This window comes from Bradyrhizobium sp. CAR08, from assembly GCF_052871955.1.
The window spans coordinates 1-55,509 of the sequence record NZ_JBIXJX010000021.1 but is presented as its reverse complement, the minus strand read 5'-3'; the positions used below and the strand labels follow the sequence as shown (position 1 = coordinate 55,509).

59 protein-coding genes and 1 pseudogene (1 of these 60 only partly in view) are annotated in these 55,509 nt (G+C 64.4%); 40 read left to right on the top strand and 20 right to left on the bottom strand.

From position 1 onward, the window contains the following. The 3 genes from ACIPUD_RS32810 to ACIPUD_RS32800 all read left to right on the top strand — a co-directional run. A protein-coding gene (locus tag ACIPUD_RS32810; protein ID WP_446482284.1) for an ABC transporter permease crosses the window boundary here: on the top strand, positions 1-35 show its 3' portion. The gene continues 2,536 nt to the left of window position 1, outside the view; only the last 35 of its 2,571 coding nucleotides appear in the window; the start codon falls outside the window, past its left edge; its stop codon occupies positions 33-35. Between the two features lie 270 nt (positions 36-305). Then, positions 306-1,097, top strand: coding sequence for a Bax inhibitor-1/YccA family protein (locus ACIPUD_RS32805; protein ID WP_007598855.1), 792 nt, complete (start codon positions 306-308; stop codon positions 1,095-1,097). A 228-nt stretch (positions 1,098-1,325) separates the two neighbouring features. Then, positions 1,326-1,856: a GNAT family N-acetyltransferase gene (locus ACIPUD_RS32800; RefSeq protein ID WP_018459823.1), complete on the top strand. Its 531-nt coding sequence runs from the start codon at positions 1,326-1,328 to the stop codon at positions 1,854-1,856. 92 nt (positions 1,857-1,948) lie between these two features. Here the strand turns inward: ACIPUD_RS32800 and ACIPUD_RS32795 are convergent, their stop codons facing one another. From ACIPUD_RS32795 to acnA, 3 genes are all read right to left on the bottom strand, one after another. Continuing rightward, positions 1,949-2,317, bottom strand: coding sequence for a DUF2794 domain-containing protein (locus ACIPUD_RS32795; protein WP_018459822.1), 369 nt, complete (start codon positions 2,315-2,317; stop codon positions 1,949-1,951). A gap of 592 nt (positions 2,318-2,909) precedes the next feature. Beyond that, positions 2,910-3,686 (bottom strand): DUF1223 domain-containing protein, encoded by a 777-nt coding sequence (locus ACIPUD_RS32790; RefSeq protein ID WP_085348698.1) that lies wholly within the window; start codon positions 3,684-3,686, stop codon positions 2,910-2,912. 234 nt (positions 3,687-3,920) lie between these two features. After that, positions 3,921-6,641 carry an aconitate hydratase AcnA gene (gene acnA / locus ACIPUD_RS32785; protein WP_446482283.1) on the bottom strand — a complete coding sequence of 907 codons (2,721 nt, stop codon included), beginning with the start codon at positions 6,639-6,641 and terminating at the stop codon, positions 3,921-3,923. A gap of 242 nt (positions 6,642-6,883) precedes the next feature. Here acnA and ccmA point away from each other — a divergent pair, with 242 nt between their 5' ends. The 5 genes from ccmA to ACIPUD_RS32760 all read left to right on the top strand — a co-directional run bounded on the left by ccmA (position 6,884) and on the right by ACIPUD_RS32760 (position 10,076). Continuing rightward, a complete protein-coding gene (ccmA, locus tag ACIPUD_RS32780) occupies positions 6,884-7,486 on the top strand; it encodes a heme ABC exporter ATP-binding protein CcmA (RefSeq protein WP_446482282.1) in 603 nt (200 codons plus the stop codon). Positions 7,487-7,760: 274 nt separating this feature from the next. Next, positions 7,761-8,429 carry a heme exporter protein CcmB gene (ccmB, locus tag ACIPUD_RS32775; RefSeq protein ID WP_204512863.1) on the top strand — a complete coding sequence of 223 codons (669 nt, stop codon included), beginning with the start codon at positions 7,761-7,763 and terminating at the stop codon, positions 8,427-8,429. Between the two features lie 76 nt (positions 8,430-8,505). Continuing rightward, positions 8,506-9,273 carry a heme ABC transporter permease gene (locus ACIPUD_RS32770; RefSeq protein WP_446482281.1) on the top strand — a complete coding sequence of 256 codons (768 nt, stop codon included), beginning with the start codon at positions 8,506-8,508 and terminating at the stop codon, positions 9,271-9,273. Then, positions 9,270-9,455, top strand: coding sequence for a heme exporter protein CcmD (ccmD, locus tag ACIPUD_RS32765; RefSeq protein ID WP_446482280.1), 186 nt, complete (start codon positions 9,270-9,272; stop codon positions 9,453-9,455). Before ACIPUD_RS32770 ends, ccmD begins: the two co-directional genes overlap by 4 nt. A gap of 24 nt (positions 9,456-9,479) precedes the next feature. Continuing rightward, positions 9,480-10,076 carry a DsbE family thiol:disulfide interchange protein gene (locus tag ACIPUD_RS32760; protein WP_204512864.1) on the top strand — a complete coding sequence of 199 codons (597 nt, stop codon included), beginning with the start codon at positions 9,480-9,482 and terminating at the stop codon, positions 10,074-10,076. Between the two features lie 188 nt (positions 10,077-10,264). Here ACIPUD_RS32760 and ACIPUD_RS32755 read toward each other — a convergent pair whose 3' ends face one another. Further along, entirely contained in the window at positions 10,265-10,867 is a 603-nt protein-coding gene (locus tag ACIPUD_RS32755) for a septation protein A (RefSeq protein WP_247475292.1), read from the bottom strand. A 3-nt stretch (positions 10,868-10,870) separates the two neighbouring features. Next, positions 10,871-11,818 carry a signal recognition particle-docking protein FtsY gene (gene ftsY / locus ACIPUD_RS32750; RefSeq protein ID WP_377787073.1) on the bottom strand — a complete coding sequence of 316 codons (948 nt, stop codon included), beginning with the start codon at positions 11,816-11,818 and terminating at the stop codon, positions 10,871-10,873. 60 nt (positions 11,819-11,878) lie between these two features. Here ftsY and ACIPUD_RS32745 point away from each other — a divergent pair, with 60 nt between their 5' ends. Then, positions 11,879-12,580 (top strand): RluA family pseudouridine synthase, encoded by a 702-nt coding sequence (locus ACIPUD_RS32745; protein WP_204512866.1) that lies wholly within the window; start codon positions 11,879-11,881, stop codon positions 12,578-12,580. A gap of 131 nt (positions 12,581-12,711) precedes the next feature. After that, complete coding sequence (locus ACIPUD_RS32740; protein WP_247295774.1) at positions 12,712-13,821, top strand: DUF2336 domain-containing protein; 1,110 nt, start codon at positions 12,712-12,714, stop codon at positions 13,819-13,821. A gap of 162 nt (positions 13,822-13,983) precedes the next feature. On the opposite strand, the gene mtaB is transcribed toward ACIPUD_RS32740, so the two are convergent. Together mtaB and dapF are read right to left on the bottom strand one after the other, a co-directional pair. Continuing rightward, complete coding sequence (gene mtaB / locus ACIPUD_RS32735) at positions 13,984-15,237, bottom strand: tRNA (N(6)-L-threonylcarbamoyladenosine(37)-C(2))-methylthiotransferase MtaB (protein WP_446482279.1); 1,254 nt, start codon at positions 15,235-15,237, stop codon at positions 13,984-13,986. After that, positions 15,237-16,112, bottom strand: a complete 876-nt coding sequence (dapF, locus tag ACIPUD_RS32730) for a diaminopimelate epimerase (protein ID WP_204512869.1) — start codon at positions 16,110-16,112, stop codon at positions 15,237-15,239. The genes mtaB and dapF overlap by 1 nt, the downstream gene beginning before the upstream one ends. 220 nt (positions 16,113-16,332) lie before the next feature. On the opposite strand from dapF, the gene ACIPUD_RS32725 reads away from it, so the two are divergent. Further along, positions 16,333-17,106: a GyrI-like domain-containing protein gene (locus tag ACIPUD_RS32725; protein ID WP_085354312.1), complete on the top strand. Its 774-nt coding sequence runs from the start codon at positions 16,333-16,335 to the stop codon at positions 17,104-17,106. 5 nt (positions 17,107-17,111) lie between these two features. Further along, entirely contained in the window at positions 17,112-17,831 is a 720-nt protein-coding gene (locus tag ACIPUD_RS32720; protein ID WP_166520796.1) for an SIMPL domain-containing protein, read from the top strand. 88 nt (positions 17,832-17,919) lie between these two features. Here the strand turns inward: ACIPUD_RS32720 and ACIPUD_RS32715 are convergent, their stop codons facing one another. Continuing rightward, on the bottom strand, positions 17,920-18,984 hold the full coding sequence (locus ACIPUD_RS32715) for an MBL fold metallo-hydrolase (RefSeq protein WP_018459807.1): 1,065 nt from the start codon (positions 18,982-18,984) through the stop codon (positions 17,920-17,922). Positions 18,985-19,314: 330 nt separating this feature from the next. Here ACIPUD_RS32715 and ffh point away from each other — a divergent pair, with 330 nt between their 5' ends. From ffh to ACIPUD_RS32680, 7 genes are all read left to right on the top strand, one after another. Next, positions 19,315-20,862: a signal recognition particle protein gene (gene ffh / locus ACIPUD_RS32710; protein WP_018459806.1), complete on the top strand. Its 1,548-nt coding sequence runs from the start codon at positions 19,315-19,317 to the stop codon at positions 20,860-20,862. An 86-nt stretch (positions 20,863-20,948) separates the two neighbouring features. Further along, entirely contained in the window at positions 20,949-21,281 is a 333-nt protein-coding gene (gene rpsP / locus ACIPUD_RS32705; protein ID WP_007598827.1) for a 30S ribosomal protein S16, read from the top strand. A gap of 9 nt (positions 21,282-21,290) precedes the next feature. Further along, the gene (gene rimM, locus ACIPUD_RS32700; RefSeq protein ID WP_085348439.1) at positions 21,291-21,836 is read left to right on the top strand and encodes a ribosome maturation factor RimM; all 546 of its coding nucleotides are present in this window, start codon (positions 21,291-21,293) and stop codon (positions 21,834-21,836) included. 116 nt (positions 21,837-21,952) lie between these two features. Continuing rightward, complete coding sequence (gene trmD / locus ACIPUD_RS32695; RefSeq protein WP_085348440.1) at positions 21,953-22,708, top strand: tRNA (guanosine(37)-N1)-methyltransferase TrmD; 756 nt, start codon at positions 21,953-21,955, stop codon at positions 22,706-22,708. 110 nt (positions 22,709-22,818) lie between these two features. Then, complete coding sequence (gene rplS / locus ACIPUD_RS32690; RefSeq protein ID WP_007598824.1) at positions 22,819-23,205, top strand: 50S ribosomal protein L19; 387 nt, start codon at positions 22,819-22,821, stop codon at positions 23,203-23,205. A gap of 323 nt (positions 23,206-23,528) precedes the next feature. After that, a complete protein-coding gene (gene leuC, locus ACIPUD_RS32685; protein ID WP_026233880.1) occupies positions 23,529-24,935 on the top strand; it encodes a 3-isopropylmalate dehydratase large subunit in 1,407 nt (468 codons plus the stop codon). Positions 24,936-25,030: 95 nt separating this feature from the next. After that, on the top strand, positions 25,031-25,240 hold the full coding sequence (locus ACIPUD_RS32680) for a hypothetical protein (RefSeq protein WP_007604263.1): 210 nt from the start codon (positions 25,031-25,033) through the stop codon (positions 25,238-25,240). Positions 25,241-25,294: 54 nt separating this feature from the next. On the opposite strand, the gene ACIPUD_RS32675 is transcribed toward ACIPUD_RS32680, so the two are convergent. From ACIPUD_RS32675 to ACIPUD_RS32665, 3 genes are all read right to left on the bottom strand, one after another. Continuing rightward, positions 25,295-25,855 carry a hypothetical protein gene (locus ACIPUD_RS32675; protein ID WP_026233879.1) on the bottom strand — a complete coding sequence of 187 codons (561 nt, stop codon included), beginning with the start codon at positions 25,853-25,855 and terminating at the stop codon, positions 25,295-25,297. Between the two features lie 159 nt (positions 25,856-26,014). Continuing rightward, positions 26,015-26,275, bottom strand: coding sequence for a hypothetical protein (locus ACIPUD_RS32670; protein WP_026233878.1), 261 nt, complete (start codon positions 26,273-26,275; stop codon positions 26,015-26,017). 57 nt (positions 26,276-26,332) lie between these two features. Next, entirely contained in the window at positions 26,333-26,614 is a 282-nt protein-coding gene (locus ACIPUD_RS32665) for a hypothetical protein (protein WP_018459797.1), read from the bottom strand. Positions 26,615-26,768: 154 nt separating this feature from the next. On the opposite strand from ACIPUD_RS32665, the gene ACIPUD_RS32660 reads away from it, so the two are divergent. The 4 genes from ACIPUD_RS32660 (at position 26,769) to ACIPUD_RS32645 (ending at position 29,449) form a co-directional block, all read left to right on the top strand. Further along, a complete protein-coding gene (locus ACIPUD_RS32660) occupies positions 26,769-27,170 on the top strand; it encodes a metallopeptidase family protein (RefSeq protein ID WP_026233877.1) in 402 nt (133 codons plus the stop codon). Between the two features lie 106 nt (positions 27,171-27,276). Next, positions 27,277-27,882 carry a 3-isopropylmalate dehydratase small subunit gene (gene leuD, locus ACIPUD_RS32655; protein ID WP_446482278.1) on the top strand — a complete coding sequence of 202 codons (606 nt, stop codon included), beginning with the start codon at positions 27,277-27,279 and terminating at the stop codon, positions 27,880-27,882. A gap of 136 nt (positions 27,883-28,018) precedes the next feature. Further along, positions 28,019-28,804, top strand: coding sequence for a hypothetical protein (locus ACIPUD_RS32650; RefSeq protein WP_018459794.1), 786 nt, complete (start codon positions 28,019-28,021; stop codon positions 28,802-28,804). A 225-nt stretch (positions 28,805-29,029) separates the two neighbouring features. Continuing rightward, the gene (locus ACIPUD_RS32645; protein ID WP_026233876.1) at positions 29,030-29,449 is read left to right on the top strand and encodes a hypothetical protein; all 420 of its coding nucleotides are present in this window, start codon (positions 29,030-29,032) and stop codon (positions 29,447-29,449) included. Positions 29,450-29,500: 51 nt separating this feature from the next. On the opposite strand, the gene ACIPUD_RS32640 is transcribed toward ACIPUD_RS32645, so the two are convergent. Next, on the bottom strand, positions 29,501-31,195 hold the full coding sequence (locus tag ACIPUD_RS32640) for a caspase family protein (RefSeq protein WP_446482277.1): 1,695 nt from the start codon (positions 31,193-31,195) through the stop codon (positions 29,501-29,503). 108 nt (positions 31,196-31,303) lie between these two features. Then, positions 31,304-32,185 (bottom strand): HpcH/HpaI aldolase/citrate lyase family protein, encoded by an 882-nt coding sequence (locus ACIPUD_RS32635; RefSeq protein ID WP_018459792.1) that lies wholly within the window; start codon positions 32,183-32,185, stop codon positions 31,304-31,306. A 110-nt stretch (positions 32,186-32,295) separates the two neighbouring features. Between ACIPUD_RS32635 and ACIPUD_RS32630 the strand changes: the two genes are divergently transcribed. Beyond that, a complete protein-coding gene (locus tag ACIPUD_RS32630; protein WP_018459791.1) occupies positions 32,296-32,940 on the top strand; it encodes a carbonic anhydrase in 645 nt (214 codons plus the stop codon). Positions 32,941-33,055: 115 nt separating this feature from the next. On the opposite strand, the gene ACIPUD_RS32625 is transcribed toward ACIPUD_RS32630, so the two are convergent. Beyond that, complete coding sequence (locus ACIPUD_RS32625) at positions 33,056-34,090, bottom strand: aspartate-semialdehyde dehydrogenase (RefSeq protein ID WP_018459790.1); 1,035 nt, start codon at positions 34,088-34,090, stop codon at positions 33,056-33,058. 116 nt (positions 34,091-34,206) lie between these two features. Here ACIPUD_RS32625 and ACIPUD_RS32620 point away from each other — a divergent pair, with 116 nt between their 5' ends. After that, positions 34,207-34,995 (top strand): hypothetical protein, encoded by a 789-nt coding sequence (locus ACIPUD_RS32620; protein WP_085348445.1) that lies wholly within the window; start codon positions 34,207-34,209, stop codon positions 34,993-34,995. 156 nt (positions 34,996-35,151) lie between these two features. After that, the gene (locus ACIPUD_RS32615; protein ID WP_027514960.1) at positions 35,152-35,538 is read left to right on the top strand and encodes a hypothetical protein; all 387 of its coding nucleotides are present in this window, start codon (positions 35,152-35,154) and stop codon (positions 35,536-35,538) included. Between the two features lie 149 nt (positions 35,539-35,687). Here ACIPUD_RS32615 and leuB read toward each other — a convergent pair whose 3' ends face one another. Continuing rightward, positions 35,688-36,800: a 3-isopropylmalate dehydrogenase gene (gene leuB / locus ACIPUD_RS32610; RefSeq protein ID WP_446482276.1), complete on the bottom strand. Its 1,113-nt coding sequence runs from the start codon at positions 36,798-36,800 to the stop codon at positions 35,688-35,690. 132 nt (positions 36,801-36,932) lie between these two features. Between leuB and ACIPUD_RS32605 the strand changes: the two genes are divergently transcribed. Beyond that, positions 36,933-38,123, top strand: coding sequence for a YbfB/YjiJ family MFS transporter (locus ACIPUD_RS32605; protein WP_204512875.1), 1,191 nt, complete (start codon positions 36,933-36,935; stop codon positions 38,121-38,123). A gap of 138 nt (positions 38,124-38,261) precedes the next feature. Here ACIPUD_RS32605 and ACIPUD_RS32600 read toward each other — a convergent pair whose 3' ends face one another. The 4 genes from ACIPUD_RS32600 to ACIPUD_RS32585 all read right to left on the bottom strand — a co-directional run bounded on the left by ACIPUD_RS32600 (position 38,262) and on the right by ACIPUD_RS32585 (position 41,488). After that, the gene (locus ACIPUD_RS32600) at positions 38,262-39,044 is read right to left on the bottom strand and encodes a molybdopterin-dependent oxidoreductase (protein ID WP_204512876.1); all 783 of its coding nucleotides are present in this window, start codon (positions 39,042-39,044) and stop codon (positions 38,262-38,264) included. Between the two features lie 14 nt (positions 39,045-39,058). Further along, on the bottom strand, positions 39,059-39,688 hold the full coding sequence (locus ACIPUD_RS32595) for a cytochrome b/b6 domain-containing protein (protein ID WP_204512877.1): 630 nt from the start codon (positions 39,686-39,688) through the stop codon (positions 39,059-39,061). A 183-nt stretch (positions 39,689-39,871) separates the two neighbouring features. Beyond that, on the bottom strand, positions 39,872-40,426 hold the full coding sequence (locus ACIPUD_RS32590; RefSeq protein ID WP_018459783.1) for a fasciclin domain-containing protein: 555 nt from the start codon (positions 40,424-40,426) through the stop codon (positions 39,872-39,874). Between the two features lie 300 nt (positions 40,427-40,726). Further along, complete coding sequence (locus ACIPUD_RS32585) at positions 40,727-41,488, bottom strand: SDR family oxidoreductase (RefSeq protein WP_018459782.1); 762 nt, start codon at positions 41,486-41,488, stop codon at positions 40,727-40,729. A gap of 110 nt (positions 41,489-41,598) precedes the next feature. Between ACIPUD_RS32585 and ACIPUD_RS32580 the strand changes: the two genes are divergently transcribed. Together ACIPUD_RS32580 and ACIPUD_RS32575 are read left to right on the top strand one after the other, a co-directional pair. Beyond that, positions 41,599-43,128: a malonate--CoA ligase gene (locus ACIPUD_RS32580; RefSeq protein WP_018459781.1), complete on the top strand. Its 1,530-nt coding sequence runs from the start codon at positions 41,599-41,601 to the stop codon at positions 43,126-43,128. Between the two features lie 28 nt (positions 43,129-43,156). Beyond that, the gene (locus ACIPUD_RS32575; protein WP_204512880.1) at positions 43,157-43,666 is read left to right on the top strand and encodes a hypothetical protein; all 510 of its coding nucleotides are present in this window, start codon (positions 43,157-43,159) and stop codon (positions 43,664-43,666) included. Here the strand turns inward: ACIPUD_RS32575 and ACIPUD_RS32570 are convergent. After that, positions 43,663-44,523, bottom strand: a complete 861-nt coding sequence (locus ACIPUD_RS32570; protein WP_446482275.1) for a sulfite exporter TauE/SafE family protein — start codon at positions 44,521-44,523, stop codon at positions 43,663-43,665. The genes ACIPUD_RS32575 and ACIPUD_RS32570 overlap by 4 nt on opposite strands. Before the next feature lie 516 nt (positions 44,524-45,039). Here ACIPUD_RS32570 and sdhC point away from each other — a divergent pair. The 11 genes and pseudogenes from sdhC to ACIPUD_RS32515 form a co-directional block, all read left to right on the top strand. Continuing rightward, on the top strand, positions 45,040-45,438 hold the full coding sequence (gene sdhC / locus ACIPUD_RS32565) for a succinate dehydrogenase, cytochrome b556 subunit (RefSeq protein ID WP_018459778.1): 399 nt from the start codon (positions 45,040-45,042) through the stop codon (positions 45,436-45,438). Next, positions 45,435-45,851: a succinate dehydrogenase, hydrophobic membrane anchor protein gene (sdhD, locus tag ACIPUD_RS32560; protein ID WP_446482274.1), complete on the top strand. Its 417-nt coding sequence runs from the start codon at positions 45,435-45,437 to the stop codon at positions 45,849-45,851. Before sdhC ends, sdhD begins: the two co-directional genes overlap by 4 nt. A 4-nt stretch (positions 45,852-45,855) precedes the next feature. Beyond that, complete coding sequence (gene sdhA / locus ACIPUD_RS32555) at positions 45,856-47,691, top strand: succinate dehydrogenase flavoprotein subunit (RefSeq protein ID WP_377828691.1); 1,836 nt, start codon at positions 45,856-45,858, stop codon at positions 47,689-47,691. A 42-nt stretch (positions 47,692-47,733) separates the two neighbouring features. Next, complete coding sequence (locus ACIPUD_RS32550; protein ID WP_018459776.1) at positions 47,734-48,516, top strand: succinate dehydrogenase iron-sulfur subunit; 783 nt, start codon at positions 47,734-47,736, stop codon at positions 48,514-48,516. 187 nt (positions 48,517-48,703) lie between these two features. Continuing rightward, the gene (locus tag ACIPUD_RS32545) at positions 48,704-50,875 is read left to right on the top strand and encodes a hybrid sensor histidine kinase/response regulator (RefSeq protein WP_368509005.1); all 2,172 of its coding nucleotides are present in this window, start codon (positions 48,704-48,706) and stop codon (positions 50,873-50,875) included. A 53-nt stretch (positions 50,876-50,928) separates the two neighbouring features. Further along, the gene (locus tag ACIPUD_RS32540) at positions 50,929-52,884 is read left to right on the top strand and encodes an ABC transporter ATP-binding protein/permease (protein WP_446482273.1); all 1,956 of its coding nucleotides are present in this window, start codon (positions 50,929-50,931) and stop codon (positions 52,882-52,884) included. A gap of 127 nt (positions 52,885-53,011) precedes the next feature. Next, entirely contained in the window at positions 53,012-53,836 is an 825-nt protein-coding gene (locus tag ACIPUD_RS32535; protein WP_446482272.1) for an FkbM family methyltransferase, read from the top strand. Positions 53,837-53,858: 22 nt separating this feature from the next. Continuing rightward, a complete protein-coding gene (locus ACIPUD_RS32530) occupies positions 53,859-54,245 on the top strand; it encodes a VOC family protein (protein ID WP_446482271.1) in 387 nt (128 codons plus the stop codon). 72 nt (positions 54,246-54,317) lie between these two features. Further along, entirely contained in the window at positions 54,318-54,803 is a 486-nt protein-coding gene (locus tag ACIPUD_RS32525; RefSeq protein ID WP_018459773.1) for a pyridoxamine 5'-phosphate oxidase family protein, read from the top strand. Continuing rightward, entirely contained in the window at positions 54,803-55,045 is a 243-nt protein-coding gene (locus ACIPUD_RS32520) for a hypothetical protein (protein WP_018459772.1), read from the top strand. The genes ACIPUD_RS32525 and ACIPUD_RS32520 overlap by 1 nt, the downstream gene beginning before the upstream one ends. A 185-nt stretch (positions 55,046-55,230) precedes the next feature. Next, a pseudogene (locus ACIPUD_RS32515) lies at positions 55,231-55,509 on the top strand (OmpA family protein); the annotation flags it as partial.

Here is a 55,509-nt window from a genome sequence, read left to right as displayed (position 1 = left end):
ACAAAAAGCCCGCCACGGTGTTGCGGAATTTGTGACAAATGGTAGCGGGCGGCGGCACGGGAGCGAAATCGCACGATTCCAGCGATTAACCACGTCCGCTCGTCTGGATTGCAGGTAAGGGCGACATTCAGCCGCGCGTGGACGGTTGCAGCGAATGTGTTAGTTTCCCACATATCGAATGGGTTCGGAGCCCCGATTGTTAGCCAGAATTTAGTCGGCAGACATCGGTATCCGAGATAGAATTTGACGAACCGGCGGCATGGCGACCCTCATGCCGGACCGGACCAACCAACGGGAATTCGACCATGTCGGACCTAGACCGCAATTACGCTTCTCCTTTCGGCAGGGCCGCCGGGCGTGTTGACGCCGCGACGGTCGATGCCGGCCTGCGCGCCTACATGCTGCGCATCTACAACTACATGAGCATCGGCCTGGCCATCACCGGCCTTGCCGCCCTCGGCGTCTACATGGCCGCCGTGACGGACGTTCCGACCCCGGAAGCCGTGCGGGTCGGCAAGCTGTTCCTGACGCCGTTCGGCTACGCGATGTTCGTCAGCCCCCTGAAGTGGCTGTTCATGCTCGCGCCGCTCGCCATGGTGTTCGTGATCTCGGCAGGCATCAACCGGCTCGCTCCTTCGACCGCCCAGATCCTGTTCTGGGTGTTCGCGGCACTGATGGGCGTCTCGCTGTCCTCGATCTTCCTGGTGTTCACGCACACCTCGATCGTCCGGGTGTTCTTCATCACCGCGGCGACCTTCGGCGCGCTCAGCCTCTACGGTTACACCACCAAGCGTGACATGAGCGGAATGGGTTCGTTCCTGTTCATGGGCCTGATCGGCATCGTCATCGCGAGCCTGGTGAACCTGTTCCTGGCGAGCTCGGTGCTGCAGTTCGTCGTGTCGGTGGTCGGCGTGCTGGTGTTCGCGGGCCTCACCGCCTGGGATACCCAGCGGCTGAAGAACGACTACATCTACGGTTACGCTTCGGCCGGCGGTGACATCGCAGAGCGTGCGGCCATCACCGGCGCGCTGTCGCTGTACCTGAACTTCATCAACTTGTTCACGCTGCTCCTGCAGCTCCTCGGCCAGCGCGACTAAGCGCCAGCCCAGAGTGGACGACAGCAACCCCCGGCCGAGAGGCCGGGGTTTTTGTTTGGGGCGAGCCTCTCAACACCCACCGTCATTGCGAGCGCAGCGAAGCAATCCAGAGTCCCTCCGCTGGTGCATTTCTGGATTGCTTCGTCGCAAGGGCTCCTCGCAAGGACGGAGTATGAGGAAGCACGGTTGCCTCTTCCAGCCGCCCCGGGAAGGCTCTAATCTTGCGGCATGTCCGCACCCGATATCAGGCCCACCACCGAGGCCGACCTCCCCGCCATCACGGCCATCTATCGGCAGGCTGTCCGCGAGGGCACCGCGACGTTCGAGCTGGAGCCGCCCGACCTTGCCGAGATGACGCGCCGCTACCGCACGCTGATCGATGGCGGCTACCCCTATTTCGTCGCCATCCTCGACGGGCGCGTCGCCGGCTACGCCTATGCCGGTGCCTACCGGCCCCGCCCGGCCTACCGCTTCACGGTCGAGAACTCGATCTATCTCGATCCATCCTTCCACCGCCGCGGCATCGGGGCGCTCCTGCTGGAGCGGCTGATCGTCGAATGCGAGGCACGCGGCTTCCGTCAGATGATCGCGGTAATCGGGGATTCCACCAATGCCGGCTCGATCGGCGTGCACACCAGGGCCGGCTTCAAAATGATCGGCACGCATCCCAGCGTCGGGCTGAAATTCGGCCGCTGGCTGGACACGGTAATGATGCAGCGGAGCCTCGGCGAGGGCGCCAAGAGCGTGCCGGGGAAGTAAGGCCCGTAGCCCGGGTGAGCGAAGCGATACCCGGGAACGCTGCAAGCAAAGACCCGGATGTCGCTACGCTCATCCGGGCTACTGGATCCCTGCTACACCACCGCCAATTTGCGATCGATCACCAGGAGCACGCGCTCCAGTTCGTGGCCGCGGCGCAGGATCAAGCCCGTCGCCGAGATCACGCTGTACATGCCCTGCTTGCGCGCGAGGCGCGGATCCTTCTCGATACGATAGATCGGCACTTCCGAGGCGCGGCGAAAGACCGAGAACACAGCGCGATCCCTGAGGAAGTCGATGGCATAGTCGCGCCACTCGCCTTCGGCAACCATCCGGCCGTAGAGATTGAGAATACGGTGCAGCTCGAGCCGGTTGAACGTCACGCGGCTCAGTTGCGCATTCGAAGCGGCGGGGCGCGCCGCCGCACGCTGTTCGCTCGGATCGGTATCCTCCGACAGACTCATAGGCCGCCTCCTGTCGCATCAGCATGACCGCGTCCGGGAAGACCGTCCCTCGACCGCGGATCATGACGGTTGCATGATCGCGCCAACTGTTCCCCACCGCAAGGGCCCTTGGAAGGACCTTGGAATCGGAGCCAATCCGCCCACACGCAGCGGTGGAACTCTGTCGCGGCAAACCGTCACGGGATCGTTAGCAGGAATCATAGTGTCGCCGCTTTTCCGCCAAGCGACTGCCGCCCTGCGTTGCGAAAAGACCTATGTGCGTTGACCCGGTCCTTTCGGTTCCGGATTCCTCAGCCCCCAGCCCCCCGGGGCCGTCAGGATCGGGTCTGTTCGCACGACAAGGAGGGCCAACGCGAGTTGGTCCTTTTTTGTTTGAGTCGATTTGTTTGGGTCGGGATGTTTCTGCCTCGACGGATATCTCACCATCTCAGCAAAAACTCTTTCCCCTCATCCTGAGGAGCCGCGAAGCGGCGTCTCGAAGGATCGAGGCCGAGCTGCCTCAGCAGGGCCTGCATGGTTCGAGACGGCGCTGACGCGCCTCCTCACCATGAGGATTGAGAGTGTGCTTGAGTCGGAAGATTCGAAGTGCGCGTCAGTGCAGCGACGTATACGCCGCGCCCAGCATCGGGCCCGGTCTCTCCCGGCTGCCGTCCTGGACATAGACCACGGCACCGTCGACGCCGTCACGCGTGAGGTTCTCGATCGGCACCGTCCAGCTTTCCGGGCGGCCGGTCCAGTCGCCTACCTTCAGCAGATTGCGCACCACGTTGTGATAGATGACCTGCTGTCCGCGATTTTCGCCGCGACTGATCGCGATCGGCACCGACTTCGCAATCGAGCAGATCCAGACCTCGCCGTGGGACGCCGTCGGCTCCTTGCTCGCGGCCACCGAGACGTTGATCTGCTTGCCCGCGAGCGACATCGTCACCGGCACGCTCATCACACCAGTGCCCGTCTCGGTTTTGCCGATGGCGCTTTCGATGCCGGTGCGGTCGCTGCCGACGACATGCGTGGAGCCGTTGACCACGACCTGCGGCGTGTAGACTTCGCGGTCGCCGCGCATGCGCGAATACGCACGCTGCCGTGCAGAGAAGCGCGAATCGGCCAATGTGTCCTTCCAGCCGAGATAGTCCCAATAGTCGATCGGCATGCTCAGCGCGATGATCGAGGGATCGCGGGCGAGGTCGCCGATGATCTTGTCGGCCGGCGGGCAGGAGGAGCAGCCCTGCGAGGTAAACAACTCGACAACGGCGCGGGGATCAGCCTCGGCAGGGCGGATGACGGCGACGATTGCACAGAGACCAAGAGCTCCCGACCAGAGGGCACCGGACCAGCGTGAAACCAGATGAGAAGCCGTCATTGTTGTCATGTCGAACGCCGCACACCATTGCTCGTGAGAGGGAAATCTTACCGCCGGATGGTCACCGTAATCTTACGGGCCTCACACATTTGTTGTCCGTCCAAGAACCGTACAAGGGGAGGTTCTGTGCCGGGCGGGCCCATCTGAAGCCTGCCGCAAACGCGTGAAGGCGGCCTTGTGATAGGCCGCCTTCGTGTAACCTACTACTCACTTCGCAGTGAGCCACCGTTCACAAATTCGCGCTTACGCCGCGAGCTTGCGTAGTACGTAGTGCAGGATGCCCCCGTTGCGGTAGTATTCGAGTTCGTCCAGCGTATCGATGCGGCAGAGCAGCGAAACGCGCTGCAGCGAACCGTCGCCGGAGACAATCTCCGCGGTCAGCTTCTGGCGCGGCTTGAGGTCGCCAACGAGGCCGCGCAGCGTGACCTTCTCGTCGCCCTTCAGACCGAGCGACGACCAGGAGGTGCCGTCCTCGAAGGTCAGCGGCAGCACGCCCATACCGACCAAATTGGAGCGGTGGATGCGCTCGAAGCTCTGGCAGATCACGGCGCGCACGCCGAGCAGACGGGTGCCCTTCGCGGCCCAGTCGCGCGAGGAGCCGTTGCCGTATTCGGCGCCGGCGAACACCACCAGCGGCACCTGCTCCTGCTGGTATTTCATCGCGGCGTCGTAGATCGACATCTGCTCGCCGTGGGGCCAGTGCTTGGTGAGACCGCCTTCCGGAATATTGCCGTCGGCGCCCTTCAGCATGAAGTTCTTGATGCGGATATTGGCGAAGGTGCCGCGCATCATGACTTCGTGGTTGCCGCGCCGCGTGCCGTACTGGTTGAAGTCGGCCGGACGCACCTGGTGCTCGCTGAGATATTTGCCGGCGGGCGAGGTGAGCTTGATCGAACCGGCCGGCGAGATGTGGTCGGTGGTGATCTTGTCGCCGAACATGGCGAGGATGCGGGCCTCGACGATGTCGGTGACCGGCTCCGGCTCCTTCTTCATGCCTTCGAAATAGGGCGGGTTCTGCACATAGGTCGAACTCATGTTCCAGCGATAGGTTTCGCTCTCGACCGTCTTGATCTTGCGCCAGTTGGTGTCGCCCTTGAACACGTCGGCATACTTCTTCTTGAAGATCGACGCGGTCACGAACTTCTTCATGAAGGCGTTGATCTCCTTGGTCGTCGGCCAGATGTCCTTGAGGTAGACCGGCTTGCCGTCCTTGCCTTCACCGAGCGGCTCGACGGCGAGGTTCTTGGTGACGGTGCCCGCGAGCGCGTGGGCGACCACGAGCGGCGGCGAAGCCAGATAGTTCGCCTGCACGTCCGGCGAGACGCGGCCTTCGAAGTTGCGATTGCCGGAGAGCACCGCAGCCGCGACGATGCCGTTGTCGTTGATCGACTTCGAGATCTCCTCGGGCAGCGGACCGGAATTACCGATGCAGGTGGTGCAGCCGAAACCGACCAGGTTGAAGCCGACCTTGTCGAGATCGGCCTGGAGACCGGAATCGGCGAGATAGGCCGCCACCACCTGGCTGCCCGGGGCGAGCGAGGTCTTCACCCACGGCTTTGCCTTGAGGCCCTTCGCGGCGGCGTTGCGCGCCAGAAGACCGGCGCCGATCAGCACGCTCGGGTTCGAGGTGTTGGTGCAGGAGGTGATCGCGGCGATCACGACGTCGCCATGGCCGATGTCGAAGTTCTTGCCGTCGACGGCGAAGCGCTTCCCCGGCTCCTCGGCCTTCTTGTATTCGCTGGCGAGCGCGAGCGAAAAGCCCTCGGCCACGGACGGCAGCGCAATGCGGCCTTCGGGGCGCTTCGGGCCGGCCATCGAGGGCACGACATCACCGAGGTCGAGCGTCAGCGTTTCCGTGAACACCGGATCGGGCGACTTGGCGGTACGGAACAGCCCTTGCGCCTTCGCATAGGCCTGCACCAGCGCGACGCGCGCCGAGGCGCGGCCGGAGGTCTTGAGATAATCCAGTGCGGCGGCATCGACCGGGAAGAAGCCGCAGGTCGCGCCATATTCGGGCGCCATGTTGGCGATGGTTGCCTTGTCTGCGACCGAGAGATGGTCGAGGCCGGGGCCGAAGAACTCCACGAACTTGCCGACGACGCCGAGCTTGCGCAGCATCTGCGTCACCGTCAGCACGAGGTCGGTCGCGGTGACGCCTTCCTTCATCGCGCCCTTCAGCTTGAAGCCGACGACGTTGGGCAGCAGCATCGATAGCGGCTGGCCGAGCATGCAGGCTTCCGCCTCGATGCCGCCGACACCCCAGCCGAGCACGGCAAGGCCGTTGACCATGGTGGTGTGGGAATCGGTGCCAACCAGCGAGTCGGGATACGCGACCTCGAAGGTGCCGGTCTTCTTGCCGACCGTCATCTTCTCCTTCTTGGTCCACACCGTCTGGGAGAGATATTCGAGATTGACCTGGTGGCAGATGCCGGTGCCGGGCGGCACGACGGAGAAGTTCGAGAACGCCTTCTGGCCCCATTTCAGGAACTCGTATCGCTCCTGGTTCTGCTTGTATTCCTCGGTGACGTTCTTGCCGAAGGCCTTGTTGTCCCCGAAGAAGTTCACGATCACGGAGTGGTCGATGACGAGATCGACCGGCACCAGCGGATTGATCTTCTCGGCGTCCCCCCCGAGCTTCTGCATCGCGTTGCGCATCGCGGCGAGATCGACCACGGCGGGCACGCCGGTGAAGTCCTGCATCAGCACGCGCGCCGGGCGGAAGGCGATCTCATGCTCCAGCGACTTCTTGCGCAGCCACTTCGACACCGCAACGATGTCTTCCTTCTTGACCGAGCGGCCGTCCTCGTTGCGGAGCAGGTTCTCGAGCAAAACCTTCATCGAGTAGGGGAGTTTCGAAATTCCCTTCAGACCATTCTTCTCGGCCGTGGGCAGGCTGTAATAGACATAGGTCTTGGCGCCGACCTTGAGGGTCTTTTTGCATTTGAAGCTGTCGAGCGAGGTCATGTAGGAAATCCCAATTGTCAGTTATACCCGGCAGGGTATTTTAACACCGTCAGCGTAGGCAGGCTGAGTCACTTGCAGGGGCAGGTTGAGTTGCTGCATCAAGTAGTTCCGGGCTTATAGAAGCTTTCTAACCGCGCCGCCACAGCCACAATCGTGCCGCGGCAATCCGCGAGCCAAAAATTCCCATACGCTACCCCAAGTTTTCCTGAGGCCTGGCTTTGAGCGGATCGATACGAGGCAAGATGCAGCTTTCCGGACGCGGCGTCAGTTGCGTGCGGGGCGGGCGCGAGGTGTTTTCCGAGCTCGATTTCGAGGCCGGCTCCGGCGAAGCCGTGGCGGTCGTCGGCCGCAACGGATCGGGCAAGACCTCGCTGCTGAGGCTGATCGCGGGCCTGCTCATTCCGGCGAGCGGCACGATCGCGCTGGACGGGGGTGACGCCGAGCTGACGTTGCCGGAGCAATGCCACTATCTGGGTCATCGCGACGCCCTGAAGCCAGCCCTGAGCGTGGCGGAGAATCTGACGTTCTGGGCCGATTTTCTCGGCGGCGAGCGTTTCGACACCGGCAAGGGACTCGCCACCGTCGGGCTCGACCATGCCGCCGATCTGCCCGCCGCCTTCCTGTCCGCCGGCCAGCGCCGCCGGCTGTCGCTGGCCCGCCTGCTCACCGTCCGCCGCCCCGTCTGGCTGTTGGACGAGCCGACCACGGCGCTCGATGTCGCGGGACAGGACATGTTTTCCGGATTGATGCGCGGGCACTTGGCGCGCGGCGGCCTGATCGTCGCCGCCACCCATGCCCCGCTCGGGATCGATTCGCGGGAGCTGCGGATCGGGGGTGCGGCGTGATTCGGGTCGACCCTCAGGTTTCCAAGCGGCCGAACTCCGCCCTCTCCGTTCCCTCCCCCCTTGTGGGGGAGGGTCAGGGAGGGGGGTGCCACACGGCGCACTCTCTCGGTTCTCGCGTTCGGCAGGCGGGCGCTCCGTTGCTAGCGGCCCGCACCCAAGAACCATCTTCCTCGGGGCTACCCCCCTCCCCCGCCCTCCCCCACAAGGGGGGAGGGAGCGCAGCTCGCCCGGGGCAACCGGCCGACGCTGCCTCCTCACCTCTGGGAGCAGTGGCATGACCGCCCTGACTGCCCTCATCCGCCGGGATATCCGGATCGCGCTCCGCGTCGGGGGCGGGGCGTTGATTGGCGTGCTGTTCTTTCTGACCGTGGTGGTGCTGATGCCGTTTGCTGTGGGGCCGGACCTGGCACTGCTGTCGCGGCTCGGGCCGGCGATCCTGTGGCTGGGGGCGCTGCTGGCGAGCCTGCTCACGCTGGACCGGCTGTTCATGGCCGACCACGAGGACGGCTCGCTCGACCTGATCACGATGAGCCGGACCCCGCTGGAACTCGCCTGCGCGTCGAAAGCGCTGGCGCATTGGCTGGCCGCCGGCCTGCCGCTGATCGTCGCAACCCCCGTGCTCGGCCTGCTGCTCAACCTCGACATGGTCGCAACCGGTGCTGTGGCGCTGACGCTGCTCGCTGGCACCCCGGCGCTGACGTTTACGGGAATGATCGGTGCGGCGCTGGCGGTGACGCTGCATCGTGGCGGCTTGCTGATGGCCGTCCTGGTGCTGCCGCTGTCGATACCGGTGCTGATCTTCGGCGTCGCGGCCTCACAGGCGGCGATCGTCGGACCCATGACGTTCGGCGCGCCGTTCTCGATCCTGTGCGCGCTATCGCTGGTCAGTCTCGTGATCGGCCCGTTCGCGGCTGCGGCGAGCCTGAAGCATGGATTGGATTGACCTTGACCCCGATCAACTTTCGCTGCGGACTTTCGTGCTGATTGCGTGAGCGCTTACCGGTGATTATCAGGATACCATGACGCTGATCGACCTCGCCAACCCCACACGGTTCCTCGCGCTGACGGCGCGGCTGCTGCCATGGCTTGCGGCCGCGACCATCATCCTGCTCGCGATCGGGCTCTATCAGTCTGCCACCGCACCCGACGACTATCAGCAGGGCGCGACGGTAAAGATCATGTTCATCCACGTGCCTAATGCCTGGCTGTCGATGTTCGTATGGGGCGTGATGAGCATTGCCTCGCTCGGCACGCTGGTGTGGCGGCATCCGCTTGCCGACGTCGCCGCCAAAGCGGCCGCCCCGATCGGCGCCAGCTTCACCTTCCTTGCGCTGCTCACGGGCTCGCTGTGGGGCCGGCCGATGTGGGGCACCTATTGGGAATGGGACGCGCGGCTGACCTCGGTGCTGATCCTGTTCCTGATGTATCTCGGCGTGATGGCGCTGTGGCGCGCGGTCGACGAGCCCTCCCGCGCGGCGCGCGCCGCCGCCGTGCTGACGCTGGTCGGCGCGCTCAACCTGCCGATCATCAAGTTCTCGGTCGATTGGTGGAACACGCTGCACCAGCCGGCCTCGGTGATGCGGATGGGCGGCTCGTCGCTCGACAAATCCTTTTTGATTCCGCTGCTGGTGATGGCGGTCGCGTTCACCCTGCTGTTCGTCACGCTGCATATCGCGGCGATGCGCAACGAGATTTTGCGTCGGCGCGTGCGGTCCCTGCAGATGATGCAGGCGAGCCGTGTGGCGTTTGCAGAAGTCGGCACGTCAAAGGAAGTTGGGGCTGCATGATCATGTCGCTCGGTCCCTACGCGTCCTTCATCGTGACGTCCTATGCCGCGGCCGCCCTTGTGGTCGTGATCCTGATCGGCTGGATCGTGCTCGATCATCGGAGCCAGACACAGCGCCTGCGCGAGCTCGAGCGCAGCGGCGTGACCCGCCGCTCCAGCCGCAGCGCGACGGATCGACCATGAGAGATCGAGCATGAGAGATCAATCATGAGCGAGCAATCGACGTCCGCTCCGCCGCAGCGCCGCACCTTCCTGATGGTGCTGCCGCTGATCGCCTTCATCGGCCTGGCGTTGCTGTTCTGGTTCCGGCTCGGCAGCGGCGATCCCTCGCGAATCCCTTCCGCGCTGATCGGACGCCCCGCGCCGCAGACCACGCTGCCGCCGCTCGAGGGATTGCAGGCCGACAACGCGCAGATCCCCGGCCTTGATCCCGCTGCGTTCAAGGGCAAGGTCAGCCTCGTCAATGTCTGGGCGTCCTGGTGCGTGCCGTGCCACGACGAGGCGCCGCTCCTGACCGAATTGGCAAAAGACAAACGCTTCCAGCTCGTCGGCATCAACTACAAGGATGCCGCCGACAATGCGCGGCGCTTCCTGGGGCGCTACGGCAACCCGTTCGGCCACGTCGGCGTCGATGCCAACGGCCGCGCCTCGATCGAATGGGGCGTCTATGGCGTGCCGGAGACCTTTGTCGTCGGCCGCGAAGGCACCATCGTCTACAAGCTGGTGGGACCGATCACGCCGGAGAATTTGCGGACGGTGCTGTTGCCGCAGATGGAGAAGGCGTTGAAGGCGGCGGGGAGCTAGCTCTGTCGTCAGTGTGAGCGAAGGACCCAACCCCAAACACCGCTGTCATGCCCCGGCTTGACCGGGGCATCCAGTACGCCGCGGCCTCTCCGTATCTCACAACCGTCTCTGGAATACTGGATCGCCCGGTCAAGCCGGGCGATGACAGTTGAGTGTGTGGCTGCAACCAGCAATGATGAGTTGAGAGCTCAACCCTTCCTCACGTCCCCCGCCTCGGCCTCGCTCGCTTCCAGCGACGCCGGCTCGAGGTGATAACGCTTGGTCAGCGGCATCTGGGCGATGGCGAAGATCATGGTGATCGGCGTGACGCCGAACACCTTGAAGTTGACCCAGAAGTCGGTGCTCTGGGTGCGCCAGACGATCTCGTTCAACACCGCCATGCCGGCGAAGAACAGCGCCCAGCGCAGCGTCAGGATGCGCCAGCCCTGCGGCGTCAAATTGAACATCTGGTCGAACATGACCGCGATGAAGGAGCGGCCGAACAACAGGCCGCCGCCGAGGATCGCGGCGAACAAAGCGTAGATGATGGTCGGCTTGAGCTTGATGAAGGTCTCGTCATGCAGCACCAGGGTCAGCGTGCCGAACACCAGCACGATGACGCCCGTCACGATCGCCATGATCGGGATGTGGCGCGTCACCACATAGGAGGCGATCATCGCCGCCACGATCGCGATCATGAAGGCGCCGGTCGCGGCGAACAGGTTGAACTTCGCATTCACGAAGAAGAACACGAGCAGCGGGCCAAGCTCGGTGGCAAGCTTGAACAGCGGATGCGGCTGGGTCTTGTCCATTCTTCAGCTTTCGATTCCGGCAATCGCGCGGGCGAAATCGCGCGCGGTGAACGGCGCGAGATCGTCGACGCCTTCGCCGACGCCGATGAAGTGCACCGGCAGTTTGAATTTCTCCGCGAGCGCCACCAGAATGCCGCCGCGGGCGGTGCCGTCGAGCTTCGTCATCACGAGGCCGGTGACCCCGGCGGTGCGATGGAAGGCCTCGACCTGCGACAGCGCGTTCTGGCCGACGGTGGCGTCCAGCACGAGCAGCACCGCATGCGGCGCAGTCGCGTCCAGCTTGCGGATGACGCGCACGACCTTTTCGAGCTCGTTCATCAGCTCGGCCTTGTTCTGAAGCCGCCCGGCGGTGTCGATCAGGAGCACGTCGATGGCCTGCTCCTTCGCGGCCGTCAGCGCGTTGAAGGCGAGGCTCGCCGAATCCGAACCTTGCGCACCTGATATGACGGGCGTCCTGGTGCGCTCGCCCCAGACCTTGAGCTGTTCGATCGCCGCTGCGCGAAAGGTGTCGCCGGCCGCCAGCATCACCTTGCGGCCTTCGGTCGCGAATTTTTGCGAGAGTTTCCCGATGGTGGTGGTCTTGCCGGAGCCGTTGACGCCGACCACGAGGATGACGAACGGCTTCTTGCCGGCGTCGATCTCGAGCGGTTTTGCCACCGCCGCCAGCACCTTCTCGACTTCGGTCGCGACGACGTCCTTGACCTCGTCCGCCGAGATCGCCTTGTCGTAGCGCCCGGTGCCGACCGCATCCGCGATCCGCACCGCGACGGAGGTGCCGAGGTCGGCGCGGAGCAGCACGTCCTCGATGTCGTCGAGCATGGCGCGGTCGAGCTTGCGCTTGGTGACGAGGTCGGCGACCGCGGTCCCGAGCGAGGACGAGGTGCGCTTCAGCCCGTCGGACAGGCGGCGCCACCAGCTCAGCTTGGGGGTCTCGGGGGTGGTATCGTTCATGGTGGCGGTGTGTTAGCCGTTCCGGCTCGCAAACGAAAGTCTTGACCGAAAGTCCTGCAATTGCTCGATGTTCCCGAATTGACGGCCGACGAAATCCTGGCGCGCGTGCTCCATCGCGACGGATTGATGCTGGTCATCGACAAGCCGGCCGGCCTGCCGGTGCATCGCGGACCCAAGGGCGGTGCCAATCTGGAAACCTCCTTTGAGGCGCTTCGTTTCGGCCTGCCGCGGCCGCCGGTGCTGGCCCACCGGCTGGACAAGGACACCTCCGGTTGCCTGGTGCTCGGCCGCCATCGCAAGGCGACGGCCTCGCTCGGCCTGCTGTTCAAGCATGGCAAGATCGGCAAGACCTACTGGACCATCGTCGAGGGCGGCCCCACAGAGGACGAAGGCACCATCGACATGCCGCTCGGGCGGCTCAATGCCGAGCGCGGCTGGTGGCAGAAGCCCGATCCCGAGGGCCAGAAGGCCATCACCAACTGGAAGGTGATGGGCCGGGGCGACGGCCTGACCTGGCTCGCCATGGAACCGGTGACCGGGCGGACCCATCAATTGCGGGTGCATTCGTCCGCGACCGGCTGGCCGATCTTCGGCGATAACATTTACGGCAACGGTCCGCGCTTCGGCGAGCCGAAGCTGCACCTGCATTCCCGCGAGATCGTGGTACCGATCTCCCGCAACAAGGAGCCGGTCCGCGTGGTGGCGCCGGCCCCACCCCACATGCACGAGCGCCTCCGCGCCTGCGGGTGGAACGGGGAGTAGTGCTGTCAGCCCCCCATGGTGAGGAGCGCGAAGCGCTCCCTATAGTTTACGAAACGTTCAGTGCTCGTCTCTAATGATAGCGGTTGCTTAGAACAAGCTTCCGTCAATCTGCTCAGGACGAGCTGCGCGTCATGTCCACGGCCGAGTTATCGATCATCGACGAGGTCGAGTCCGCGCTTCGGACTGGCTCGGCGGAAAAGGGCCTGGCAACAGCCCGCCGCGTCACCGACCTGTTCCTGTCCTCCGCCGGCAGTTTCGACGACGAGCAGATCGCACTGTTTGACGACGTGCTCGATCGCCTGATCGGCACCATCGAGCTCCGCGCCATCGCAGACATGGGCGCGCGCGTAGCGCTCGCCGAGATCAGCGCGCAGCTCGCGCCGATCGCGCAGGCGCCGCCATCGGTCATTCGCCGCCTCGCCAACAATGACGAAATCCGCATCGCTGGTCCCGTGCTGCAGGAATCCGCGCGCCTCGATGACGGCGCGCTGGTGCAGATCGCATCATCCAAGGGCGAGCCGCATCTGCTCGCGGTCGCCGGACGCTGGTGGCTGAAGGAGATCGTCACCGATGCATTGCTGGCGCGACGTTATCCCAGCGTCAGCCGGCGGCTCGCCGCCAATCCCGGCGCGCGCGTCTCCGGAAGCGGATTTGCCGTCATCGTCGGACAGGCGGAGGCCGATCCCGAGCTCGCTGTCAGCGTCGGCGTCCGCGTCGATTTGCCGTCAGACCTGCGCCGTCAATTGCTGCGCTCGGCGAGCGAGGCCGTGCGGACCCGCCTGTTGTCGCGCGCGCCGCCGCATCTGTTCGAGGAGATCCAGAGCGCGATCGCCGCAGTCACCGTCGGTGTCGAGCGCGAGATGTCGGGTGTCCGCGATTTCGAAGGCGCCAAGCGCGCCGTCGCAGGTCTCAGGGCGACCGGCCAGCTCAGCGAAGCGACGCTGCTCGGCTTCGCAACACAGCGCCGTTATGAAGAAGCGGTGGCCGCATTGGCGGCATTGTCGGGATCGACTGTCGAAGTCATCCGCCCGCTGATGCAAAGCCTGCGCGAGGACGGCCTGCTGGTGCCGTGCAAGGCAGCGCAGCTCAGCTGGGAAACCACCGCCGCCGTGCTCGAAAGCCGCTTTGCGAGCGGCGCGATGAAGCCGGCCGATATCGCAAGGGCTCAAAGCCATTACGCGCGCATGACCCCGGAGAATGCGCGGCGGACGCTGCGCTTCTGGCAGGTGCGGGCGTTGTAGTTTTTCCCTCTCCCCTTGTGGGAGAGGGTGGCTCGCCGCGCAGCGGCGAGACGGGTGAGGGGTCTCTCTCCGCGAGTCCACATTGAGTTGAGTACGCGGAAGCAACCCCTCATCCGGCGCTTCGCGCCACCTTCTCCCACAAGGGGAGAAGGGAAGGAAGCATCACACCGTCAGCCGCGCGCCATCGCGACCGGCAATCCGCAGCGACACCACACTCCCCACACGCTCGCCCGCAATCGCCACCGGCAGATAGTGCTCCGTCCGTCCCTGACCGCCGCTCTCGATCAGCACCTCACGCGTGGCCCCGATCTCGGCTTGCAGCCGCTGCAGGAGCGCGGTCTCACCGGCCGAGCGCAGCCGCTTCGCACGCTCCTTGATTGCACCGCCCGCCACCTGTGGCATCCGCGCGGCCGGCGTGCCGGGACGCGGCGAATAGGGGAAGACGTGGAGGAACGTCAGGCCGCATTGCTCGACCAGATCGAGCGAGCGCGAGAACATCTCCTCGGTCTCGGTCGGAAAGCCCGCGATGATGTCGGCCCCCAGCGCGATATCCGGGCGCAGCCGGCGGACCTGGTCGCAGAACGCGATGGCGTCGCCGCGCGTATGCCGCCGCTTCATGCGCTTCAAGATCATGTCGTCGCCGGACTGCAGCGACAGGTGCAGATGCGGCATCAGCCGCGAATCCTCAGCAATTGCATCCAACAGATCGCTGTCCGCCTCGATCGAATCGATAGAGGAGATGCGCAGGCGCCTCAGCTCCGGCACATGCCGCAAAATCTGCTTCGTCAGCATGCCGAGCTTGGGCGTGCCCGGCAGGTCAGTGCCGTAGCTGGTGAGGTCGACGCCCGTCAGCACGATCTCGGCATGGCCGCGCGCGACCAATGCCCGGACCTGATCGACCACGGCGCCCATCGGCACCGAGCGCGAATTGCCGCGCCCGAACGGAATGATGCAGAAAGTGCAGCGATGGTCGCAGCCGTTTTGCACCTGTACGAACACGCGCGGCAGGCCGCTCGCAAAGCCGTCGATGAGATGCGGAGCCATCTCCTTCACCGCCATGATGTCGCTGACGGCGATTTTTTCGCTCGTACCGAGATCAAACGCCGCACGCGCCTCGCGCCATGCGGACGACCGCATCTTATCGTCATTGCCGACGACGCGATCGACCTCGGCCATCTCGGCGAACATGCCGCTTTGCGTCTGCGCCGCGCAACCGGTGACGACGATGCGCGCTCCCGGCCGCTCGCGCTTCAATTTGCGGATCGACTGCCTCGCCTGCGCCACCGCTTCGTTGGTGACGGCGCAGCTGTTGATGACGATGGCATCTGAAAGGCCCGCGCCCTCGGCCTCGCGGCGGATCACCTCGGCCTCGAAAGCATTGAGGCGGCATCCGAAGGTGACGATGTCGACGCTCATCACCCGACCGGCGCGAACAGCGCCGGATCGAAACGGCCTTCATATTCGAAGGTCGCCGTGCCCGTCATCAACACGTGATCGTCGCGCTCGCGCCATTCGATCCCGAGCTTGCCGCCGGGCAGCGTGATCTCGACATTGCGCTCGGCGCGCTTCAGCCGCGCCGCCGCGACCGCCGTGGCACATGCGGCCGAGCCGCAGGCCCTGGTCAGGCCGGCGCCGCGCTCCCAGGTGCGGATCGTGATGTGCTGGGGATCGACGATATGGGCTAGCGTGATGTTGGCGCGCTCCGGGAAGATCGGATGGTTCTCCAGCAGCGGACCGAAACGCTCGAGGTCGTAGGCGTTGACGTCATCGACCCAGAAGATCGCATGCGGATTGCCCATGCTGACCACCGACGGCGAATGCAGGACCGGATTGTCGATCGGGCCGATCTGCAATTCGATGTAGCGGGTGTCACGAAATTCCTGGTCGAGCGGAATGTCCTGCCAGCCGAACTTCGGCGCGCCCATGTCCACCGTATAAAGATCCGGCGCCGGACCCTGCCAGGCATTGAGCAGGCCCGCGGCCGTCTCGAACGTTGCATTGGTCTGGCCGGTCTTTTCGAAGATGCGCCGCACGACGCAGCGCATGCCGTTGCCGCAGGCGCCGGCCTCGGAGCCGTCACTGTTGTAGATGCTGATGAACGCTTCGGTGCCGTCGAAGCGCGGCTTCTGCAGCACCATGAGTTGGTCGTAGGGCACGCCGCCTCGCGGCGATGCCACCGCGCGGGCATCGTCCGGGGTGACCTTTGAGGTGGAATCGCGCATGTCGACAACGACGATCTCGTTGCCGATGCCGTTCATCTTGGCAAATGCGTGGTTGGCCAGCGCGCTCATGAAAATTCCCGAATTTCGCCTGCCTTATATGGCGATCCTTGGCCCTCTTGGCCAGTGATTTGCCGACAAGAGCCAGGACGCTGCCATGACGCATCTGTCATGGGACGAATTCGGCGCTCGCGTGTTAGAACGGCGCAATTCGCGCGATCCGGGACATGCGGCCGGGCTAAGGCTTCGGGGACGTAAGGCCTTGGCGGATAAGCTATTGGGGAGAATAAAAATGTTCAGGTTTCGTCGTCTCGTTTTGGCCGCGCTGATCCCGGCAGCGGCCTTGTCGTTTAGTCTGTCCGCCACGCTGGCCCAAACGCCGAGCCCGGCACCGGCCGCATCAGCGAGCCCCTCGCCGGCCCCGTCGGCTTCGCCCGCCCCGGCCGCGAGCGCTGCCCCCGTGGCCACGCCCTCGCCGGCGGCCAGCGCCTCGCCAAGCCCTGCCACTTCCCCTGCAACCTCGCCCTCGCCCGCCGCAAGTGCCTCACCCAGCCCCGCCGCCCCGCCGCCCGCTGCGGCCGCGACGCCGGCTCCCGTGCAGACGGCCGATCCCTTCGGCCAGGAGACCACGCTCGAGCCCAAGAAGGTCGTGATGGTCAAGGGCACTGCCAATTGGGACTCGGCCTTCGACACGCTGATTGACGCCTTCAAGGCGCTGAACACGCTGTTGGACAAGCAGGGCATCAAGCACGCCGGCAATTCGATGATCGTCTACACCTCGACGGACGATACCGGCTTCACCTTCCTTGCCGAGATCCCGGTCGATCAGGACCCGAAGAACCTGCCCAAGGACATGAGCGTCGGCAAATCGCCGGAGGGCAAGGCGCTGAAATTCGTTCATCGCGGCTCCTACGACAACATGGACAACACCTATGAGGCGATCACCAATCACCTCGACGACAAGAAGCTGGAAGCCAAGGACACCTTCATCGAGGAATACCTCACCGATCCCCTGAAGACGGCGGAGGACAAGCTCGTGATCAATGTTTTCGTGCCGCTGAAGTGAGACCGATGAAAAAGCCTGCCATCCTTTTGACCTCCCTTGTTACGTCCTTTGCCGCCGCGCTGCTGGCAACGCCTGCGCTCGCCGACGATTTTCCGTCCGCGATTTCGGTGAGCGGCGAAGCCACGATCTCCGCCGCGCCTGATCTGGCGCAGATCGACGCCGGCGTCGCCAACGACGCCAAGTCTGCGAAGGAAGCCTCCGACGCCAACAACGCCGCGATGGGCAAGGTGCTGCTGGCCCTGAAGGGTGCAGGCATTGACGAGAAGGACTACCAGACCTCGCGGCTTTCGCTGCAGCCGCAATACGGCCAGAACAAATCCACCGGCGCCTCGCCCGTTGTCGGCTTCCGCGCCTCAAACCGCGTCACCGTGAAGATCCGCGACGTGACCAAGGTCGCCGCCATCATCGACACGCTGGTCGGCGCCGGCGCCAATGATATCGGCAACATCTCCTTCGAGGTTACGCAGGCCTCGAAACTGCTCGACGATGCCCGCGAGAAAGCTGTCGCAGACGCCCGCCGCAAAGCGGAGATCTACGCCAAGGCGACCGGCGTCACGCTGGGTGCACCGCTCAGCGTCTCCGAAGGCGGCGCCCCGATGCCGCTGTTCAAGGGACGCATGGCCGCAGCTCCCATGGCCGTACCGCAGGCCGCGGTCGCGCCGGGCGAGGAAACGCTAGCGGTGACGGTGAATGTGAGCTGGGCGATCAAGGCGAAAGAGCAGTAGGGGCAGCTGCCGCTACAGACTCCATTGTCGTCCCGGCCGCAATTGCGCACTAGGCCGGGACGACAGCGGGTTCGAAGCGACGGCGAAGCTAGATCTCCACCACCTGCCCCGGCTTCATCGCCACAAATCTTTCCTGCGGAACCTTCGCGGCATCGAGCGCCTCGACCAGCGCTTTCGCCGGCGCATCGATTGCTTCATCGGTCAGCTGAAACGTGCCGTGGTGATGCCCGAGTGCGGCTTGCGCGCCGCAATCCGCGAGCGCCTTCACCGCGTCTTCCGGGTTCATGTGCTGGTCGTGCATGAACCAGCGCGGCTCATAGGCGCCGATCGGGAGGATCGCCAGGCGGAGCGGCCCGTGCCTCTCGGCGACGCGGCGGAAATGCCCGCCATCGCCGTAGCCGGAATCGCAGACGACGTAGATTTTCCCCGCAGGCGTCTCCAGCACGAAACTCGCCCACAGCGCCTTGTTGCGATCGAACATGCCGCGCGCCGACCAGTGCCGGGTCGGCACCAGGGTCACGGCGATACCGCCGCCGAGCTCGACGCGATCATGCCAGTCGAACGCTTCCACCTTGATCGTCGCATCGGTGCTGCGCATCGTGACGTCATTGCCGAGCGGGGTCACCACACGCGGCGCAAAATTCTTGGCGAGCCGCGACAGCGTCGCCATGTCGAGATGATCGTAATGGCCGTGCGAGACCAGCACGACATCGATCTTCGGCAGCTTGTCGAACGCAATGCCGGGATCGTTGTGCCGTTTCGGCCCGGCGAAGCTGACGGGCGAGACCCGCGTCGACCAGACGGGATCGACGAGAATATTGAGGCCGCCGGTCTGGATCAGCCAGCTGGCGTGGCCGACGAAAGAGAGCCGCACCTTGTCGCCGTGGACGCGGTCGGGCGGGGCGTCGGCATGGGGGCTCGGCGCCCAATCCGGCCAAGTCGCGCGCTGCCGCTTGCCGCCGAATTGCCAGCGCAGGACCTCACGAAGCGATTTCGGCGGCACGCCGTCCGGATCGAAGAAGTTCAGGCCGTCGAAATGGTCGGAGACCGGGCCGTCATAGGTTTTCATGCGGGACATCCAAAGGGAGGGCACGCCGACCAATGCGCCGGCACCGGCGAGCAGTCCGAAAAGGCGGCGGCGGGTGATCGGCACGGAACTGGCTTCAAAGATGGTCGGAGGGGGAGGACATCACCGCTATATGGGCGGGGTCTGCGGAAAAGGAACCCGCCGCCGGAAAGTTCATCTTTTCAAGGCTTTGCCTTCCAAAGCAGCCCCGGCCACCCTAACTTTCCTTGACTTTCGGGCGTCAGCGGCGTTTAACCCCGGCACTTCTCGGAAAGGCTTTCTTTTCGACCCGCCGACTGGTCCCAGAGGCCAGAGGCCAACGCCCGACAGCGCGATGCGCCCTCGGGCGTGAAGGTGTTTGGATTTCTGCTCCCTCGCCCCGCGCTTGCGGGGAGAGGTGAAAAAAGGACAACGGCATTGTTCGACAATCTGTCGGAACGGCTTGGCGGCATTCTCGATCGTCTGACGGGGCGCGGTGCGCTGACCGAAAAGGACGTCGACGCCGCGATGCGCGAAGTGCGCCGCGCACTGCTGGAAGCCGACGTCGCGTTAGAGGTGGTGCGCAGCTTCACCGAGCGGGTCCGCGAGCAGGCGATCGGCGCCACCGTCGTCAAGTCGGTGACGCCAGGCCAGATGGTGGTCAAGATCGTCCATGACGAGCTGATCAACACGCTCGGCGCCGAAAGCCAGACCATCGACATCAATTCCGTGCCGCCGGTGCCGATCATGATGGTCGGTCTGCAAGGCTCCGGCAAGACCACCACCACCGCAAAGCTCGCCCGTCGCATGGTCCAGCGCGACAAGCGCAAGGTGCTGATGGCCTCGCTCGACATCTACCGTCCCGCGGCGATGGAGCAGCTGGCCGTCCTGGGCCGCGATCTCGACATTCCGACGCTGCCGATCGTCGCCGGCCAGCAGCCGGCGCAGATCGCGAAGCGCGCGCTCGAGGCCGGCAAGCTCGGCGGCTACGACGTCGTGCTGCTCGACACTGCCGGCCGTACCACGCTCGACGAAGAGATGATGGCGGAAGCGGCAGCGATCAAAGCCGCCGCCAATCCGCATGAAGTGCTGCTGGTCGCCGACAGCCTCACTGGCCAGGACGCCGTCAATCTCGCCCGCGCCTTCGACGAGCGCGTCGGCCTCACCGGTATCGTGCTGACGCGCGTGGACGGCGACGGCCGCGGCGGCGCGGCGCTGTCGATGCGCGCGGTCACCGGCAAGCCGATCAAGCTGCTCGGCACCGGCGAAAAGACCGATGCGCTGGAGGATTTCCATCCCGACCGTATCGCCGGCCGCATCCTCGGCATGGGCGACGTGGTCTCGCTGGTCGAACGCGCTGCCGCCAACATCGATGCCGAAAAGGCCGCGCGCACCGCCGAGCGCATGCGCAAGGGTCAGTTCGACCTCAACGACATGCGCGAGCAGCTGTTGCAGATGGCCAATATGGGCGGCATCAGCGGCCTGATGGGCATGATGCCCGGCATCGCCAAGATGAAGAACCAGATCGCGGCCGCCGGCATCGACGACAAGATTTTGAAGCGCCAGGTCGCGGTGATTGATTCGATGACGCGCGACGAGCGCCGTCATCCCGATTTGCTCAAGGCCAGCCGCAAGAAGCGCATCGCCGCAGGTTCCGGCCAAAGCGTCGAGCAGGTCAACAAGCTGCTCAAGATGCACCGGAACATGGCCGATATGATGAAGGCCATGGGCTCCGGCAAGCGCGGTCCGCTCGCGGGCATAGCGCAGGCGATGGGCTTTGGCGGCGGCATGAAGCCGCCTTCGCCGGAAGAGATGAAGGCGCTGCAGGAGAAGATGCAGGGTGGCGGCGGACAGGGTCTGCCCAGCCTGCCGAAGGATCTACCTGCCGGGCTGCGCCAGGGTCTGCCGAACGTTCCGGGCCTGACCGGGCTGAGCGGCAAGCCGATGCTGCCGGGTCTCGGCGGTTTCCCTGGCAAGAAAAAATGAGGAATTCGTCGCGGGAGATCGCAGCGGTCTCGCGCAACGCGGAATACCAATCAACCGAACAAAACGTACTTTGAAGGAGAACTTAGATGTCCGTCGTTATCCGTCTCGCCCGCGCTGGCACCAAGAAGCGTCCCGTCTATCACGTCGTCGTCGCCGATTCGCGCTTTCCGCGCGATGGCCGCTTCATCGAGCGTCTCGGCTATTTCAACCCGCTGCTGCCGAAGGACAACGAGACCCGGCTGAAGCTCGACATGGACAAGGTGAAGGCCTGGCTCGCCAAGGGCGCGCAGCCGTCGGACCGTGTATCGCGCTTCCTCGACGCCGCCGGCGTCAAGAAGCGCGAAGTGCGCAACAACCCCGAGAAGGCCGTGCCGCGCAAGGAGCGCAAGGCGCAGGCCGAAGCCGCCGCGAAGGGTTAAGGCCAGATCATGCCGGCGCTGGTCTGCGTCGCGCGGATCGGCGCCGCGCATGGTGTGCGCGGCGCGGTCAAACTGTGGACCTTCACGGAAGATCCGTTTGCCGTGCGGAGCTACGGTCTGCTTTCGTCCAAGGACGGCAAGCGCCAGTTCGAGGTCGCAACGGCGCGCGCGGCCAAGGATCATCTGGTTGCAACGTTCAAGGGCGTCACGACCCGCGATGAGGCCGAGCGCCTCAACGGCATCGAGCTCTACGTCGCGCGCGAAAAGCTGCCCGCGACGGACGAGGGCGAATATTACCACACCGATCTGATCGGGCTCGCCGCCGTCACCACGGCGGGCGATGCGCTTGGCCGCGTGCTCGCGATCCACAATTTCGGCGCCGGTGACATCATCGAGATTGCGCCGCCCACAGGAGCCACACTGCTGCTGCCGTTCACGGACGCGGTGGTGCCGGAGGTCGACATCGCCGGCGGCCGCGTCGTGATCGCGCTGCCGGAGGAGATCGCGGGCGAGGATCCCTCCCCGGGTCGTCCCGGCGAAGGCCGGGACCCATAACCGCCGCCAGAATTTTTAGCTAAGCTGATCGCTCCAGCCGTCGCAAAACGAAGTGCGGTGGTTCTGGGTCCCGGATCTGCGCTCCGCTTGTCCGGGACGACAATAACTGAGATCCGATGACCAACCCCTCACCCTGGCGCGCGACGGTGCTGACGCTGTTTCCGGAGATGTTTCCGGGGCCGCTGGGCGTGAGCCTGGCCGGCCGGGCGCTGGCTGGCGGGCTCTGGGAGCTGGAGGCGCGAGACATCCGGGCCTCGGCCACCGACCGCCACCGCAGTGTCGATGACACCCCGGCCGGCGGCGGACCGGGCATGGTGCTTCGGGCCGATGTTCTGGCGGCCGCGATCGATGCCGCCGGGATCGGGCCGGACCGGCCGAAACTGCTGATGAGCCCGAGGGGTCGGCCATTGACCCAGGCCCGGGTTCTCGAACTCGCCAAGGGCCCGGGTCCTCTGATCGTCTGCGGGCGGTTCGAGGGGGTGGACCAGCGCGTGATCGACGGGCGGGGCCTGGAGGAGGTCTCGATTGGGGATTACGTCCTCTCCGGCGGCGAAATCGCGGCCCTGGCCCTGATCGACGCCTGTGTTCGGCTGCTTCCGGGCGTGATGGGCAAGGAGGCCTCGGGAACCGAGGAAAGCTTCTCGGACGGCCTGCTCGAATACCCCCAATACACCCGGCCGCAGCGGTTCGAGGGAACCCCGATTCCGGAGATCCTGACCTCCGGTGACCATGCCAAAGTCGCCAGCTGGCGGCGGGCGGAATCCGAGGCCCTGACCGCGGCCCGGCGACCGGATTTGTGGGCCCAGATCCCGAGCAAAGTCCCGAATCGGGGCGGACGCCAAAAAACGCCAAAAAACAAGACAGACGGGTGACAAACGCTCCGGCTTGCCTTATAGCAGCGGCCACATCCGCAATGGCTGGATAAACGAATTTCGCGCAGCCCCCGTTTTCCAAGGCTGGGCGCGCCGATGGAGATTTACCCATGAACCTGATCCAACAGCTCGAAAAAGAGCAATTCGACAAGCTCTCCGCCAACAAGGAGATTCCGGAATTCGGCCCCGGCGATACCGTGATCGTCAACGTGAAGGTCGTCGAAGGCGACCGCACCCGCGTGCAGGCCTATGAAGGCGTTTGCATCGGCCGTTCCGGCGGCGGTCTCAACGAGAGCTTCACGGTGCGCAAGATTTCGTACGGCGAAGGCGTGGAGCGCGTGTTCCCGGTGATGTCGCCGATGATCGACTCGATCAAGGTGGTGCGCCGCGGCAAGGTGCGTCGCGCCAAGCTCTATTATCTCCGCAACCTTCGCGGCAAGTCGGCCCGCATCGTCGAGAAGAAGCAGGACCGACCGGCTGCTGCCGTCAACGAGTAAGCTCCGCTTACAGGCGAGTTTCCAAAAGCGCGGGGCCAACCCCGCGCTTTTTTGTTGCGTCAGCCGTGCGCGTCAAAGCCCTCGCGATTCCGGTTCGGCCTGCTATATATTCTTGGAATGTTTCCAGATTTGACCAGCCTCTCGCCCGTCAAGCGCGTCGTCATCGACGATCGCTCGCGGCTGCCTGGCCGGTTCTTCGGACGCTTCGCGACCTCGGCAACGTCAGAGCTTACGCGCGCAGCCTAAAAGCTGCGCTGACGATTTTGTTGCCCGCGCGCTATCCGCGCAACCCGCTCTACACAACATTCCTGGAGCTGACGCTCATGTCCAAGCCGACCACATTGTACGACAAGATCTGGAACGACCATCTGGTGCACGAAGCCGAGGACGGCACCTGCCTGCTCTATATCGATCGCCATCTGGTGCACGAGGTCACTTCACCGCAGGCGTTCGAAGGCTTGCGCGCCACCGGACGCAAGGTGCGCGCGCCGGAGAAGACGCTGGCCGTCGTCGACCACAACGTGCCGACCACCGACCGCACCAAGCCGAACCCCGACCCTGAAAGCATCGAGCAGATCAAGGCACTGGCCGACAACGCCCGGGAATTCGGCATCGAATATTACGACGAGTTCGACAAGCGTCAGGGCGTCGTCCATGTCATCGGCCCCGAGCAGGGCTTTACGCTGCCCGGCACCACCATCGTCTGCGGTGACAGCCACACCTCGACGCATGGTGCGTTCGGCGCGCTCGCGCACGGCATCGGCACGTCGGAAGTCGAACATGTGCTGGCGACGCAGACGCTGATCCAGAAGAAGGCGAAGAACATGCGCGTCACTGTCGACGGCAAATTGCCGGATGGCGTGACGGGCAAGGACATCATCCTCGCCATCATCGGCGAGATCGGCACCGCGGGCGGTACCGGCTACGTGCTCGAATACGCCGGCGACGCGATCCGTGCGCTCAGCATGGAAGGCCGCATGACGGTCTGCAACATGTCGATCGAAGGCGGTGCACGCGCCGGATTGGTCGCGCCGGACCAGAAGGCGTTCGACTTCCTGCGCGGCCGCCCGAAGGCACCGAAGGGCGCCGACTGGGACGCGGCGATGCGTTACTGGGAGAAGTTGCGCTCGGACGAGGGCGCGCATTTTGACCACGAGCTGCGGCTCGATGCCGCGAAGCTGCCGCCGATCGTGACCTGGGGCACGAGCCCTGAAGACGTGATCTCGGTCACCGGCAGCGTGCCCGATCCCGACAAGATCGCGGACGAGGCCAAGCGCCTGTCGAAGCACCGCGCGCTGAAATACATGGGCCTGACCGCGGGGACGAAGATCACCGACATCAAGCTCGACCGCATCTTCATCGGCTCCTGCACCAACGGCCGGATCGAGGATCTGCGCGCCGCCGCCAAGATCGCGGAAGGCAAGCAGGTCGCAGGCGGCGTCAACGCCATGGTCGTGCCGGGCTCCGGCCTCGTGAAGGAGCAGGCCGAGGCTGAAGGTCTGGACAAGATCTTCATCAAGGCCGGCTTCGAATGGCGCGAGCCCGGTTGCTCGATGTGCCTCGCGATGAACCCCGACAAGCTGGCTCCGGAAGAGCGCTGCGCCTCGACCTCGAACCGCAATTTCGAGGGCCGCCAGGGCTTCAAGGGCCGCACCCATTTGGTGTCGCCGGCGATGGCCGCAGCCGCGGCGATCGCGGGCCACTTCGTCGACATTAGGGAGTGGCGGTAAGCCGCTCCCTGCAATTTGAGCGATTGCGGCAAACCGCCGTTAATCGGCAGCGCCGACACTGCGTCCTCGCGAACATTTCGCGAGGACACGAGATCATGGCCAGCAAGCCTGAATATGTCGATCTGATCAGCGCGGCGACGCCCCAGCATCGGCGGCGCGCCGCACCGCTGCGCATGGTCGCCAAGCCCGAGGTCGAGGAGACCTCGAAGCTCAGCCGCTGGCCGCCGGCGATGTTCAAGCAATGGAAGATCGAGAACCTGACGCGCTGGACGTCGGCGACGTGGAAACTGAAGGATTGGCTTTAAGCCACCGGATGAACAAAGGGCGCCGTCGAGGCGCCCTTTTCATTTCGATCGTGCTTACCAATAGCGATACGGATGGTGCCAGCGATGCCAGCGGCAGACGCGGCGCGGGCCGTAATAGGTCCAGATGACCCGGCAGCGGCGCGGATGGCTGTAATAGGGATAGTAGCCGCCATAGTAGCGCCGGTGGAAATGGCGATGGCCGTAATAGGCGGGACGATAGATGCCGTAGCGATGGAATCCGCCTCCGCCATAGTGGCGAACTCCGCCGTAACGATAGCCGCCGCCATGAAAGGCGGGTGCGGCCCGGAAGCCACCAGCGTGGAAACCACCGCCGCGGAAGCCACCGATATGTCCTCCGCCACCGTGGAAGCCGCCTCCACCGTGGAAACCGCCGCCGCCATGAAAGCCGCCGCCATGTCCACCACCACCGCCGCCGCCGTGGCGAACCTGGATCATGTCGTCACTTGCGGCCTTCGCCGCAGGCAACGCGGTCGGATTGACTGGTGTCATCGCTTCAGCGCGGCGCGTCGTGCCGGCCGACAACATCAGCGTCGCGGCGGCCGCAATTCCGAGCAAGCGCATCCGGCTTGCCTTGAGACCCAATATCCTCAGCATCGACTTCTCCCTGAATCTGGACAGCGGAGTTGCGACGCTCGCTCCCGGCTCGCGTCATCCGTGTTCATTGGCGGTCGCTCCCGAGATTAAATTACGGACAGCGACGTGAACCCATCATGAATGAACGGCATTCCGCGGAAGCGCCTGCAGGCTAGTGCATCACCGCCACGGTCCATAGCCGAACACGAATGGCGCCGGCACGGCATAGGGATAGGGGCGGTAGAAGACCGGCCGCGCGTAATAATGCGGATCAGGACGCGGAGCGTAATGCATGATGTCGGGCCGCACATGTCGCCCTCCGTCGAACGCCGCGCGCCCTGCCGAGGCATCCGGCAGCTTCGTCACCCTATGCGCTGCAAAAGCGTGAGGCAGGCCTGCGGCAAGTCCGGCAGCGACGGCCAACGCGATCCATCTCATCATGACGGCCTCTGCCTGCAACATGGCGCTTCATCGGCGCGCGACGGCATCGCGCTCGTATCAGCCCCGGCGCCAGTAGCAGCTCATATGCGGCACGATCACCGTGCCGCTCGGGCGATATTCCTGCACATAGGTGGCGTTGCACTCGCGGACCGCATCGGGACCGGGATTGTAGCGGGGATAGACGCCATCCGGACTGTAATAGGGCGTGACGCGCAGGCGCGCCGGGGTCCGCTTGCGCGGCGGCGGCAGATCGTCTCGCGAGGCCGCTTGGGCCAGCCTGATCCCGGGAGCCGCGGTCTGGGCCTCCGCGCCAACGCAAAACTGCGAAAACAACCCCATGCACAGTAGCGTCAGCGCTGTTTTCGCTCGCATTTTTCTGCCCACCTGAACGTCCACTTCGAGGCCTACGCTCCCCGTTTTGACGGCGCTCGTCAACCTCGCCGCGCTTATAAAGCCGGATGCATCGCCGCGAAACCCACGCTATGAGAAGCCCATGTGGACGGAATTGAAAGCGCCCTCGCTGGCCGAGATGGAAGCGATGGCGCATGAAGTGTTCGAACGCCTGCCGGCGGAGTTTCGTAGGCTGTGCGAGGGCGTGATCATCCGCGTCGACGACTTCCCCACCGAGGAAGTCCTGGACGAGATGGCATGCGAGAGCGAGTTCGACCTGCTCGGCCTGTTCCAGGGCGTCGGCCTGCCGCAGCAGAGTTTTGCCGACGTGGCGCGGCTGCCCAACATGGTCTGGCTCTACCGCCGGCCGATCCTGGATTACTGGGCCGAGCACGACGAAAGCCTCGGCCATATCGTTCGCCACGTCCTGATCCACGAGATTGGCCATCATTTCGGCCTGTCGGACGACGATATGTCCGCGATCGAGGCTCAAGAGCCGGGTTGAGCAGAGAGCCCGGTTAGGCAGACGAGATCTGCCGAATTCGGCCTAGGATTTCCGCCCCGATCGCGATAAATACCGGTTCCCTAGACCATCCCGGGAAAGCGCAACCATGGACAAGTTCACCACGCTGGAAGGCGTCGCGGCGCCGCTGAAGATCATCAATGTCGACACCGACATGATCATTCCGAAGCAGTACCTCAAGACCATCAAGCGCACCGGCCTTAGCAAGGGGCTCTTCTCCGAGCAGCGCTACAAGGACGACGGCAGCGAGAACCCCGATTTCGTCCTCAACCAGCCCGCCTATCGCAACGCGAAGGTGCTGGTCGCCGGCGACAATTTCGGCTGCGGCTCGAGCCGCGAGCACGCGCCCTGGGCGCTGCTCGACTTCGGCATCCGCTGCGTGATCTCGACCTCGTTCGGCGACATCTTCTACAACAACTGCTTCAAGAACGGCATTCTGCCGATCCGCGTGGCCCAGGAAGACCTCGACAAGCTGTTCGACGACGCCGAGCGCGGCGCCAACGCGACGCTGACGATCGACCTGCCGAACCAGGAGATCCGCGGTCCCGACGGCGGCAAGGTCAAGTTCGAGATCGACCCGTTCCGCAAGCACTGCCTGATCAACGGCCTCGACGACATCGGCCTGACGATGGAGAAGAAGGCCTCGATCGACACCTATGAGGACAAGCTAAAGCGCGAACGCGCCTGGGCCTGATCTCAAGTTTTTGTTCAAGCCCCGGTGCTACAAGCGCCGGGGCTTTTTCTTTGTTCTGATTATCCCGTATCTTTCGAGCATGATCTTGTCGGAAAACCGCTGCACACTTTTCCGGATCATGCTCTAAGCTCCGCGCATGCTGCCCGACATCGTCACCTTCTGGCACGGCCCGATGGACGCCTTGCGCCAGACCTGTCTGCGCTCGCAGCTGGCTGCCGGCCACAAGGTCACGGTCTACAGTTTTGACACCATTCCCGGCCTGCCCGCAGGCGTCGAGAATGCCGATGCCGAAGCTATCCTGCCACATGCGTTCTCCGAACGATTGCGACCGCCGCAGCCGGACGGCAGCTGGCGCGACTGGACCACGCTTCAGTTCAGCGACTTCTTCCGCATGAAGCTGATGGCGAAGGACCTCGGCCTCTGGCTCGACGCCGACGTGCTGCTGCTCAGGCCCGTCGAGATCGATCCGGCAAAGCCCTATTTCGCGTGGGAGCGGCCGCGCCAGCTCGGCAACTCCGTGATTTACCTTCCACCTGAACACGGCATCGTTGCCGCTTTCGAAGAGCTGATGGAGCAGGAGGAGCTGACGCCGAACTGGCTGTCGCTGCGCCATCGCGTCACGTTTGCGATGCGCCGCCTGCGCGGCGGCTCGAACCGCCTCTCCGACATCCGCGTCGCGATCTTCGGGCCGGCGGCACTCACCGCGCTCGCGCGCCGCACCGGCGAGCTGCACTGCGCCTTGCCGAAGCAATCGTTCTACGCCGTGCATGCCGAGCCAAAACTGTTCTTCGATCCCTCGAGCTATCTCGGCCTCGTCACCGACCGCGACATCATCGGCCTGCATATCTCGCCCAAGGGCCGCGGCGGTGAGAAGCCGATCCCGGGCAGCCTGTATGCGTGGGCGGCGGAGCGGTTCGCATAATTTTCTCCGCTGTGCGGCGCTCTCGCGCCCGGACGCAGCGCAGCGCGAAGCGGTGCGTTGCTGAGCCGGGGCCCAGCGATGCGGCGAGATGGCTCCGGCTCTGCGAGCAGCGCTTCACGCTGCAGCGCGTCCGGGACACGAGAGCTGTATTTGATCCAGCGCAACGCGCACCTGCACCATTGTGCCTAATCTCGCTCCAATTCCGTCGTTCGAATGGAGCTTCGCATGAGCACCGCAACCAGGCCTTATCCCATTGTCCAGGACCTCATCGAGTCCTTTGCAAGCTGGCTGAAGCATCGCCGCGAGCTGAACGAGATCCGGCAGCTCGACCGCGCCGATTTCGACCGGATCGCGCAAGACCTGCGGATCGCGCCTGACGATCTGGAAGATCTGGTCCGTCACGGCAAGCACGCCGCCGACGAGCTGCCGAAGATGCTGGAGCAGCTCGGCATCAGTGCCGAAGGGCTCGGCCGCGCGCATCCGCTGCTGCTGCGCGACATGGAGCGGGTGTGCGCGCTTTGCAGCCACAAGGGCCAGTGCGATCGCGAGCTGGCCGACGGCACCGCCGCGGAGAACTATCACGGCTTCTGCGCCAATGCCTCGACACTGGAGTCGCTCGACCGTGCGGATCACGCGCATCGCTAAGGCGTTGCCCTTATCAAAGGATTAGTTTAGCGGCAGGATGTCCCGCCGGTGCTAGATCACGCCCGTACGGGCACAAGCCTCGCGCCGGGCAAATCCTTTGACGAGTTTTCTGCAAGCACGATAGCGCTCTTCCATGCTCGTCCCACTGACATTGCCTGACGGGCTCGGTTCGGCCGCGCTTTCCTTTTTGGCGGCACGAGGCTGCGAGGTTTTCTCGCGCTTGCTTGAAGCATCCTCCGGCGCTGGCACGAGCTTCCAGACAGGGCGGAGCTCTATGTTCGCCTTCTCAGTTGGATTTTCCTTGTTGACGGACGACAGCGTAAGGACGTTCTTGTCCATCCTGACGGTGACGGGTGTTCCGCTGATGGAAAATTTGTCGTTCACAATGTATTCGGCAAACGACCGGTACCCCGCCTCATCCTTCACCCACGATGCCTTTGTCGGCGGTCCCCAGAGGTAGTGTCCCTTGGCTAACCCGGTGGCAGAGACTTCCGTAACGATCAGCATGGCATACCGTCCTTTGCCATTCGTCCATCCACGTTTGTTGGACCACACGCCGACAAATCTGGAGTTAGCATTGAGCGGATCATTCTGATCAGGCGATATAGCGTAGCTTGGCAGTTTGAGTTGCTGAGCTGCCGCGATGGCTGCAACTTTCTGGTTATCTTCGGGCGCAAATAGATTTCGGACGACGGTTTTTGCGTCCGGTTTCGGAGGGGCAGCTGGGGATGAGAGCACCGCAACTTCGTTGGCCTTGAAATTCTTCACCCGCTGGCGCGCTTCTGCGGCGTGGCTGCTGCGGGGGTACCTGGTCAGAAACTCCTCGTAGAGGCCTGCCACCGTGGACGTCTGGATAGCCAGCCAAAACTTCTCGTCCTCCGCGGCATCTGCAGGCGCGGGAGCCGACGCGACTGGCGCTTGAGCGCTCGCCACCGGAGCTCTCAGGTAAATCTCTTTCTTCGACAAAGAGCCGTATACGAAAGGCTGCTGCTCGCGTCTGGTGGCCGCCATCACGTCGTCACGAACACGACGAAACAGAAACGATATCTCCAGCCCCGGCGTTTCAATGTGGCGAAGGAGCGATGCCGTGAATGGGCTGTTCCGGCCATCCCCGTCGCTTGCCGTAGTACCGTCCCGGGCGGCGTACGCAATCAGAACGTTATCGGATGGCTCCGTCGGAGCGAGTCCGCGAGCCACGGCCCGGGTGCTCAGCGAGCGTCTCATCTTTGCGGCAAAAGGATTGTTGCGGCATGCGTCCAGTATCACAAGGCCCAACTTTCGTGCCTTCGAAACCTGAAGGCTCACCGAGCGCAGGCTGATGGCCTCGCTTTCGATGTCGGTATCGCTGCGCAGCTCTGCGCCGACCGGAATCAGCCAGTTCTCGCCGCTGACCTCCATGCCGTGTCCGGCATAGAAAACGACCGCAAGGTCTGCTCCCTCCGCAGAGCGGCCGAACTCGACGACAGACTTCCTCATCTCTTGCGCAGTCGCGTTCTTGACCTGGGTGACTTTGAAGTCGAGCCGCTCCAGCGCGCGGCCGATGTCGGCCGCATCGCGCGTCCGGTTCGGCAACTCGGGTACCTTCTCATAGGCGCCGTTACCGATGACGAGCGCAACCCGAACCTGCTGCGCAAGCGCCGGCGTGGCGAATGGAAATGACGTAACGAGAAGGACTGCTAGGAAAAAAATGCGCATCAAATGCTTGCCCGGATCAATATCGAGCGTGAGGGTAGCATTGTCTTTCACCACCGCAACGGGAAAAGCCGGGATCGTGGTCGTTCAGAGAACCGCGGCTCCCCGAGCATACCGGTAACCGCGTCAATGTTCGTTCGGCTTGAGCGCAACCGCCTGCCCTCAGCCCTTCCCCATCGCCGCAATCGCGTCCGCGATCTCGATCGTGCGCCGCGCCATGTCGGCGTGCAGCCGCTCCACCATGGCGCCGTCGAGACGGATCGCGCCGCGCGAGACGTTCTCCGGCAGCTCGAACGCGGCGATGATCTTTCGCGCGCGCGCGACTTCCTCCTCCGGCGGGGTGAAGATCGCGTTGCAGGCTTCGATCTGCGAGGGGTGAATCAGCGTCTTGCCGTCGAAACCGAGATCGCGGCCTTGCGCGCATTCGGTGGCGAAACCATCGGAGTTGGCGATGTCGCTATAGGGGCCGTCGAGGATTTCGAGGCCATGGGCGCGCGTCGCCAGGATGCAATGGGAGATCATCGGGATCATCGCCGCGCGGCCCGGCAGCATCTTGATGCGCGTCTCGCGCGAGATGTCGTTGGGCCCGAACACGAAGCCTGACAGGCGCCGCGCTGGATCGCGCCCGGCGGCAGCGAGTTCTTCGGCATGCAGTACCGCGCGCGCGGTCTCGATCATGGCCCAGACCTTTACGGTCGGCGCCGCGCCGAGTTCGGCGAGACGGCGGCCGATCGTGTCGAGCTCCTCCACGCGTGAAACCTTTGGAACCAGGATGCCGTCGGGCGAGGCATTCGCCGCCATCGCGACATCGTCGGCCCACCAGGGCGTGTCGAGGCCGTTGGTCCGGATCAGGATCTCGCGCTTGCCGAACCCTTTGGCCGCGATCGCGGCCGCGATGCCATCGCGTGCCACTGCCTTGGCATCGGGCGCGACGGAGTCTTCCAGGTCGAGGATCAGGCCGTCGGCGGCGAGATTGCGCGCCTTTTCCAGCGCGCGGGGGTTGGAGCCGGGCATGAACAGATGGCTGCGGCGCGGGCGGGTCATGCAAGCGTTCCTTCCGGTTTCCTCATCTCATTCCGACCGAAGCCGATAGCATCTGGCCTGCCTATTCGAAAGGCTTGTTCGTCCCAGCGGTATATGATTAGGCATAGGCCATGACCACATTCCCAGAGCATTTGCTGGAAGGCTACAAGGCCTTCGCCACCCAGCGGCTGCCGACCGAGCAGACCCGCTACCGCGAGCTGTCGGTGAAGGGGCAGTTCCCTGAAGTGATGGTGATCGGCTGCTGCGACAGCCGCGTCTCGCCCGAAGTGATCTTCGACGTCGGGCCGGGCGAACTCTTCGTCGTCCGCAACATCGCCAATCTGGTGCCGGTGTATCAGCCCGACGGCAACGCGCATGGCGTCTCGGCGGCGCTGGAATATGCCGTGACGGTGCTGAAGGTGAAGCACATCGTGGTGCTCGGGCACGCCCAGTGCGGCGGCATCCGCGCCTTCGTCGACAAGATCGAGCCGCTCACGCCGGGCGACTTCATCGGCAAATGGATGCAGATGTTCATCAAGCCGGGCGAAGTGGTGGAGCAGCGCGACCACGAGACCATGGCGCAATTCGTCGAGCGCATCGAGAAGGCCGCGGTGTTCCGCAGCCTGGAAAACCTGATGACCTTCCCGTTCGTGCAGAAGGCGGTCGAGAGCGGCCAGATGCAGACCCACGGCGCCTATTTCGGCGTCGCGGAGGGATCACTGTTCGTGCTGGACAAGGCGGCGAAGGAATTCAGGAACGCGCGCGAGATGGCGTAGGTCCGCAGCTCTTGTGGGGTGGGCAAAGCGAAGCGTGCCCACCACTTTTCTAGCAATTGTGGAAAGATGGTGGGCACGGCGCTTCGCGTCTTTGCCCACCCTACGGCAGCACGGCTTACGCCGCCTTCTTCTTCGCGCTGATCAGCTTGCGGTTGATCAGGACTTCCGCGATCTGGATCGCGTTGAGCGCGGCGCCCTTGCGTAGATTATCCGAGACGCACCACAGCACGAGACCGTTCTCCACCGTCGCGTCCTCGCGGATACGGCTGATATAGGTGGCGTCCTCGCCGGCGGCTTCATACGGCGTGGCGTAGCCGCCGGGCTCATGCTTGTCGATGACGAGACAACCCGGCGCCTTGCGCAGGATGTCGCGTGCTTCGTCCGCGCTGATCGGGTTCTCGAACTCGATGTTGACGGCCTCGGAATGGCCGACGAAAACTGGCACGCGCACGCAGGTCGCGGAGAGCTTGATCTTGGGATCAAGAATCTTCTTGGTCTCCGCCATCATCTTCCACTCTTCCTTGGTGTAGCCGTCCTCCATGAAGACGTCGATCTGGGGGATGACGTTGAAGGCGATGCGCGCCGGAAACTTGTTATTGATCAGCTCCTGGTTGGTGTAGACGGCCTTGGTCTGCGAGAACAGTTCGTCCATCGCGTCCTTGCCGGCGCCCGACACCGATTGATAGGTCGAGACCACGACGCGCTTGATCGTCGCCTTGTCGTGCAGGGGCTTGAGCGCGACCACGAGCTGCGCGGTCGAGCAGTTCGGGTTGGCGATGATGTTCTTCTTCTTGAAGCCCGCAGTCGCGTCCGCATTCACTTCCGGCACGATCAACGGCACGTCCGGGTCCATGCGCCAGGCCGAGGAATTGTCGATCACGACCGTGCCGGCGGCGCCGATCTTCGGCGACCATTCCTTCGACACCTCTCCGCCGGCCGACATCAGGCAGATGTCGACGTCGGAGAAGTCGTAATGCTCCAGCGCTTTGACCTTCAGCGTGCGGTCGCCGTAGGAGACCTCGACGCCCATGCTGCGGCGTGACGCCAGGGCCACCACCTCGTCCGCAGGGAATTTGCGCTCGTCGAGGATGTTGAGCATTTCCCGTCCGACATTGCCGGTCGCGCCGACGACTGCGACTTTGTAACCCATCGTTCACTCTCCGACGAAAAAGCTCTTTCCTGAAGCTGAGGCTTAAACAGGAAGAGCAGCGCTTCTATGCGAGAACCGGCCTCAAGACAACGTTGGACCATGCCTTAGGGACGTGGATGCAGTCGCCCGAGGCCAGCACGGCCGCAAACCCCACCCAGATCCATCTGGCGCTTGCAGCCTTCGCCGACGAGGTCGTCGGCACGCTGGCGCGCCTGTTCGCCTATGTGGGGATTTTGGTACTGTTTGCCATCCTCGGCCTTGCCGCACTCGGCCAGCTGCCCAACTTGCGCGACGATGATCCGGCGCTGAAGCCCGATTGGAGCGTGGCCGACCGGTCGCCTCCGGCCTTCGCCCTCAGCCGGCTGGATTCGTCAGAAAAAACAGCTTCTTACGCGATCTTCAGGCATCCCGAAGGCGGCCGCAGGGACGTGATGCGCTGGGCCAGCGAGGCAGACAGGACCGTGGCCGAGCTCGAGATTTACCGGGAAGGCGGCGAATTCGACGTGACGCGTCCGGCAACAATGGATCTGGCCGTCCGGATGGGACTGGGCACCGCGACCCTTCTGGAGCAAGCCGGCCTGATCGCCACGAAATTCGGCCCCGTCGCCCTATTCCAGCCGACCGGCACGGCGGAGGGCGCGCGGGCCTGCCTCGGCTACCTCAAGCGCAGCGAGGAGCCGGCGCTCCAGATCTCCGGATTCTCCTGCCAGGGCGACAGCCTGCCTGCGCGGCGCGCCGCGATCGCCTGCACGCTGAACCGGCTAACGCTGCTGACCTCGGGCAACGAGCCGAAGCTGGCCGAATTGTTCGCCCATGCGGAGCTGAAGCGCCGCCCCTGCGCGCCCCCGGGCGCGTCGGACTGGCTGCTCGGCGCCGCCAATGCGCAATTGCGCGGCGCGCTCTGATCGGCATCAAGCTCAAGTGGCTGTATCCATGCAACTTTTGCCGGCGCGCACGATTATTCAGCGCTGGTGTGACCCAATAGACCTAGTTGCGGCCGCCCCGGCCGGGTTAGTATGAGCGTGAAATTGATTGGCGGCTTGCCGCCTGAAGGGGACGTGATGAGCTCGAATTTCTCTGCCGCGAACAAACTGGCGATGTGGCTTGCGGCCGGCGCCGTGATTGCCATGTCCTCAGCCTTCGCGACACCCGCCTCGGCCGACACCAAGAAGCAGCGCTATGACAGCGGCCGTCACTATTACGGCCCGAGCGGCCCCAATTCGAGCTATCAGCAGGGCCGCACCCGCATCTATGTGAGCAAGCGCTCCTGGCTCGACGGTGGCACCGAGGTCAATCCGGGCGACCGCAAGTTCTCCGACTACGCCTTCCCGCCGGCGGTGGGCTATCCGACCTTCGCGCGCGAAAATCTCAACCGCCCGATCGATCGCCAGCCGCTGAGCACGCCGCAGGATGTTGGCGGCTATCCGCAGAATTTCCCGCTGTACTGAGGCGGACATATCGACCGAATCAAAATGGCCGGGCTCGCGCCCGGCCATTTTTGTTTGTCGTGTAGCCCGGGAGGAGCGAAGCGCAATCCGGGATTTTCGACACGCGGGAAGAACGCCGGATTTCGCTTCGCTCCATCCGGGCTACGGCTCTAAGCGTGCAGCTTCTGCAATTCCTTCAAGATCGCTTCGCCCATCTGCGTGGTCGAGGCGGCAGTGGTGCCTTCCGACTTGATGTCGGCGGTGCGCAGGCCGCTGGCCAGCACCGCGGCGATCGCGGCGTCGACCTTGTCGGCGAGCGCGCCCATGTCGAAGGAGTAGCGCAACGCCATGCCGAAGGACGAGATCATCGCGATCGGATTGGCGAGGCCCTGGCCTGCGATATCAGGCGCCGAGCCGTGCACGGGCTCGTACAGCGCCTTGCGCTTCTTGCTCTTGACGTCGACCTCGCCGAGCGAGGCCGAGGGCAGCATGCCGAGCGATCCCGTCAACATCGCAGCAATGTCGGACAGCATGTCGCCGAACAGATTGTCGGTGACGATGACGTCGAACTGCTTCGGCCATTTCACCAGCATCATGCCGCCGGAATCGGCGAGCTGATGCTCGAGCGTGACGTCGGGATATTCGCGCTTGTGGACCTGGGTCATGACCTCATTCCAGAGCACGCCCGACTTCATGACGTTGCGCTTCTCCATCGACGTCACCTTGTTCTTGCGCTTCTTCGCAAGCTCGAAGGCGACGCGGCCGATGCGCTCGATCTCATAGGTGTCGTAGACCTGGGTATCGATGGCGCGCTTCTGGCCGTTGCCGAGATCGGTGATGGTCTTGGGCTCGCCGAAATAGACGCCGCCGGTGAGTTCGCGCACGATCATGATGTCGAGGCCCTCGACCGCCTCGCGCTTCAGGCTGGAGGCCTCCGCCAGCGCCGGGTAGCAGACCGCGGGACGGAGGTTGGCGAACAGACCGAGATCCTTGCGCAGGCGCAGCAGGCCGGCTTCGGGGCGCACCTCGTAGGGCACCGCGTCCCATTTGGGACCGCCGACCGCACCGAAGATGATGGCGTCGGCGTCCTTGGCCTTGGCCATGTCGCGTTCCGAGATCGACACCTTGTGCGCGTCATAGGCCGAACCGCCGACGAGGCCGGTGTCGGTCTCGAACTTGGCGATGCCCGCCGAATTGAGCCAGTCGGTCAGCCGCTTCACCTCGCCCATCACCTCGGGGCCGATACCGTCGCCGGGAAGCAGCAGCAGTTTGTGGGTCGCCATGGTCGTTTCCTCTGAGGTCGATTTCGGCCGGAGTGCTAGAGCGGCGTTGCGTACTTGGCAAGACACCATTGCCGCTTCGGTTCTGTGCAAGGCGGGCAGGGCCTGCCACACTGCGCATGCCGGAGTACCCATTTGCACGCCCCTGAACGTCCCCCGCCCGACGCCCATCCCGCGCGGCTGATCCTGACCCTGTCGCTGGCTGCGACGGTCGGGCTGGGTATCGGCCGCTTCGCCTATTCGCTGGTGCTGCCCGACATGCGGGAGGACCTCGGCTGGTCCTACTCGGCGGCCGGTTTCATGAACACCATCAACGCCGTCGGCTACCTCGCGGGCGCGCTAGTGGCGTCCCGGCTGATCCAGCGGGTCGGCTGGTCGGCCGCGATCCGCGGCGGAACCCTGGCCTGCGTCGCGGCGCTCGCGACTTGCGCGCTGACCGGGAATTTCGTTGCGCTGAGCCTGGCCCGTCTCGTGCTGGGCGTTGGCGCCGCGGCCGGTTTCGTCGCCGGAGGCGCGCTGGCCGCTTCCATTGCGCAGTCACGCCCGGAGCGGGCCAATTTCCTGCTCAGCCTGTTCTATGCCGGGCCCGGCATTGGCATTCTCTCATCAGGACTGATCGCCCCGTTCACGCTGCAATATTTCGGGCCGGGCTCGTGGTGGATCGTGTGGTGGGCGATGACGCTGCTGTCCGTTGTCATGACCGTGCCGCTGTTCCTGGTCCGCATCGAGAGCGGCGTGCGTTTCTCGCAAGGCGGCCACGGCGCCTTCGCCATTTTTCCGGTGCTGATCTATCTCGCCGGCTACTTCCTGTTTGGCGCGGGCTACATCGCCTACATGACCTTCATGATCGCCTATGTGCGCGACGGCGGCGGCGGGGCCGCAGCGCAGGCCGCGTTCTGGAGCCTGATTGGCTTGAGCGCCTTCGTCACGCCGTGGGCCTGGCGCCGCGTGCTCGCGCTCGATCGCGGTGGTCTTGCCACCGCCATCATCCTCGGCACCAACGCGCTCGGCGCCGCCCTGCCGATGCTCGGGCATTCGCCGGCATGGCTCGCGGTCTCGGCGATCGTGTTCGGCGTCGCCTTCTTCGCCGTAGTCGGCTCGACCACCGCCTTCGTGCGCTTCAACTATCCGCCCGAGGTGTGGCCGACCGCGATCGCGGCGATGACGATCTCGTTCGGCGTCGGCCAGACGCTGGGCCCGATCGTGGTCGGCGCGATCACGGACGCGCTGGGGAGCTTGAGTTACGCGCTGAATGTGTCGGCGGCGCTGCTGGCGCTGGGCGCGGTTGCCGCGCTGTGCCAGCGGAAAGTGGAGCCGGCCTCATAACAAGTGTCGTCCCGGCGAAGGCCGGGACCCATAACCACAGGGAGCATTTTGGGGAAGACTGGTCGTTCGGGATTGGCATCTAGCGAAAATCGATAGACCTCGCGGTATGGGCCCTGGCCTTCGCCGGGACGACAACAGCTAGCTTCCGCTGAACGAATTGTACCCCTGGTCTTCCCAATAGCCGCCCTTGTAGTCGTTGGTGACTTCCATCGACACCACGTATTTCGGGTTCTTGAAGCCGAGCTTGGTCGGCACGCGGATCTTCATCGGGAAGCCGTAGGCGCGCGGCAGGATTTCGCCCGCATATTTGAACGTCATCTGGGTCTGCGGATGCAGCGCGGTGCGCATGTCGAGCGGAGAATTGTAGCCGTCCTTGTCGGCGCACTGGAACCAGACATACTTTGCGCGGGTGTCGGCGCCGATCAGCTTAAGGAAGTCGCGCATGGGTGTACCGGTCCAGCTGCCGATCGCGCTCCAGCCCTCGACGCAGATGTGACGGGTGATCTGCGTAGCCTGCGGCAGCTTGTACAGCTCGGGAAGCGTCCACGACTTCTTGTTCTCGACGAGACCGCGGACTTCGAGCTTCCAGTCGGCACCGTCGACATCGGGCGCGTCGTCGAGATCGTAATAGGCGTTGAACGGAAACGGTTTTGTGATCGCGCTCTCGGGAAACGTCGGCGCCAGCGCGTCGGGATTGAAGATGAAATCCTGCACGGCATCGTTGAATTTCGAAACCGACTTCAGCATCTCCTCCGCGGAGGACGAGTCGATCACGTCGCAGCCGGTGAGCAGCGTCAGCGCCCCGAGGCTGGCGCCGCCCGCGATGAAGCGGCGGCGGCTGACCTCTGGCATCGTCTTGATGGAATCCTTGATCAGCAGCCGCTTGTCGACGCCCGGGATCAGGAATGAGCGCTTCGCCATGACTCTCTCTCCACTCAACGGCCGATGATCATCGCGCGCAGGCTCTTCGGCACCAGCAGCGCGAGTAAAACATGAATGACCAGGAAGGCGCAGATCGCGGCCATGCAGAAGAAATGGATGTAGCGCGCGGTCGGATAGTCGCCGAACAGGGACACGAGCCAGTGCAGTTGCACCGGTTTCCACATTCCCAGCCCCGACAGCACGATGATCACGCCGATCAATATGATGCCGGCATAGAGCACGCGCTGGACGTAATTGTAGACGGAGAGATCGGCATGGCCGAGCTTGAAGGTCAGCGCAGCCCTGACGTCGTGGAGCACGCCGGATGGGGTGATCGGCAGCAGTTTTTTCCGGAAGCGGCCGGTGGCAAAACCGGTGACGAGATAAGCAAGGCCGTTGATCATCAAGAGCCACATCGCCGCAAAGTGCCAGAGCAGGCCGCCACCGAGCCAGCCGCCGAGCGTGTACTCGCGCGGAAAGCTGAAACCGAACAGCGGCGAGGCGTTGTAGATCTGCCAACCCGACAGGATCATCAGGATCATGGCGAAAGCGTTGATCCAGTGCATGACCCGGACCCAGGCCGGCTGGATCACTTTGGCCGGGGTGGCGCTGACCTGCTCGTCGGTGACTGTGAGGCTCGACATGGCGGTTCCGTCCTGAACATCGTCTGACAGCAATTATACGCCGATGCTTCCGCTTTCGTTACGCCCTGTTCGGCATCGAATCCATGTCGGCTGGCTATCGTGGTCACAATAAAGCGAGCCGGGTACCCCCGGCTCGCCATTTCGTCGCATCCGGTTCGGGGATGAAGCCGGACGGCGCGGTGTTTACGTCGCCGGCATCAGCACGGTGTCGACCACATGGATTACACCGTTCGACTGGTTGACATTGGAGATCGTCACCATCGAGGTACCGCCCTTGGCGTCGAGGATCCAGACCTTGCCGTCCTGCTTCTTCACCGTCAGCTCCTCGCCTTCGGCGGTCTTCATCTTCTTGCCGTCGGTGAGGTCGGACGCCTCGAGCTTGCCGGGCACGACATGGTAGGTGAGGATCTTGGTCAGCGTCGCCTTGTTCTCGGGCTTCACCAGAGTGTCGACGGTGCCGGCCGGCAGCTTGCCGAAGGCGGCGTTGGTCGGCGCGAACACCGTGAACGGACCCTTGCCTTCCAGCGTCGGCACCAGGCCGGCCGCCTTCACCGCCGCCACCAGCGTGGTGTGGTCCTTCGAGTTGACGGCGTTCTGGACGATGTTCTTGGACGGGAACATCGCGGCGCCGCCGACCATGACGGTCTTTTCCTCGGCGCGGGCGGGCGCGACGACGGTCGCGGTGATGGCCAGCGCGCTGAAGGCCGCAGCGGTGAGATAGGCAATACGCTTCGACATGGAGGGTCTCCCGATTGGATTGTGACCGGCGATTGCCGGCGTTCGAGTTGGGCAACAACAGTGGCTGCGACCTGCGAGTGTGAAGCAGCAGCGCCGTCGTTGGCTCGAACTACGGGAGCGTTTGCGAAGCGGTTTCGAACAAAACTTCTTTGTGATGGGTGAAACTAAGTGCGTGGTTCTCCGTGGGGGGCGTCATTGCGAGGAGCGAAGCGACGAAGCGATCCAGGCTGCCACCGCGGATGCACCGCTGGATTGCTTCGCTTCGCTCGCAATGACGCGCCTCGACGATCTACCTGCCGCTCAATCCCTGTTGTGCGGCGTCTGGATAAACCCGCGATTATGCGTCGGGCTGATCAGCAGTTCATTGATGCACACCCGCGCCGGCATGCTCGCGATGAACGCGATGGTGCGGCCGAGATCTTCGGATTGCAGCATCCTGGCCTGCTCCTCCTCGCTCGGTACCACCGGGCGCAGCTTCAGGATCGGGGTCGCCACCTCGCCCGGCATCAGGCAGCAGGCGCGCAAGCCGTTGACGCATTCGTCCATGTTGAAGGAATGCGTCAGCGCCAGCACCGCATGCTTGGTCGTGGTGTAGGCCGGGCCCGGCATTTTCGAGACGTGGCGGCCGGCCCAGGACGAGACGTTGATGATGGAGCCGTCCTGCTGCTTGCGCATCGTCGGCAGCACCGCGCGCATGCAATAGAGCACGCCGTTGAGATTGACCTGGACCAGCTGGTCCCAGCCCTCCAGTTCCATGTCCTTCCAGCTCCGCTTAGGGACATTGATGCCGGCATTGTTCACCAGCAGGTCGATCCGGCCGTGCTTCGCAACGATTTGATCAGCCGCCTTCTGGGCCGCGGCGGCGACCGACACGTCCAGCGCGATGGCCTCGGCGGCCCCGCCCGTCTGGGCGATCTTCGCGACCACGGTATCCAGGGCGTCCTTGCGCCGGCCCGAAACCACCACCGTCCAGCCGTCGGCCGCCAGCGCCTCGGCGCCGGCCTCCCCGATCCCGCTGCCCCCGCCTGTCACCCAGGCCACGCGTTTCCCGTTTTTGGTCATGCAAACTGTCTCCGTTGCTTCATCGGGGCGGTTTTTGCTAATCCAGCCCTCGGTTTTGACCGGCCTCTGACGATCGTTGCGGTCAAGCCTTGCGGTCGAGGAAATCTTGCATGAACCAAGCTGCCAACGCCAATCTGTTTTCCCGCCTGTTCGACGGCCTCGACGATCCGAAGCGCCTCGCGATCGAGACGCATGACGGGGTCCGCATCAGCTATGGTGATCTGATCGCCCGGGCCGGACAGATGGCCAATGTGCTGGTCGCACGCGGCGTGAAGCCCGGCGACCGCGTTGCGGTGCAGGTCGAGAAGTCCGTGACCAACATCGTGCTGTATTTGGCCACGGTGCGGGCCGGCGCAGTCTATCTGCCGCTCAACACCGCCTATACGCTCAACGAGCTCGACTACTTCATCGGCGATGCCGAGCCCTCGCTGGTGGTCTGCGATCCCGCCAAGGCGGAGGGCCTCGCCCCCATCGCCGCCAAGGTGAAGGCCAAAGTCGAGACGCTCGGGCCTGACGGCAAGGGCTCGCTGACGGACGCCGCCGACAAGACGAGCAGCGAATTCACCACGGTGGCGCGCGCAAACGACGATCTCGCCGCGATCCTCTACACGTCCGGCACCACCGGCCGCTCCAAGGGCGCGATGTTGACCCACGACAATCTGGCGTCGAACTCGCTCTCGCTCGTCGGCTTCTGGCGCTTCACCGACAAGGACGTGCTGATCCACGCACTGCCGATCTACCACACCCACGGCCTGTTCGTGGCGACCAACGTGACGCTGTTTGCGCGGGCATCGATGATCTTCCTGCCGAAGCTCGACCCGGATCTGATCATCAAGCTGATGGCGCGTGCCACGGTGCTGATGGGCGTGCCGACGTTCTATACCCGTCTGCTCCAGAACGCTGCGCTGTCGCGCGAAACCACAAAGCACATGCGGCTGTTCGTCTCGGGCTCGGCGCCGCTGCTCGCCGAAACCCATCGCGAATGGTCGGCGCGCACGGGGCACGCGGTGCTCGAGCGCTACGGCATGACCGAGACCAACATGAACACGTCGAATCCCTATGACGGCGAGCGCGTGCCCGGCGCGGTCGGCTTTCCGCTCCCCGGCGTGTCCGTACGCGTCACCGATCCCGAGACCGGCAAGGAGCTGCCCCGTGACGAAATCGGCATGATCGAGGTCAAGGGCCCGAACGTGTTCAAGGGCTATTGGCGCATGCCGGAGAAGACCAAGGCGGAATTCCGCGACGACGGCTTCTTCATCACCGGCGACCTCGGCAAGATCGACGCCAAGGGTTACGTCCATATTCTCGGCCGCGGCAAGGATCTCGTGATCTCCGGCGGCTTCAATGTCTACCCGAAGGAAATCGAGAGCGAGATCGACGCCATGCCCGGCGTGATCGAATCCGCCGTGATCGGCGTGCCCCACGCTGATTTCGGCGAGGGCGTCACGGCGGTGCTGGTCTGCAACAAGGGCGCCGATGTGACCGAGGCCGCGGTGCTGAAGGCGCTCGACGGCCGGCTGGCCAAGTTCAAGATGCCCAAGCGGGTCTTCGTGGTCGACGAGCTGCCGCGCAACACCATGGGCAAGGTGCAGAAGAACGTGCTGCGGGATACGTACAAGGATCTTTACGCGAAGAAATAGGGGCGCAACTGCTCCGGGCTGGGGGGACATGAACCGAGAGCAAGCTAAGAAGATACACAAGCACCTGCTCGATGCCGCCGCAGCATTCCGGCGAGCGGAGGCCGCGATCGTCGATGTTGGCGATGACGGCCGAAAGCTGTTTGCAGATCCGCTCGTAACGGCGGTTTTCCATTTGCAATTCAAGCTTCTGCGATTGATCTACAAGCGATTTCCGGATCTTGAACCGCCGGGACGGCCTGCCACCATCGACAGCACACTCCGGTGGGAAGACGTTTCACTTCCGTCCTCTGTGCTGGAGACCGATTTGGATCGCGTCATTTTCTCTGTCATGAAGTCGCGATGGCAGAAGTTCGCAATGGTCCTGTACTGCGCGGTTGAGAGGGTCGAAAAGGAAGAAGCGCTAGCGGCTCCCGTCGATTTTGAGGTCTTTGCGGCCCGCATTCAGGCGTTGGTTGAGGCCGACCTCCTGGAGGCGCAAGGCAATCTTCAAATGTGGGGCCACAGCGAAGTGAGATTGAAGGACCGGTCCGTCAATTAGTGCCCACCCACCAGGCTCATCACAAACCTGCTGCCGACGATGAACAGATAGCACCCGAACGCGACTTCCAGCGTCCGCTTCGACATTGCATGCGCAGCCTTCACACCGAGCGGTGCCGTCACAAGGCTCATTGGCATCACCAGGACCGCGCCGATCAGCGAGACGTAACCGAGCGCGAACGGGACCTGCAGGGCTGCAACGGCCGGGTAGCTCACCGCCGCAGGCCAACCGGCATAGATGTAGCCGAGCGCGCCGGGGATCGAGATCAAGACCGCGAGCGCCGACGATGTCGCCACTGCCTGGTGGATCGGGCGGCCGTAGAACGTCATCAGCAGGTTCGAGAACAGGCCACCGCCGATGCCCATCAACGTCGACAAAATGCCGACGCAGAAGCCGTAGATTCGCATCAAGGGGCCCTTCGGCAGATCATCGCCGAGCTTCCAGCTCTCGCGCGCGAAGATCAGCCGTACCGCGGCCGACCAAGCGACGGCGACGAACACGATCTTGAACAGTCGCTCCGGCGCGTAACGCGCGACCACGCTGCCGGCGACGACGCCGATCAGGATCGGCAGCCACCAGACCCGGAGGATCGCAAGATCGACGGCGCCGCGCCTGTAGTGCGCCTGGAACGAACGGATCGAGGTCGGAATGATGACAGCGAGCGAAGTGCCGATGCAGAGCGGCATGCGCACCTCGAGCGGCACACCGGCGATGCGGAAGCACTCGTAGAACACCGGCACCAGAATCGCGCCGCCCCCGATGCCGAACACGCCGGCCAAGAATCCGGAGAGCGCGCCGGTTGCGATCAGCAGCAGCGCGAGCTCGGCGATCTCCTTGATATGAAGTCCTGCAATCACCCCTGATCTGCCCCGGCGATCGCAGCGGCTCCGAGACAAGCGTCCGGACTGGCTGCCCGGAAAGCTGTAGGCGATCTGATTTGTCGGGTCGACCGCCGCATCGCCGGTCGGGGGTGGGATGCAGGTTGCGCATATCCGCCCGTCTCGCGAAAAATCGGTGCGCTTGGCGGAAAATGGCGATTGCTCGCCGACCATCGCTGCCGGTTCGGTGACATGAATTGACTGGTTCGAACCCTGGGCGGCCCGCGGCAGCTTGGAGCCGTTCCAATAGTAATTTCAATGTGCCGCAGCTCTCCCGCAAGAGATGAATTTGTGTTCTGTCTTTAGACGGTGCGCCATCGCCCTGGTATACCAAGCGGACGATTGGCCTTGTTACATCAAGGGCCTAGAGCTGAACTCAAGTTCGGTTTATGGCGATTTGGTGATTGCGCAGGTGAAATCGACTCCGTAAATAGAGCCGACCTTTCGCGATCCCCGCGCGCCCCATGCTGGGCCGCAACAAAGCAATTGAAGCCCATGACCGCACGGATCGAACGACCGCTTTCGCCGCACATTCAGACCTACCGCTGGACCCTGACGATGGCGCTTTCCATCGTCCATCGCGCCACCGGAATTGCCCTCTACGCCGGAACGCTGCTGCTGGCCTGGTGGCTGATTGCGGCGGCCTCCGGCCCCGCCGCCTATAGCCACGTCCAGGCCTTCACCGGCAGCATCATCGGCCGCCTGATCGTGTTCGGCTACACTTGGGCGCTGATGCACCACATGCTCAGCGGCATCCGGCATTTCGTCTGGGACCTCGGCTACGGCTTCAAGGCCAATGAGCGCGAGGCCTTGACCTGGGGCGCCCTGATCGGCGGCATCGTGCTCACGGTCCTCATTTGGATCATCGCCTACGCGATCGGAGGCGGACGATGAGTTTCGACGAATCCCACGGCGCCCCGAAGGGCTCCTCCATGCGCACCCCGCTCGGCCGCGTGCGCAATCTCGGCGCGGCGCATTCGGGCACCTCCGATTTCTGGCGCCAGCGCATCACCGGCGTCGCCATGACGCTGCTGATGATCCCCGTGATCGTGATCGTGATGATGCTGCTTGGCCGCAACCAGGCCGGTGCCGCACAGATCCTCGGCTCGCTGCCGATCGCGGTGATCCTGCTCCTCTTCATCTTCGCCAGCGCCTGGCACATGAAGATCGGCATGCAGGTCGTGATCGAGGACTACATCCATAACGAGAAGCTGAAGCTCACCTCGATCATGCTCAACAACTTCTTCTCGTTCGCCGTGGCGCTCGCCTCGACCTACGCGATCCTGAAACTTTCCTCCGGAGTCTAAACCCATGGCCACAGAGACCAATGGCAAGGGCAACGGCGCTCCCGCCACCAACGGCAAAGCCTATCCGATCGAAGATCACACCTATGATGTCGTCGTGGTCGGCGCCGGCGGCGCAGGCCTGCGCGCCGTGGTCGGCTGCAGCGAAGCCGGTCTTCGTACCGCCTGCATCACCAAAGTGTTTCCGACCCGCTCGCACACCGTCGCGGCGCAGGGCGGCATCTCGGCGTCGCTCGGCAACATGCACAAGGACGACTGGCGCTGGCACATGTACGACACCGTGAAGGGGTCGGACTGGCTGGGCGACCAGGATGCGATCGAATACATGGTGCGCAACGCGCCCGAGGCGGTCTACGAGCTCGAGCATTGGGGCGTGCCGTTCTCGCGCACCGAAGACGGCAAGATCTACCAGCGCCCGTTCGGCGGCATGACCATGGACTACGGCAAGGGCCAGGCGCAGCGCACCTGCGCCGCCGCCGACCGCACCGGCCACGCCATGCTGCACACGATGTACGGCCAGTCGCTGCGTCACGCGGCCGAGTTCTTCATCGAGTTCTTTGCCATCGACCTGATCATGGACGACCAGGGCACCTGCCGCGGCGTTATCGCGCTCAAGCTCGATGACGGCACGCTGCACCGCTTCCGCGCCCAGACCGTGATCCTCGCCACCGGCGGCTATGGCCGCGCCTATGCATCCTGCACCTCGGCGCACACCTGCACCGGCGACGGCGGCGGCATGGTGCTGCGCGCTGGTCTGCCGATGCAGGACATGGAGTTCGTGCAGTTCCACCCGACCGGCATCTACGGTTCGGGCTGTCTCGTCACCGAAGGCGCGCGCGGCGAAGGCGGCTATCTCGTCAACTCCGAGGGCGAGCGCTTCATGGAGCGCTATGCGCCCTCCGCCAAGGATCTGGCCTCGCGTGACGTCGTCTCGCGCGCGATGACCATCGAGATTCGCGAAGGTCGCGGTGTCGGCAAGAAGAAGGACCACATCTTCCTTCATCTCGACCATCTCGATCCCGCGGTGCTGGCCGAACGCCTGCCGGGCATCTCGGAATCCGCAAAGATCTTCGCCAATGTCGACGTGACGCGCGAGCCGATCCCAATTGTGCCGACCGTGCATTACAACATGGGCGGCATCCCGACGAACTATCACGGCGAAGTCCTGACCAAGAAGGACGGCGACGACAACGCCATCATCCCCGGCCTGATGGCGATCGGCGAGGCCGCCTGCGTCTCCGTGCACGGCGCCAACCGCCTCGGCTCCAACTCGCTGATCGACCTCGTCGTGTTCGGACGCGCCGCGGCGCTGCGCCTCGCCGAGAAGCTCACGCCGAACGCCAGCCAGCCGGAATTGCCGACGAATTCGTCCGACCTGGCGCTCGGCCGGCTCGACCACTACCGCTACGCCTCCGGCGGCACGCCGACCGCGAAGCTGCGCGAAGGCATGCAGCACGTCATGCAGAACAATTGCGCGGTGTTCCGCACCGGCGACATCCTGAGCGAAGGCCAGAACCTAATCGAGAAGGTCCATCGCGGCATCATCGACATCGCCGTATCCGACCGCTCGCTGGTGTGGAATTCCGACCTGATCGAGACGCTCGAATTCGACAATCTGATCTCGCAGGCGGTGGTGACGATGAACTCGGCCGCCAACCGCACCGAGAGCCGTGGCGCGCATGCCCGCGAGGACTTCTCCGAGCGCGACGACAAGAACTGGATGAAGCACACGCTGGCCTGGCTGGAAGATTCCGGCAAGGTCAAGATCGAGTACCGCCCCGTTCACGACTACACCATGACCAACGACGTCCAGTACATCCCGCCCAAAGCTCGCGTTTACTAAACGGCGCGCGTGTACTGAGCGAACAGCGAAAGCTTTATCGAAATGGTTGAATTCGCACTTCCGAAGAACTCCAAGATATCAGGCGGCAAGACCTGGCCGAAGCCCGCGGGCGCGACTGAGGTCCGTGAATTCCGCGTCTATCGCTGGAATCCGGACGACGGCAAGACTCCGAGCGTCGACACCTATTACGTCGACACTCATGATTGCGGGCCGATGGTGCTGGACGGCCTGATCTGGATCAAGAACAACATCGACCCGTCGCTGACCTTCCGCCGCTCCTGCCGCGAAGGCGTCTGCGGCTCCTGCGCGATGAACATCGACGGCCAGAACACCCTGGCCTGCACCCGCTCGATGCACGACGTGAAGGACGGCGCGGTGAAGATCAATCCGCTGCCGCACCAGCCTGTCGTGAAGGACCTCATCCCCGACCTCACCAATTTCTACGCGCAGTACGCTTCGGTCGAGCCGTGGCTGAAGACGACCTCGCCGACGCCGCAGAAGGAATGGAAGCAGAGCCACGAAGACCGCGAGAAGCTCGACGGCCTCTATGAATGCATCCTCTGCGCCTGCTGCTCGACGTCTTGCCCGAGCTATTGGTGGAACAGCGAGCGCTACCTCGGTCCCGCCGCGCTGCTCCAGGCCAACCGCTGGGTATCGGATTCGCGGGATGAGGCGACCGGCGAGCGGCTCGACAATCTCGAGGACCCGTTCCGCCTCTATCGCTGCCACACCATCATGAACTGCGCCAAGGCCTGCCCGAAGGGCCTCAACCCGGCGGAAGCCATCGCCGAGCTCAAGCTCAAGATGGTCGAGCGCCAGATCTAGGCGTCATTCATGCTGCGATCCCCGGCCGGCACGGCCGGGGCATTCTACGGCGGGCGCATCTTCCAGTAGATTTTACCTCAGCCCTACGCGGCAAGCCGGCGGGTTGCAACCTCTGATTCCCGCCACAAGCCGCTTTCTTCCCGGCGCGAAATTCAAGTAAGCTCACCGGCGTGGGACCGGAGCGACCGTGCAGGGCGCACAACGCAATTCGCTGAGATTGCTGCAGTGGATGATGGCTGCGTCCCTGGCGCTGCCGATTGCGCTGTTCGCGATCGCCGCCTCGATCTCCTACACCTCGACGAAAGATATCGCCGACCGCGAGATCGAGCGCACCCTCGATGTCGCGCATGAGCATGCGCTCAAGGTGTTCGAGACCATCGACCGCAGCCTCGCCGAGATCAACGAGGTGGTGCGCGGCATGCCCGACGACATCATCCGCTCGCGCGAACCGGGCCTGCACCGCCGCCTGAAGCAACTGTCCGATTCGCTGCCGCAGCTCAAATCGGCCTGGATCTTCGATGCGGACGGAAAGTCGCTGGTCAACAGCCTGGCATCGCCGCCGCCGGCGCAGAGCTTTGCGGACCGTGATTACTTTGCCGCCCATGTCGACCAGACCATCGGCAGCTACATCGGCGTTCCCCTGACGCCGCGCCAGCCCTATCAGGGCGCGCGCTTCTTCGGGGTCAGCCGCCGCCGCGGCTCCGACGACGGCAGCTTCATCGGCGTGATCCAGGCCTCCGTCCTGCCGGAATATTTCGAGAGCTTTTATGCCCGGATCGGCTCCGACCCCGGCAGCTTCCTCGCCATGGGACGCACCGACGGCGTGGTGCTGGCGCATCTTCCGCGGCTGGATCGCGACCTCAGGCTCGATCCTAACGGGCCGGTCGGCCGCAGCATCGCAGCTCACCCCGAGCATGGCCTCATCACCATTGCCTGGCCATCGGACGAGGTCGAGCGCCGCATCGGCTACCGACGCATCGCCGAATACCCGATCTATGTCAGCGCGGGGTTGGAGACCTCGGCGATCCGCGCGCGCTGGTTCGCCACCATGGGCCAGCATCTGGTGTTCGGCATTCCCGCCACCGCGCTGCTGTTTCTGCTGCTGGCGTTCGCGTTCCGGCGCACCCAGCATCTCCAGGCCGAGGCCGCCGCGCGGCGCGAAGCCGAGGAGGCGCTCAAGCACAGCCAGCGCCTTGAGGCGCTCGGCCAGCTCACCGGCGGCGTCGCTCACGACTTCAACAACCTCCTGACCGTGATTCGCGCCTCGGTCGACCTGCTGAACCGGCCGCAGCTGAGCGAGGAGCGGCGCCAGCGCTACATCACCGCCATCGCGGACGCGGTCGGGCGCGCAGCCAAGCTGACATCGCAGCTGCTCGCCTTCGCGCGCCGCCAGACCTTGAAGCCGGAGGTGTTCGACGTCGGCGCGCGGTTGCAGTCGCTGCACGACATGCTCGCGACGCTGCTCGGACCCGCGATCGAAATCGCGATGCGGCTGCCGGCCGAGCCCTGCCTCGTCAATGCCGATGCAAGCCAGTTCGAGACGGCGTTGATCAACATGGCGACCAATGCGCGCGATGCCATGCACGGCAAGGGCAGGATCGTCTTCAACGTCGAGGCCGCAGCGACCATTGCGGACACGCGGGCTCCCGTCTCGGGCAGCCCTGATCTTTCAGGCGGCCATGACCTTGCTGGCAAACACGGTTTCGTCGGCATTGCCGTCAGCGACACCGGCATCGGCATTCCGGCTACGCGGCTCGAGCGCATCTTCGAACCGTTCTTCACCACCAAGCAGATCGGCCACGGCACCGGTCTCGGCCTGTCGCAGGTGTTCGGCTTTGCCCGGCAGTCCGGCGGCGAGGTGACAGTCACCAGCGAGGTCGGCCACGGCAGCACCTTCTCGCTCTACCTGCCGCGCGTGGCGCCGGATTTGCTGCCGCAGCGGCAGGCACCGAATACGGCCCCGGCCGTGGCCGGCAGCGGCATGTCGGTGCTGCTGGTCGAGGACAATATCGAACTCGCCAATTTCGCGGCCGACGGCCTCACCGAGCTCGGCTACAGCGTCACGCTGATCGACAACGCAACCGATGCACTCGCCGAGCTGGTCATGGATGCCGATCGCTTCGATGTCGTTTTCTCGGACATCGTGATGCCCGGCATGACCGGGCTCGATCTCGCGCAGGCGGTCCGCGACCGCGGCATCGGCGTGCCGGTCGTGCTGACCACCGGCTACAGCGAGGCGCTGTCCCAGGACGGCAAGGTCGATTTCGAGCTCGTGCAGAAGCCCTACGCGATCGATCAGCTATCGCGCGTGCTGCACCGGGTCGCGCGGCGCCGGGTGCGCGACGGCGCCGCCGAGTGAGCTGACGCCCGGAACCTACGGGAACCTTTTGATTTAGCTTGCGTTATCCGGCCATGCAAAAGCCGGTCAGAAAACGCGAATCGGGCAAGAAGCCGCCCATCGTCGAAATCATCGGCGAGACCGGCGGGGAAGTGGCTCCGCCGCCGCCCGAGCTGGTCGAGCCCGACCCGGAGCTGTCGCCTGAAGAGGCCGAGCAGGCCCGCAAGGACTATCTCCTCACCCGCTTCTGGATCAGCGCGCACGGCTTCTGGGGCGGCAACGGCGACCGGCTTGCGTGGCTCTACTCCGTCGGCCTCGGCCTGCTGATCGTCCTCACCGTCGGCTTCCAATACGGCATCAATGTCTGGAATCGGGCGATCTTCGACGCGATCGAGAAGCGCGAGGCGTCCACCGTCTTCCATCTCACCGCGGTATTCTTCCCGCTCGCGATCGGCAGCATCGTGCTCGGCGTGGCACAAGTGTTCGCGCGCATGGGCATCCAGCGGCGCTGGCGGGCGTGGCTGACGGCAAGCGTGCTGACGCGCTGGCTTGGCAACGGCCGCTATTACCAGCTCAATCTCGTCAGCGGCGACCACAAGAATCCGGAATACCGGATCGCGGAGGATCTGCGCGTCGCGACCGATTCTCCGGTGGATTTTCTCGCCGGCGTGACGTCCGCGCTGCTGTCGGCCGTGACCTTCATCGTCGTGCTCTGGACCATCGGCGGCGCGCTCACCGTCACCCTTGCGGGATCGTCGGTGACCATTCCCGGCTTCCTGGTGATCGCCGCGATGCTCTATGCGGGAATCGCATCGGGCTCGATCCTGGTGATCGGCCGCCAATTCGTGCAGGTCTCCGAGGACAAGAACCAGGCTGAGGCCGATTTCCGCTACACGCTGACGCGCGTGCGCGAGAACGGCGAGAGCATCGCGCTGCTCGGCGGCGAGGAGGAGGAGCGCGACGGCATCGACCGCAATTTCACCAACGTGCTGCGGCAATGGGCGCGGCTCGCGGGTCAGCACATGCGCACCACGCTGGTGTCGCAGGGATCGAGCCTCGTTGCGCCGGTCGTGCCGCTTCTGCTGTGCGCGCCGAAATTCCTCGACGGCAGCATGACGCTGGGTCAGGTGATGCAGGCGGCTTCCGCCTTCACCATCGTGCAGAGCGCGTTCGGCTGGTTGGTCGACAATTATCCGCGGCTCGCCGACTGGAATGCCTGCGCTCGCCGCGTCGCCTCGCTGATGATGTCGCTCGACGGCCTCGAGCGCGCCGAGCTGGGCGACGGCTTCGGCCGCATCAAGCGCGGCGAGACCAGCAATGACGCCATGCTGGAGCTGAAGGATCTCTCCGTCACGCTCGATGACGGCACCGCCGTGGTCGGCGAGACCGAGGTGGTGATCGAGCGTGGCGAGCGGCTGCTGGTGGCCGGCGAATCCGGCACCGGCAAGAGCACGCTGGTGCGCGCCATCGCCGGGCTCTGGCCATGGGGTGGCGGCAGCGTCAATTTCCATCCCGACCGGCGGCTGTTCATGCTGCCACAGCGACCCTACGTGCCGTCGGGCTCCTTGCGTCGTGCCGTCGCCTATCCCGGCGCGGAAGACGATTGGACGGTCGAGGAGATCGGCGAGGCCCTGCACAAGGTCGGCCTCGAGCATCTCAAGGAGAAGATCGAGGAAGAAGCACCCTGGGACCAGACGCTGTCCGGCGGCGAGAAGCAGCGCCTCGCCTTCGCGCGGTTGTTGCTGCACAACCCGGATATCGTCGTGCTCGACGAGGCGACCTCGGCGCTCGACGAGAAGAGCCAGGACAAGATGATGAAGATGATCACCGACGAACTGCCGAAGGCCACCATCGTCAGCGTCGCGCATCGTGTCGAGCTGGAAGCCTTCCACAGCCGCAAGATCGTGCTGGAGCGCCGCAAGGGCGGCGCAAAACTCGTCAGCGATATCGACCTGATCCCGCGCAAGGGCAAGCGCAAGCTGCTCGGCCGCTTCCTGCGCCAGCGCAAGGCGCCGAAAAAGGCGGCGTGAGGGGCGGTCTCTTTTCTTCGTCGTCCCGGCGAAGGCCGGGACGACCCAGAGATTGTTGCCCGGATCGAGCGTTGGAGTCCCCGGCAAAACCGGCTATGCATGCGCCGCTTGCAACGAGGACTTTGACTTGGCGACCGATAATGCCCCTTCGTCCGCGCCGTTCGGCGCGTTTGCGCCGAACGCGGCGCAGGCCGCGATCATTCGCCTCGCGACACAATCGGGGCTGAAGCGCGGCGCGTTCCGGCCGTGGCTGTCGCGATTGGTGAACCTGCTGCGCGGTGGCCCCATCGACATGCATTACCAGGGCGCATCGTTCCGCTTCTATCACCAGGGCAGCGCCACCGAGCGCGGCGCGCTGTTCAATCCCGATTACAATCTCGACGAGCTCGACTTCCTGCGCCAGCACACCCCGGAGGGCGGCGTGTTCGTCGACATCGGCGCCAATGTCGGCACCTTCGCGCTGGTGATGGCGCGACAGGTCGGGCCATCAGGCAAAGTGATCGCCATCGAGCCGCATCCGATGACGTTTGGACGGCTGTCGTTCAACCAGGCCGCGTCGAAAGCGACGCAGGTGCGCCTGGTGCAGGCGGCCGCCGGCGACAGCGACGGCGAGCTGATGATCGAGAGCGGCGGCGGCAATCTCGGTGCCACGCATGTCGTCACTGGCACGGCCAGCGCGGAGGCCATCAAGGTGCCCTCGCTGCGGTTGACGCGCATCCTCGGCGAGGCCGGCGTCACCAAGGTGGACGCGCTGAAGATCGACGTCGAGGGCTTCGAGGATCGCGTTTTGATCGGCTTCTTCCGCGACGCGCCGCAATCGCTATGGCCGCGCGCGGTGGTAATCGAGCATTTGTCGCAAAAGGAATGGCGGGACGATTGTATCGCCGACATGGTCGCGCGCGGTTTCGTGGTTGCGCGCAAGACGCGGAGCAATACGTTCCTGTCGCGCTGACGACGAACAACGGAGGTTACGAATGATCGACCATATGGGCTTCCCGGTCTCCGACTATGAGCGCGCCAAGGCGTTCTACGCCAAGGCATTGGCGCCGCTCGGCTACAGCCTGATCATGGAGGTCACGCAGGAGCAGACTGGACACGATCCAGCCGCCGGCTTCGGCGCCGACGGCAAGCTGGATTTCTGGATCGGCGGCGAGGGCGCGCTGAACAAGCCGGTGCATGTCGCAATTCTGGCGAAGGACCGCGCCACGGTGGACGCGTTCTACAAGGCGGCGATTGCAGCGGGCGGGCGCGACAACGGGCCGCCGGGCATCCGGGCGCATTACCATCCGACCTATTACGGCGCCTTCGTGCTCGACCCTGATGGACACAACATCGAGGCGGTTTGCCACGCGCCGGAATAGATAAGTTCCATCCTTCGGCCGGAACCTCGTTCCGCGCGCGCCGTTGTCGTCCCTTGCAAGAAGGAGCACGACATGGCCAACGACAATGCCCGCGACGTCGACCGCGTATGGGATCTGATGAAGACGATCGGATTCGCGATGCTGGTGACGCGCGATGGCGACAAGCTCCGCGCGCGGCCGATGAGCGCCTATCTCGACCGCAACGCGAACACGATTTATTTCCTCACCGACGCGCGGCGTCACAAGGACGAGGAGATCGCGCGCAATCCGTCCATCAACCTGTCGTTCGCAGATGCCGGCAGCCAGAAATACGTGTCGCTGACGGGCACCGCAATGATCTCCAATGACCGTGCCAAGATCAAGGAGCTGTTCTCGACGCCGGCCAAGGCGTGGTGGGACTCTGCGGAAGATCCGAACATCCGCGTGCTCAAGGTCACGCCTGACGATGCCGAGTTCTGGGACTCGCCCGGCACCGTGATTTCCTATGTGAAGATGGCGGCCGCGGCGGTGACGAACACGCGCCCCGATCTCGGCGACAACCGCAAGGTCTCTATGTAATGCCGATCGAGCCGCCCGAGATACCGCCGTCGACGCCCGGTACGCCCACCGAACCGCCGCCGGGGATTCCGCCGAGCAATCCGCAGCCTGAAATCGCACCGCCGGTGCGCGAGCCCGGCTCGCCAGCGCCGCCCGACGAATTGCCGGGCCGCATGCCTGAAGAGATTCCATCACGCGGACCGAACGGACCGCTCACGCCGAATCCCGCGACGGATGCAAGTCCGCCGCGGGATCGCGCATGAGGCGACGCATCACATCCGAGGCAATTGCAACCTGCGTCTGAATGCGCAATGAACGTCACCATAGTGAGGTGATTTGCGTGCAGAAATAAATCGGGCCGCGTCCGCTTCGTCCGCCACAATCCGGCCTAACGCGTAGCTGTTCATCCGAACACTTCGTCAAAGAACCTTCCGGGGAAGTTCACCACATGACCAACCTTCGTTTCGTGCTGCTTGCCACCACGGCTCTGACCGCGATGCAATTCGCAAGCTCCGCATCGCATGCACAAGGCGCGCCGCCGCTTGTCGTCGCGCAGGCGCAGCCACAAGAGACCGGCCCTGACGGAAAACCGAAGCAGCCGCCGAAGGGACCACCAGCGGCCGCGCCGCCTGCGGCGCCCGCGCGCCCGGCCGCACCGCCGCCCGCAGCTGCACCTCCCCATCCGCCGGCAGCGCCTCCGCCGGCTGCGGCACCGCCGCGCCCAGCA

Coding starts and splice junctions, on each gene's coding strand:
- ACIPUD_RS32805 (WP_007598855.1), top strand. CDS start 306: ATGTCGGACCTAGACCGCAATTACGCTTCTCCTTTCGGCAGGGCCGCC.
- ACIPUD_RS32800 (WP_018459823.1), top strand. CDS start 1,326: ATGTCCGCACCCGATATCAGGCCCACCACCGAGGCCGACCTCCCCGCC.
- ACIPUD_RS32795 (WP_018459822.1), bottom strand. CDS start 2,317: ATGAGTCTGTCGGAGGATACCGATCCGAGCGAACAGCGTGCGGCGGCG.
- ACIPUD_RS32790 (WP_085348698.1), bottom strand. CDS start 3,686: ATGACAACAATGACGGCTTCTCATCTGGTTTCACGCTGGTCCGGTGCC.
- acnA (WP_446482283.1), bottom strand. CDS start 6,641: ATGACCTCGCTCGACAGCTTCAAATGCAAAAAGACCCTCAAGGTCGGC.
- ccmA (WP_446482282.1), top strand. CDS start 6,884: ATGCAGCTTTCCGGACGCGGCGTCAGTTGCGTGCGGGGCGGGCGCGAG.
- ccmB (WP_204512863.1), top strand. CDS start 7,761: ATGACCGCCCTGACTGCCCTCATCCGCCGGGATATCCGGATCGCGCTC.
- ACIPUD_RS32770 (WP_446482281.1), top strand. CDS start 8,506: ATGACGCTGATCGACCTCGCCAACCCCACACGGTTCCTCGCGCTGACG.
- ccmD (WP_446482280.1), top strand. CDS start 9,270: ATGATCATGTCGCTCGGTCCCTACGCGTCCTTCATCGTGACGTCCTAT.
- ACIPUD_RS32760 (WP_204512864.1), top strand. CDS start 9,480: ATGAGCGAGCAATCGACGTCCGCTCCGCCGCAGCGCCGCACCTTCCTG.
- ACIPUD_RS32755 (WP_247475292.1), bottom strand. CDS start 10,867: ATGGACAAGACCCAGCCGCATCCGCTGTTCAAGCTTGCCACCGAGCTT.
- ftsY (WP_377787073.1), bottom strand. CDS start 11,818: ATGAACGATACCACCCCCGAGACCCCCAAGCTGAGCTGGTGGCGCCGC.
- ACIPUD_RS32740 (WP_247295774.1), top strand. CDS start 12,712: ATGTCCACGGCCGAGTTATCGATCATCGACGAGGTCGAGTCCGCGCTT.
- mtaB (WP_446482279.1), bottom strand. CDS start 15,237: ATGAGCGTCGACATCGTCACCTTCGGATGCCGCCTCAATGCTTTCGAG.
- dapF (WP_204512869.1), bottom strand. CDS start 16,112: ATGAGCGCGCTGGCCAACCACGCATTTGCCAAGATGAACGGCATCGGC.
- ACIPUD_RS32725 (WP_085354312.1), top strand. CDS start 16,333: ATGTTCAGGTTTCGTCGTCTCGTTTTGGCCGCGCTGATCCCGGCAGCG.
- ACIPUD_RS32720 (WP_166520796.1), top strand. CDS start 17,112: ATGAAAAAGCCTGCCATCCTTTTGACCTCCCTTGTTACGTCCTTTGCC.
- rpsP (WP_007598827.1), top strand. CDS start 20,949: ATGTCCGTCGTTATCCGTCTCGCCCGCGCTGGCACCAAGAAGCGTCCC.
- rimM (WP_085348439.1), top strand. CDS start 21,291: ATGCCGGCGCTGGTCTGCGTCGCGCGGATCGGCGCCGCGCATGGTGTG.
- trmD (WP_085348440.1), top strand. CDS start 21,953: ATGACCAACCCCTCACCCTGGCGCGCGACGGTGCTGACGCTGTTTCCG.
- rplS (WP_007598824.1), top strand. CDS start 22,819: ATGAACCTGATCCAACAGCTCGAAAAAGAGCAATTCGACAAGCTCTCC.
- leuC (WP_026233880.1), top strand. CDS start 23,529: ATGTCCAAGCCGACCACATTGTACGACAAGATCTGGAACGACCATCTG.
- ACIPUD_RS32680 (WP_007604263.1), top strand. CDS start 25,031: ATGGCCAGCAAGCCTGAATATGTCGATCTGATCAGCGCGGCGACGCCC.
- ACIPUD_RS32675 (WP_026233879.1), bottom strand. CDS start 25,855: ATGCTGAGGATATTGGGTCTCAAGGCAAGCCGGATGCGCTTGCTCGGA.
- ACIPUD_RS32670 (WP_026233878.1), bottom strand. CDS start 26,275: ATGATGAGATGGATCGCGTTGGCCGTCGCTGCCGGACTTGCCGCAGGC.
- ACIPUD_RS32665 (WP_018459797.1), bottom strand. CDS start 26,614: ATGGGGTTGTTTTCGCAGTTTTGCGTTGGCGCGGAGGCCCAGACCGCG.
- ACIPUD_RS32660 (WP_026233877.1), top strand. CDS start 26,769: ATGTGGACGGAATTGAAAGCGCCCTCGCTGGCCGAGATGGAAGCGATG.
- leuD (WP_446482278.1), top strand. CDS start 27,277: ATGGACAAGTTCACCACGCTGGAAGGCGTCGCGGCGCCGCTGAAGATC.
- ACIPUD_RS32650 (WP_018459794.1), top strand. CDS start 28,019: ATGCTGCCCGACATCGTCACCTTCTGGCACGGCCCGATGGACGCCTTG.
- ACIPUD_RS32645 (WP_026233876.1), top strand. CDS start 29,030: ATGAGCACCGCAACCAGGCCTTATCCCATTGTCCAGGACCTCATCGAG.
- ACIPUD_RS32635 (WP_018459792.1), bottom strand. CDS start 32,185: ATGACCCGCCCGCGCCGCAGCCATCTGTTCATGCCCGGCTCCAACCCC.
- ACIPUD_RS32630 (WP_018459791.1), top strand. CDS start 32,296: ATGACCACATTCCCAGAGCATTTGCTGGAAGGCTACAAGGCCTTCGCC.
- ACIPUD_RS32625 (WP_018459790.1), bottom strand. CDS start 34,090: ATGGGTTACAAAGTCGCAGTCGTCGGCGCGACCGGCAATGTCGGACGG.
- ACIPUD_RS32620 (WP_085348445.1), top strand. CDS start 34,207: ATGCAGTCGCCCGAGGCCAGCACGGCCGCAAACCCCACCCAGATCCAT.
- ACIPUD_RS32615 (WP_027514960.1), top strand. CDS start 35,152: ATGAGCTCGAATTTCTCTGCCGCGAACAAACTGGCGATGTGGCTTGCG.
- leuB (WP_446482276.1), bottom strand. CDS start 36,800: ATGGCGACCCACAAACTGCTGCTGCTTCCCGGCGACGGTATCGGCCCC.
- ACIPUD_RS32600 (WP_204512876.1), bottom strand. CDS start 39,044: ATGGCGAAGCGCTCATTCCTGATCCCGGGCGTCGACAAGCGGCTGCTG.
- ACIPUD_RS32595 (WP_204512877.1), bottom strand. CDS start 39,688: ATGTCGAGCCTCACAGTCACCGACGAGCAGGTCAGCGCCACCCCGGCC.
- ACIPUD_RS32590 (WP_018459783.1), bottom strand. CDS start 40,426: ATGTCGAAGCGTATTGCCTATCTCACCGCTGCGGCCTTCAGCGCGCTG.
- ACIPUD_RS32585 (WP_018459782.1), bottom strand. CDS start 41,488: ATGACCAAAAACGGGAAACGCGTGGCCTGGGTGACAGGCGGGGGCAGC.
- ACIPUD_RS32580 (WP_018459781.1), top strand. CDS start 41,599: ATGAACCAAGCTGCCAACGCCAATCTGTTTTCCCGCCTGTTCGACGGC.
- ACIPUD_RS32575 (WP_204512880.1), top strand. CDS start 43,157: ATGAACCGAGAGCAAGCTAAGAAGATACACAAGCACCTGCTCGATGCC.
- sdhC (WP_018459778.1), top strand. CDS start 45,040: ATGACCGCACGGATCGAACGACCGCTTTCGCCGCACATTCAGACCTAC.
- sdhD (WP_446482274.1), top strand. CDS start 45,435: ATGAGTTTCGACGAATCCCACGGCGCCCCGAAGGGCTCCTCCATGCGC.
- sdhA (WP_377828691.1), top strand. CDS start 45,856: ATGGCCACAGAGACCAATGGCAAGGGCAACGGCGCTCCCGCCACCAAC.
- ACIPUD_RS32550 (WP_018459776.1), top strand. CDS start 47,734: ATGGTTGAATTCGCACTTCCGAAGAACTCCAAGATATCAGGCGGCAAG.
- ACIPUD_RS32540 (WP_446482273.1), top strand. CDS start 50,929: ATGCAAAAGCCGGTCAGAAAACGCGAATCGGGCAAGAAGCCGCCCATC.
- ACIPUD_RS32530 (WP_446482271.1), top strand. CDS start 53,859: ATGATCGACCATATGGGCTTCCCGGTCTCCGACTATGAGCGCGCCAAG.
- ACIPUD_RS32525 (WP_018459773.1), top strand. CDS start 54,318: ATGGCCAACGACAATGCCCGCGACGTCGACCGCGTATGGGATCTGATG.
- ACIPUD_RS32520 (WP_018459772.1), top strand. CDS start 54,803: ATGCCGATCGAGCCGCCCGAGATACCGCCGTCGACGCCCGGTACGCCC.